This window comes from Deltaproteobacteria bacterium (genome assembly GCA_016183235.1).
GTDB lineage: Bacteria > UBA10199 > UBA10199 > DSSB01 > JACPFA01 > JACPFA01.
In genome coordinates this window covers 1-54,215 of record JACPFA010000039.1, presented here as the reverse complement: position 1 = coordinate 54,215, position 54,215 = coordinate 1, and the positions used below count along the sequence as shown (strand labels likewise).

55 protein-coding genes, 2 tRNA genes and 1 pseudogene are annotated in these 54,215 nt (G+C 42.7%); 29 read left to right on the top strand and 29 right to left on the bottom strand.

The features are described from left to right. Positions 1–466: 466 nt before the first annotated feature. Positions 467–1,048, top strand: a complete 582-nt coding sequence (locus HYU97_09860) for a hypothetical protein (protein ID MBI2337046.1) — start codon at positions 467–469, stop codon at positions 1,046–1,048. Positions 1,049–1,074: 26 nt separating this feature from the next. Next, positions 1,075–3,081: a hypothetical protein gene (locus HYU97_09855; protein ID MBI2337045.1), complete on the top strand. Its 2,007-nt coding sequence runs from the start codon at positions 1,075–1,077 to the stop codon at positions 3,079–3,081. Here the strand turns inward: HYU97_09855 and HYU97_09850 are convergent. Together HYU97_09850 and HYU97_09845 are read right to left on the bottom strand one after the other, a co-directional pair. Further along, positions 3,032–3,409, bottom strand: coding sequence for a response regulator (locus HYU97_09850; GenBank protein MBI2337044.1), 378 nt, complete (start codon positions 3,407–3,409; stop codon positions 3,032–3,034). The two genes, HYU97_09855 and HYU97_09850, sit on opposite strands and share 50 nt — an antisense overlap. Before the next feature lie 152 nt (positions 3,410–3,561). After that, positions 3,562–3,648 (bottom strand) — tRNA-Ser (locus HYU97_09845). Between the two features lie 390 nt (positions 3,649–4,038). Here HYU97_09845 and HYU97_09840 point away from each other — a divergent pair. Continuing rightward, a complete protein-coding gene (locus HYU97_09840; protein MBI2337043.1) occupies positions 4,039–6,183 on the top strand; it encodes a DUF4114 domain-containing protein in 2,145 nt (714 codons plus the stop codon). 200 nt (positions 6,184–6,383) lie between these two features. Then, the gene (locus tag HYU97_09835; protein ID MBI2337042.1) at positions 6,384–8,021 is read left to right on the top strand and encodes an isovaleryl-CoA dehydrogenase; all 1,638 of its coding nucleotides are present in this window, start codon (positions 6,384–6,386) and stop codon (positions 8,019–8,021) included. Here HYU97_09835 and HYU97_09830 read toward each other — a convergent pair. Together HYU97_09830 and HYU97_09825 are read right to left on the bottom strand one after the other, a co-directional pair. After that, positions 7,993–9,174 (bottom strand): MFS transporter, encoded by a 1,182-nt coding sequence (locus HYU97_09830; GenBank protein ID MBI2337041.1) that lies wholly within the window; start codon positions 9,172–9,174, stop codon positions 7,993–7,995. The two genes, HYU97_09835 and HYU97_09830, sit on opposite strands and share 29 nt — an antisense overlap. Beyond that, a complete protein-coding gene (locus tag HYU97_09825; GenBank protein MBI2337040.1) occupies positions 9,171–9,926 on the bottom strand; it encodes a radical SAM protein in 756 nt (251 codons plus the stop codon). Before HYU97_09825 ends, HYU97_09830 begins: the two co-directional genes overlap by 4 nt. A 167-nt stretch (positions 9,927–10,093) precedes the next feature. Between HYU97_09825 and crcB the strand changes: the two genes are divergently transcribed. From crcB to HYU97_09810, 3 genes are all read left to right on the top strand, one after another. Beyond that, complete coding sequence (gene crcB / locus HYU97_09820; protein MBI2337039.1) at positions 10,094–10,465, top strand: fluoride efflux transporter CrcB; 372 nt, start codon at positions 10,094–10,096, stop codon at positions 10,463–10,465. Between the two features lie 13 nt (positions 10,466–10,478). After that, positions 10,479–10,814, top strand: a complete 336-nt coding sequence (locus HYU97_09815) for a DUF190 domain-containing protein (protein MBI2337038.1) — start codon at positions 10,479–10,481, stop codon at positions 10,812–10,814. Between the two features lie 88 nt (positions 10,815–10,902). Beyond that, a complete protein-coding gene (locus HYU97_09810) occupies positions 10,903–11,274 on the top strand; it encodes a response regulator (GenBank protein ID MBI2337037.1) in 372 nt (123 codons plus the stop codon). Here HYU97_09810 and HYU97_09805 read toward each other — a convergent pair. Next, positions 11,271–12,863, bottom strand: a complete 1,593-nt coding sequence (locus HYU97_09805; GenBank protein ID MBI2337036.1) for an MASE1 domain-containing protein — start codon at positions 12,861–12,863, stop codon at positions 11,271–11,273. The two genes, HYU97_09810 and HYU97_09805, sit on opposite strands and share 4 nt — an antisense overlap. A 280-nt stretch (positions 12,864–13,143) precedes the next feature. Between HYU97_09805 and HYU97_09800 the strand changes: the two genes are divergently transcribed. From HYU97_09800 to HYU97_09790, 3 genes are read left to right on the top strand one after another with little or no spacing between them, the layout of a single operon-like run. Beyond that, on the top strand, positions 13,144–14,274 hold the full coding sequence (locus tag HYU97_09800) for a PAS domain-containing sensor histidine kinase (protein ID MBI2337035.1): 1,131 nt from the start codon (positions 13,144–13,146) through the stop codon (positions 14,272–14,274). Positions 14,275–14,332: 58 nt separating this feature from the next. Next, entirely contained in the window at positions 14,333–14,704 is a 372-nt protein-coding gene (locus HYU97_09795) for a response regulator (protein MBI2337034.1), read from the top strand. A 12-nt stretch (positions 14,705–14,716) separates the two neighbouring features. Further along, a complete protein-coding gene (locus tag HYU97_09790; GenBank protein MBI2337033.1) occupies positions 14,717–15,679 on the top strand; it encodes a GGDEF domain-containing response regulator in 963 nt (320 codons plus the stop codon). Here HYU97_09790 and ilvD read toward each other — a convergent pair. The 3 genes from ilvD to HYU97_09775 all read right to left on the bottom strand — a co-directional run bounded on the left by ilvD (position 15,618) and on the right by HYU97_09775 (position 18,492). Then, complete coding sequence (gene ilvD / locus HYU97_09785) at positions 15,618–17,312, bottom strand: dihydroxy-acid dehydratase (GenBank protein MBI2337032.1); 1,695 nt, start codon at positions 17,310–17,312, stop codon at positions 15,618–15,620. The genes HYU97_09790 and ilvD overlap by 62 nt on opposite strands. 81 nt (positions 17,313–17,393) lie before the next feature. After that, positions 17,394–17,867: a DNA starvation/stationary phase protection protein gene (locus HYU97_09780; protein ID MBI2337031.1), complete on the bottom strand. Its 474-nt coding sequence runs from the start codon at positions 17,865–17,867 to the stop codon at positions 17,394–17,396. A 175-nt stretch (positions 17,868–18,042) separates the two neighbouring features. Continuing rightward, entirely contained in the window at positions 18,043–18,492 is a 450-nt protein-coding gene (locus HYU97_09775) for a transcriptional repressor (protein ID MBI2337030.1), read from the bottom strand. 133 nt (positions 18,493–18,625) lie between these two features. On the opposite strand from HYU97_09775, the gene HYU97_09770 reads away from it, so the two are divergent. After that, positions 18,626–18,937: a hypothetical protein gene (locus tag HYU97_09770; GenBank protein ID MBI2337029.1), complete on the top strand. Its 312-nt coding sequence runs from the start codon at positions 18,626–18,628 to the stop codon at positions 18,935–18,937. Here HYU97_09770 and HYU97_09765 read toward each other — a convergent pair. Continuing rightward, positions 18,934–19,284, bottom strand: coding sequence for a hypothetical protein (locus tag HYU97_09765; protein ID MBI2337028.1), 351 nt, complete (start codon positions 19,282–19,284; stop codon positions 18,934–18,936). The genes HYU97_09770 and HYU97_09765 overlap by 4 nt on opposite strands. A 187-nt stretch (positions 19,285–19,471) precedes the next feature. Between HYU97_09765 and HYU97_09760 the strand changes: the two genes are divergently transcribed. After that, positions 19,472–19,813: a hypothetical protein gene (locus HYU97_09760; GenBank protein MBI2337027.1), complete on the top strand. Its 342-nt coding sequence runs from the start codon at positions 19,472–19,474 to the stop codon at positions 19,811–19,813. 32 nt (positions 19,814–19,845) lie between these two features. Here the strand turns inward: HYU97_09760 and HYU97_09755 are convergent, their stop codons facing one another. Both HYU97_09755 and HYU97_09750 read right to left on the bottom strand, forming a co-directional pair. Further along, on the bottom strand, positions 19,846–20,670 hold the full coding sequence (locus HYU97_09755) for a nucleotidyl transferase AbiEii/AbiGii toxin family protein (GenBank protein MBI2337026.1): 825 nt from the start codon (positions 20,668–20,670) through the stop codon (positions 19,846–19,848). Further along, the gene (locus tag HYU97_09750; protein MBI2337025.1) at positions 20,657–21,256 is read right to left on the bottom strand and encodes a hypothetical protein; all 600 of its coding nucleotides are present in this window, start codon (positions 21,254–21,256) and stop codon (positions 20,657–20,659) included. The genes HYU97_09755 and HYU97_09750 overlap by 14 nt, the downstream gene beginning before the upstream one ends. 156 nt (positions 21,257–21,412) lie before the next feature. Between HYU97_09750 and HYU97_09745 the strand changes: the two genes are divergently transcribed. Further along, complete coding sequence (locus HYU97_09745) at positions 21,413–21,826, top strand: DUF4431 domain-containing protein (protein ID MBI2337024.1); 414 nt, start codon at positions 21,413–21,415, stop codon at positions 21,824–21,826. Here the strand turns inward: HYU97_09745 and HYU97_09740 are convergent. The 9 genes from HYU97_09740 to HYU97_09700 form a co-directional block, all read right to left on the bottom strand. Beyond that, positions 21,801–23,144 carry a hypothetical protein gene (locus HYU97_09740; protein ID MBI2337023.1) on the bottom strand — a complete coding sequence of 448 codons (1,344 nt, stop codon included), beginning with the start codon at positions 23,142–23,144 and terminating at the stop codon, positions 21,801–21,803. The two genes, HYU97_09745 and HYU97_09740, sit on opposite strands and share 26 nt — an antisense overlap. 108 nt (positions 23,145–23,252) lie before the next feature. Further along, complete coding sequence (locus HYU97_09735; GenBank protein MBI2337022.1) at positions 23,253–24,065, bottom strand: hypothetical protein; 813 nt, start codon at positions 24,063–24,065, stop codon at positions 23,253–23,255. A 139-nt stretch (positions 24,066–24,204) separates the two neighbouring features. Further along, positions 24,205–25,272 carry a virulence RhuM family protein gene (locus HYU97_09730; protein ID MBI2337021.1) on the bottom strand — a complete coding sequence of 356 codons (1,068 nt, stop codon included), beginning with the start codon at positions 25,270–25,272 and terminating at the stop codon, positions 24,205–24,207. Further along, the gene (locus HYU97_09725) at positions 25,269–26,966 is read right to left on the bottom strand and encodes a hypothetical protein (protein ID MBI2337020.1); all 1,698 of its coding nucleotides are present in this window, start codon (positions 26,964–26,966) and stop codon (positions 25,269–25,271) included. The genes HYU97_09730 and HYU97_09725 overlap by 4 nt, the downstream gene beginning before the upstream one ends. 100 nt (positions 26,967–27,066) lie before the next feature. Continuing rightward, positions 27,067–27,348, bottom strand: coding sequence for a hypothetical protein (locus HYU97_09720; GenBank protein MBI2337019.1), 282 nt, complete (start codon positions 27,346–27,348; stop codon positions 27,067–27,069). A gap of 116 nt (positions 27,349–27,464) precedes the next feature. Next, positions 27,465–28,640 (bottom strand): DUF1016 domain-containing protein, encoded by a 1,176-nt coding sequence (locus HYU97_09715; GenBank protein MBI2337018.1) that lies wholly within the window; start codon positions 28,638–28,640, stop codon positions 27,465–27,467. Between the two features lie 8 nt (positions 28,641–28,648). Continuing rightward, a complete protein-coding gene (locus tag HYU97_09710; protein MBI2337017.1) occupies positions 28,649–28,843 on the bottom strand; it encodes a MerR family DNA-binding transcriptional regulator in 195 nt (64 codons plus the stop codon). Positions 28,844–29,100: 257 nt separating this feature from the next. Next, positions 29,101–29,187: transfer RNA gene (locus tag HYU97_09705), tRNA-Ser, on the bottom strand. Between the two features lie 252 nt (positions 29,188–29,439). Then, positions 29,440–29,904, bottom strand: coding sequence for a nucleoside deaminase (locus HYU97_09700; GenBank protein ID MBI2337016.1), 465 nt, complete (start codon positions 29,902–29,904; stop codon positions 29,440–29,442). A gap of 64 nt (positions 29,905–29,968) precedes the next feature. Here HYU97_09700 and HYU97_09695 point away from each other — a divergent pair, with 64 nt between their 5' ends. From HYU97_09695 to HYU97_09655, 9 genes are all read left to right on the top strand, one after another. After that, positions 29,969–30,340, top strand: coding sequence for a methylglyoxal synthase (locus HYU97_09695; protein ID MBI2337015.1), 372 nt, complete (start codon positions 29,969–29,971; stop codon positions 30,338–30,340). Between the two features lie 2 nt (positions 30,341–30,342). Beyond that, on the top strand, positions 30,343–31,599 hold the full coding sequence (gene pabB, locus HYU97_09690; protein ID MBI2337014.1) for an aminodeoxychorismate synthase component I: 1,257 nt from the start codon (positions 30,343–30,345) through the stop codon (positions 31,597–31,599). 177 nt (positions 31,600–31,776) lie between these two features. Next, positions 31,777–32,613 carry an aminotransferase class IV family protein gene (locus HYU97_09685; protein MBI2337013.1) on the top strand — a complete coding sequence of 279 codons (837 nt, stop codon included), beginning with the start codon at positions 31,777–31,779 and terminating at the stop codon, positions 32,611–32,613. Between the two features lie 21 nt (positions 32,614–32,634). Continuing rightward, on the top strand, positions 32,635–33,603 hold the full coding sequence (locus tag HYU97_09680; protein ID MBI2337012.1) for a D-2-hydroxyacid dehydrogenase: 969 nt from the start codon (positions 32,635–32,637) through the stop codon (positions 33,601–33,603). Between the two features lie 72 nt (positions 33,604–33,675). Continuing rightward, entirely contained in the window at positions 33,676–33,990 is a 315-nt protein-coding gene (locus HYU97_09675; GenBank protein MBI2337011.1) for a helix-turn-helix transcriptional regulator, read from the top strand. A 1-nt stretch (position 33,991) separates the two neighbouring features. Next, on the top strand, positions 33,992–35,209 hold the full coding sequence (locus HYU97_09670; protein MBI2337010.1) for a HipA domain-containing protein: 1,218 nt from the start codon (positions 33,992–33,994) through the stop codon (positions 35,207–35,209). A 152-nt stretch (positions 35,210–35,361) separates the two neighbouring features. After that, positions 35,362–36,534, top strand: a complete 1,173-nt coding sequence (locus tag HYU97_09665; protein MBI2337009.1) for a DUF4116 domain-containing protein — start codon at positions 35,362–35,364, stop codon at positions 36,532–36,534. Positions 36,535–36,895: 361 nt separating this feature from the next. Further along, positions 36,896–37,105: a hypothetical protein gene (locus HYU97_09660; GenBank protein ID MBI2337008.1), complete on the top strand. Its 210-nt coding sequence runs from the start codon at positions 36,896–36,898 to the stop codon at positions 37,103–37,105. Next, positions 37,102–37,476 carry a PIN domain-containing protein gene (locus HYU97_09655; protein MBI2337007.1) on the top strand — a complete coding sequence of 125 codons (375 nt, stop codon included), beginning with the start codon at positions 37,102–37,104 and terminating at the stop codon, positions 37,474–37,476. The genes HYU97_09660 and HYU97_09655 overlap by 4 nt, the downstream gene beginning before the upstream one ends. A 204-nt stretch (positions 37,477–37,680) precedes the next feature. On the opposite strand, the gene HYU97_09650 is transcribed toward HYU97_09655, so the two are convergent. The 3 genes from HYU97_09650 to HYU97_09640 form a co-directional block, all read right to left on the bottom strand. Further along, positions 37,681–38,496 (bottom strand): tetratricopeptide repeat protein, encoded by an 816-nt coding sequence (locus tag HYU97_09650; protein MBI2337006.1) that lies wholly within the window; start codon positions 38,494–38,496, stop codon positions 37,681–37,683. Continuing rightward, positions 38,435–38,662 carry a bifunctional hydroxymethylpyrimidine kinase/phosphomethylpyrimidine kinase gene (locus HYU97_09645; GenBank protein ID MBI2337005.1) on the bottom strand — a complete coding sequence of 76 codons (228 nt, stop codon included), beginning with the start codon at positions 38,660–38,662 and terminating at the stop codon, positions 38,435–38,437. The genes HYU97_09650 and HYU97_09645 overlap by 62 nt, the downstream gene beginning before the upstream one ends. Positions 38,663–38,826: 164 nt before the next feature. After that, positions 38,827–39,012: a hypothetical protein gene (locus tag HYU97_09640; GenBank protein ID MBI2337004.1), complete on the bottom strand. Its 186-nt coding sequence runs from the start codon at positions 39,010–39,012 to the stop codon at positions 38,827–38,829. 217 nt (positions 39,013–39,229) lie between these two features. Here HYU97_09640 and HYU97_09635 point away from each other — a divergent pair. The 3 genes and pseudogenes from HYU97_09635 (at position 39,230) to HYU97_09625 (ending at position 43,623) form a co-directional block, all read left to right on the top strand. After that, positions 39,230–40,369: pseudogene (locus tag HYU97_09635) on the top strand (ATP-binding protein). Positions 40,370–40,819: 450 nt separating this feature from the next. Beyond that, positions 40,820–42,163 (top strand): DUF4116 domain-containing protein, encoded by a 1,344-nt coding sequence (locus tag HYU97_09630; protein ID MBI2337003.1) that lies wholly within the window; start codon positions 40,820–40,822, stop codon positions 42,161–42,163. Between the two features lie 239 nt (positions 42,164–42,402). Then, the gene (locus tag HYU97_09625; protein MBI2337002.1) at positions 42,403–43,623 is read left to right on the top strand and encodes an ATP-binding protein; all 1,221 of its coding nucleotides are present in this window, start codon (positions 42,403–42,405) and stop codon (positions 43,621–43,623) included. A gap of 5 nt (positions 43,624–43,628) precedes the next feature. Here the strand turns inward: HYU97_09625 and HYU97_09620 are convergent, their stop codons facing one another. The 6 genes from HYU97_09620 to HYU97_09595 form a co-directional block, all read right to left on the bottom strand. After that, positions 43,629–44,381: a bifunctional hydroxymethylpyrimidine kinase/phosphomethylpyrimidine kinase gene (locus HYU97_09620; GenBank protein ID MBI2337001.1), complete on the bottom strand. Its 753-nt coding sequence runs from the start codon at positions 44,379–44,381 to the stop codon at positions 43,629–43,631. A 36-nt stretch (positions 44,382–44,417) separates the two neighbouring features. Beyond that, the gene (gene thiE / locus HYU97_09615; protein MBI2337000.1) at positions 44,418–45,062 is read right to left on the bottom strand and encodes a thiamine phosphate synthase; all 645 of its coding nucleotides are present in this window, start codon (positions 45,060–45,062) and stop codon (positions 44,418–44,420) included. Positions 45,063–45,327: 265 nt separating this feature from the next. After that, complete coding sequence (locus tag HYU97_09610) at positions 45,328–46,095, bottom strand: ZIP family metal transporter (protein ID MBI2336999.1); 768 nt, start codon at positions 46,093–46,095, stop codon at positions 45,328–45,330. Beyond that, positions 46,092–47,534, bottom strand: a complete 1,443-nt coding sequence (locus tag HYU97_09605; protein ID MBI2336998.1) for a sigma-54-dependent Fis family transcriptional regulator — start codon at positions 47,532–47,534, stop codon at positions 46,092–46,094. The genes HYU97_09610 and HYU97_09605 overlap by 4 nt, the downstream gene beginning before the upstream one ends. Before the next feature lie 141 nt (positions 47,535–47,675). Continuing rightward, on the bottom strand, positions 47,676–48,758 hold the full coding sequence (locus HYU97_09600; GenBank protein ID MBI2336997.1) for a PAS domain-containing protein: 1,083 nt from the start codon (positions 48,756–48,758) through the stop codon (positions 47,676–47,678). A gap of 276 nt (positions 48,759–49,034) precedes the next feature. Beyond that, positions 49,035–50,246 (bottom strand): protein phosphatase 2C domain-containing protein, encoded by a 1,212-nt coding sequence (locus HYU97_09595; GenBank protein ID MBI2336996.1) that lies wholly within the window; start codon positions 50,244–50,246, stop codon positions 49,035–49,037. Positions 50,247–50,582: 336 nt separating this feature from the next. Here HYU97_09595 and HYU97_09590 point away from each other — a divergent pair, with 336 nt between their 5' ends. The 4 genes from HYU97_09590 to HYU97_09575 all read left to right on the top strand — a co-directional run bounded on the left by HYU97_09590 (position 50,583) and on the right by HYU97_09575 (position 53,950). After that, positions 50,583–51,056 carry a hypothetical protein gene (locus HYU97_09590; protein ID MBI2336995.1) on the top strand — a complete coding sequence of 158 codons (474 nt, stop codon included), beginning with the start codon at positions 50,583–50,585 and terminating at the stop codon, positions 51,054–51,056. A 224-nt stretch (positions 51,057–51,280) separates the two neighbouring features. Then, positions 51,281–51,832, top strand: a complete 552-nt coding sequence (locus tag HYU97_09585; protein ID MBI2336994.1) for a transcriptional regulator — start codon at positions 51,281–51,283, stop codon at positions 51,830–51,832. A gap of 130 nt (positions 51,833–51,962) precedes the next feature. Continuing rightward, positions 51,963–52,853, top strand: coding sequence for an ArsA family ATPase (locus HYU97_09580; GenBank protein MBI2336993.1), 891 nt, complete (start codon positions 51,963–51,965; stop codon positions 52,851–52,853). Further along, the gene (locus HYU97_09575; protein ID MBI2336992.1) at positions 52,850–53,950 is read left to right on the top strand and encodes an ArsA family ATPase; all 1,101 of its coding nucleotides are present in this window, start codon (positions 52,850–52,852) and stop codon (positions 53,948–53,950) included. The genes HYU97_09580 and HYU97_09575 overlap by 4 nt, the downstream gene beginning before the upstream one ends. Positions 53,951–54,215: the final 265 nt, after the last annotated feature.

The window sequence follows — 54,215 nt, the reverse complement described above, 5'->3', positions numbered from 1 at the left end:
AATACTTGTAAGCCTTTTTTATCTTTGAAAATAGTCCAGAATAAATAACTTGTTTTACGCCATCTCGGCGCTTCTCACCCTCTCCCTGGCCCTCTCCCCTCGAGGGAGAGGGGAAAAGAGGGTTTTTAGAGGTGCCCTTAATAAATAATGTCTCAGTTTTTAGTAGAGAGAGCTTGGATCATTGAGGAAGCCATCGCTGGAGCAGCGGGGCCCCCAATGAGAATTAGCAGGCATGGAAAACCGCGGCCCATGTCATCCCTGCGAAGGCAGGGACCCATGATGGGGAACGCGGAAGGCTTCCATGCCTGCTAATTCCATTAGGGTCGCTGCGGAAGCGCGGCTGACGAAATGATCCAAGCTCTCTCTACTAAAAACTGAGACATTATACTTCCTTAAAATACTCTCTTGACCTTTGCTCACCTCAGGCCGAGAATGACCCAGTTTTTTCTGGAGGGAGGCCTGCCTTATGCTCGAATTTTTTAAAAATCTAACTCAATTCGAATTCATGCCTCACGGCCACTGTTATTTTTGGAAACCCGAAATTTTGTGGCTTCACGTTAGCTCGGATATTCTCATTACTCTAGCCTATTATTCAATTCCCTTCACCCTTGCCTGGTTTGTCTTAATTCGTAAAGATATGCCCTTTCGAAAAATATTTGTTCTGTTTGCAATCTTCATCTTTGCCTGTGGTACCACCCATATCATGGATGTTTGGACCACCTGGAGTGGGGCTTATCGCATTGAAGGTTTGGTAAAGGCCTTCACTGCCCTTGTGTCTATCTTAACCGCCACAGTCTTATTGTCTTATCTGCCCACTATCTTGCAGCTGCCCGCCCCACGTGAACTAGAAACCACCAACCGCAAACTCCAAAACTTAGCTATTGAAAGTCAAAAAAAGGCCTCTGAGCTGGCTATTGCTAATCAAGAATTAGAACGATTTAACGAAGCCGTAGTGGGGCGTGAAGAAAGGATTGTTGAACTGAAAAAAGAAATTAACCAATTATCTCAACAATTAGGCCACCCCGAACCTTACAAAGTTTACGAATAACGAACGGCGCTAAAAGGTTGTATCACATGAATCTGCGGTTAAAACTTTCCTTGGTTTTATCTTCTTTTGTGCTAATCCCTTTTGCACTCACCTCCTATTTTTATTATCAAAATTTCAAAAACACCATTACTCAAAAAACCTTTGAGCGTCTGAACAAAATCACTTCTTTAACGAGTCATGGTATCTCTGAATATCTCCGTAGCAACTTGCATCTATTTCGGTCTTTTGCCAGCAGGCCTTCCCTTAGCCGAGGTTTGCTTAATCTTAGAGTTGGCAATTCTTATCTCAAACCTTCGCTCCGCACGAGCTTGCAAGAGGCTTTAAAGGGGCAATCTGATTTAAAAAAAATGAGTGTACTTGATTTTAAGGGGAAAATTATTGTCTCCACTGATTTTAATTCAGAAGGAAAATCTTACCCGCTTTGGAAATATCTGACACTAGCCAAGGAACAAACGGTCTATTTTTTGATGTCAGAAGAGGCTAATCTTACTCCGCGTCTTTACCTGGCCGGGCCTATTTTACAGAACGGTCAACCTGCGGGGGTTTTGGTGATTGAAAGTGGGGTAGAAAACCTTTTGAAAATTTTAGCTGAGATTAGTGCCCTGGGCAATCATGCAAGCGTTGCCTTAATTTGGCGCGATGAAAGACAAAATGCGCTAACTTTTCTTGCCCCCACTTCCCTGTCTTCCCAACAAAAAGGTGAATTTGTAAAATTTTTAGGCCAAACCAATGCCTCTGCAAATTTTATAGCTACCAAGAATATTACGGCCACACCTTGGATCTTTGCCGCCAAAATGAATGAAGAATACTTTTTAAGAGAAGTGAACAAAATAAAAAACAAAATTTGGATCTTGGGCGGGGTTATTCTGTTGATTCTTTTTATAAGCAATCTCTTTCTTCGCCAACAACTTTTAAAACCTCTGCTCGAACTCAGCTTTTTAACGAGTAAGGTAAGAGAACAACACCCTGATTTTGTCCAACCCATGCTATTAATCCAAAGCGGCCGGAAAGATGAAATTGGAAAACTAGCCTTGGCAATTAAAGACATGACACAAGAACTCGTTTCCACCCAAAAGGCCCTAGAAGAAAAAGTGCAACACCGAACTCAAGCCCTGCAAAAACAAACCGAACAACTCATCGCTTCACGCCGTGCAGCGCTTAATTTAGTAGAAGATACTTTGTTAGCTAAAAAAGCCGTCGAAACCACTCAACACGAGCTACAACAAGCCAAAGATGAATTAGACCTTCGGGTTCAAGAACGCACCCAACAATTAAAACAAAGTGAAGAACGTTTTAAAAAGGCCAACGAAGAATTGAGATATGCCAATCAAATGAAATCGGCCTTCATTTCGATGGTGTCGCATGAACTTCGCACCCCACTTTCGGCTATGAAATCTGGGATCGACATTATGCTCGAAGAAATTGAAGGGCCCATTAATACCTCGCAACATGAAACCCTCACGATCGCCAAACGCAATATTGATCGCTTGGCTAGGCTCATTAGTAATGTACTCGACTATTCAAGGCTTGAAGCGGGCAAAATGGAAATGTTTTATGAAGACACCAACCTCAATGAGGTTTTTGAAGAAATTTGCCACAGTGTAGAACCTGAGATTATGCAAAAAAATCTTCATTTGATTCGAGAGTTCCCACTAACATCCCTCATCGTTAACTGTGATGCGGATAAAATCAAACAAGTGCTGTTGAACTTGTTAAACAATGCCATCAAGTTCACGGAACATGGCACGATTACAGCAAGAATGGTGCAAGAAAATGACATGGTAAAATTAGAAATTGAAGACACAGGGGTGGGCATTCCTACCCAAGATCATGAAAAGATTTTTGAAATGTTTGGCCAATCTTTAAGCCGAGGCATTTGGAAAACTGGCGGCTCGGGGGTAGGCCTAGCGGTTACCCGATTAATCGTGCAAGAACACAAAGGCAAAATTGCTTTAACCAGCGAACCTGGCAAAGGGTCGGTTTTTAAGGTTTGGATTCCTCTGGATTCGCAAGCACGCGCTCAAGTTCACTAAGCAGATATTTAGGATCATAGGGCTTATTAATAATACCTTCGGGCCACAGGTTGGTCAACTCGGGCCACTCCTTAACATTATAAGAGGTGAAAAATAATACGGGGATCTTGCTTAATTCGGGATCGGCTTTTAAAGTATAAAAAATCTCAATTCCCGAAATATCGGGCAAAAGAAGATCTAGCAAAATTGCATCGGGGCAAACTTCTCGGATATGGTCAATGGCGCCTTTGCCCTCAAAATAACTATAAACTTCATAGCCCTTTGACCGAATCCATTTTTCAGTCAAACGCACAAGCTCTACTTCATCATCGATAATTAATACCTTCATAAATATCGGCCCAAATATGTGTTCAATAGCGTTTCAGAATTGCTCTTAATCAAGGCGGGAGCAGAATTTTGTCGGAGGCGTACTTTGATGTACGTCGGAGACTAAATTCTGTTCCCAACGCAGAGTAAGAGCAATTATGAAACGCGGAACTGCGGAGAGGGTGGGAGTCGAACCCACGATCCGCTTGCGCGGATACCTGATTTCGAGTCAGGCGCCTTCGGCCACTCGGCCACCTCTCCAAAAATTTTCGTAAGAAAATTTTTCCTCTATTTTCGATTTTCCATTTTCCAGTGCCAAAATTTTGAAAAAAATAGCATAAGAAAATCAAAAATAGTTGACCAAAGTCAGTATCTTCTACCCACTAAAGTCATGACCAGAAAACTCCGAAACTCTATACGAAAATTTTATCAAACAATACAAGCAGTTAAATCAGGCCCACTACGCCGCTTATCCTCTTGAAGTTCTACCTCAAGACCCGGCCCCTCTTGTTGAAAAAAAAATAAGATTTTTCAATTTATTGATTGTAATTTTTTTCGAAGTGGTTCATGAAGGGTTTAAACTTTAGTCCAACCTCATTAAAAGCCTGGACCTTTCAAAATTTAATTTTTCGTCAACAAGGAGGATGTGTCATGCAATCCATCAAGGTGTTATTTATTCCCCTTTTTTCAATTTTAACCCTTTTACCCGCTTCGGCCTTTGCCATTGATTATTTCCATATCGATTTAGAAGAAGCTTATCTGCAAGATGTAGATGATCAATTCTCCGACGGCGTGCCGGTACCCGCTAGTTTTATCGACCCAAGCAAAAACCCCAATATTGATCTCGCTACTGACTCTGAAGTTGTGGTCACTTTTGTCGATGAAACAGCAGGCTACCACAATAGCTTCGGTTATTTTACCTATGATGATACCAACGGTGACACGATCATCACCCCAGACGAAATCATTACCCAAGAAATTATTTTCTCCGATGTAGATTTTGGCGTGCTTGCAACGGGCGACTCTGCCAATATCGGCAGTTTCCCAGGCGGGACTCACATTGGTTTTTTTATCCATCCCGATGGCAACCCTGATATTACCTATTATAGTGTTGCTTCACTTAACAGTGATGGCATTCGCCGAGTTGCCCAAACCGTAGGTGGTTCTAATGATCAAATCATTGTTGGGTTCGAAGATCTCCCCTGGGATAGTCCGGCCGATGCCGACTATGATGACGTTATTTTCACTTACTTTGTAGAAGAAATAGAAATTGAAAATGAGGCTTGTGAGGATAAATTATGGCATTTCGATACTGAGAACAACGCCAACGATGTGGGCAATGATCCCGCTATCCTTTATTCTGTCGATGTCACAACGGGTGAAGCTACCGAAAGCACTCATTATCACAATGTCTTTGCTGCTTCCCTTGCTGCCGATGCCGATGGCAATCTTTATGGTTTGCTCATCATCAATAATAAAACCAAACTCGTTAAATTACTCCCGGGTGAATCTTATGAATTGATTGGTTTTACAGGTATCCCCGGCAGCGTTAATTCGCTGGCCTTTGGCCCTGATGGTACTCTCTATGCTATCAATGATCAAAATGACGACCTCTACACCCTCGATCTTACTACGGGTGCTGGGACCTTATTGAAAAATTACACCGAGAATTATTTTTCCGGCGGAGACTTGGTTATCAACGATGATGATCAGATTGTTTATGTAAGAACCAACGGCAATGTTTTAATCATTGAACTTTCTGACCTCGACAGCGTTACCAAGGTAGAAGAAAATCCACTACCCTCCAATCGCAATTTTACCAGCATGGCCTTACTAGATGGAGTCTATCACCCCTTGTCTCGCGATACGGATCAATATTTCTCGTTTACCATTGTAGACGGCGTATCAGGCCCTGCCTTGGTATGGTCTTTTGTGGATGAAGACTCAGGGCCGTTTAGTTTTGGGGATGCAGCTAGTTGCCCTGCCACTAGCGAGCCAAAAGTTACGATTTGTCACTGTGAAGACCCTAACGCACCTGGCAATAATAACGGGCCTGACCAATGTCAGACCTTGACCTTGAGTCCACAAGGTGCCGCTAGCCATTTACAAAATCACGAATTTGACTATGAGGGTGCATGTGTAGAACCAACGCCTACACCTACTCCGACGGTACCACCTTCACCAACACCTACACCCACTCCGACGGTACCACCTTCACCAACACCTACACCCACTCCGACGGTGCCACCTTCACCAACACCTACACCTACTCCGACGGTGCCACCTTCACCAACACCTACACCCACTCCGACGGTACCACCTTCACCTACGCCTACGCCTACGCCTACTCCAACGGTGCCACCTTCACCAACACCTACTCCTGCTCCAACGGTGCCACCTTCACCAACACCTGCACCCACTCCGACGGTGCCACCTTCACCAACACCTGCACCTACTCCAACGGTGCCACCTTCACCAACACCTACACCCACTCCGACGGTGTCACCTTCACCAACACCTACACCCACTCCGACGGTGTCACCTTCACCAACGCCTACACCTACTCCGACGGTACCACCTCTGCCAACTCCAACGCCCAGTTCCAATGAGCCCAGTGCTAGTACCGACACTGCTTCCAACCCAAGTACCAGCAGCGGTGAGAACTTATTCATCGAAGGTGCTAAGTGTAGCCTAACCCCCAACAGCACAGTCCCCGCCCGCTCAGCCGCAGGCTCAGGGCTTATCTTACTCCTTGGGCTAGGTTCGTTAGTTGCCTTGCGAAAACAACGCGCCTAAAGCTTAAGGGCTTGTTGAAAAAGGTGCTTTCTGTCATCCCTGCGGAGGCAGGGATCCAGTGATTTCAGGTAGTTCTGGATTCCCGCCGGAGTTTACCCCTGCGCAGGCAGGGGCGGGAATGACATTTTTCAACACACCCTTTTTTATTGCTAAATAAGCAGCTCACCCCTATAGAACACCTAAATATCGAGGAACCGCACATGACCCATGAAGTTTTTAATCAAACTCCACCTCTTACCAATTACAATCTTTTTACCAGCGACCTCAGCCTACAAGAGGCCTTAACCCGCGAAGGTGGCGCTTGGGGAAAAGCTCGAGCCCTCCAATTTGGAAAAACAGTAGGTTCGGAAGAGGCCATTCAATGGGGGTTTCAGGCCAATCAAAATCTCCCCGTCCTTCGCACTCACGATACGATCGGCAATCGCCGCGACGAAGTAGAATATCATCCGGCCTGGCATGCATGGATGGGTCTTTCGGTTAAAAATGGCCTGCACAGCCTACCGTGGACAGAAAACAAACCTGGGGCTCATGCCGTGCGCACCGCCCTTTATTATATGGGCTGCCAAATTGAACAGGGCCATTATTGCCCCATCACCATGACCTTTGCCATCATCCCTACTTTACGTTTGCAACCCGACTTAGCCAAAAAATGGGAACCTAAAATCTTTTCTCTTCAATACGATGCTCGCCTCATCCCCGCTGAACAAAAACAAGGGCTCATTTGCGGGATGGCACTCACTGAAAAACAGGGTGGATCCGATGTTCGAGCCAACACCTCACAAGCCAAACCTTTAAACCAACCCGGCCCAGGCCAAGAATACCTTCTCACCGGGCATAAATGGTTTTGCTCTGCCCCCATGAGTGATGCCTTTTTAGTTTTGGCCCAAAGTGCGGGTGGCCTCTCTTGTTTTTGGATGCCTCGCTACAGGCCCGACGGCAGCAAAAATAATATTTTTATCCAACGCTTAAAAGATAAACTCGGCAATCGTTCGAACGCCAGTGGTGAAATCGAATTCAACGAGGCCTGGGCAGTATTGATTGGCAACGAAGGTCGGGGTGTTGCCAACATTATCAAAATGGTCAGCCACACTCGTTTTGATTGCATTATCGGAAGCTCGGCCATCATGCGCCAAGCCACCATTCAAGCCATCTATCATTCTGAACATCGCATGGCCTTTGGCAAAAAATTAGTCGACCAACCTTTAATGAAAAATGTCTTGAGTGATTTGGCCATCGACGCAGAAGCGGGGGTGCTCTTAGCTATGCGCCTTGCCCGGGCTTATGATGAAAAAGAAAAAAACGAAAAAGCTGCGGCTTTTAGTCGAATCGGCACCGCGGTCGGTAAATACTGGGTTTGTAAACGCGCGCCCACCCACATCTTTGAAGCCATGGAGTGTTTGGGCGGGAGTGGCTATGTAGAAGAATCAATTTTGCCCAGGCTTTACCGTGAAGCCCCGGTCAATTCTATCTGGGAAGGCTCTGGCAATGTTAACTCGCTTGACTTATTGCGAGCCATCGCCCGCGAACCCAATACTCTTGCGGTTTTGCTAGAAGAACTAAAACAAGCTCAATCTGGCAATCGTGATTATGATCCATTCATCAAAAAATTAGAAACCGATTTACAAAATACGGATCACCTAGAAACTCGCGCCCGCGATTTGATCGAACGCTTGGCCCTAAGCCTGCAAGCCTCTTTAATGCTTCGTTACAGCCCAACTGCATTAGCTGAAACTTTCTGCCGATCACGTTTATCTAAAGATCATGGTTATGCCTTTGGTACTTTGCCGCCTAACGCACCTTTTGACGCCATCATTCAACATTCGCGTGCTCAGGTTTAGTAACACCGCTTGAACTCGGCAATACGAATAATAGCGGGATGATAATAAGCGTCAACCCAGCGTTAAAAAGAAAAGCAAATCGAACGCTGACTGTATTCCACAAGATCCCAAACAAAAATGAGGCCGGGAAAAGCCCCACCCCATAGGCAAAATAATACCACCCAAGGGCTGTAGCTCGATTCCCCGCTGGCACCGTCATAATCGCATAAACCCGTTCGCTGGCCTCTAAAATTCCTAAATGAATCCCATAAATCGCCAACCAAAACCATGCCCACCGTAAGTCTTGATTAAAGGCAAACGCCACAAAGGCAACCGTAAATATCAACCAACCTAACGCAATAATACGCCGCCGGCTAAAACGATCACTCAATAATCCACCGAGATAAGAAGCTACTAAAGTAAAGAGGGTTAAAACAAACCAAGCTAGGGGTACTTTATACTCGCTGAGTCCCATATTTTGCATTTTCAAAATCAGAAAAAGTTCCGAAGGAGTGCTTAAAGCAGAAAGGAAAATAATCAACACATAACGTCGCAAGGCCTTGGGCATGGTCTTCCAAACAAATTTTTCGGTGAGAAGATTATCCTTAGTCACAACGGGTTTAAGGTAAGGGGGAATTACCAGCACCGATATTAGAGCCGGAATGCACGCGATCAAAAATAACCACGAAAGTTTTAAGTGATAGGTCGATAGCAACCAAGCTGCTAGCAGGGGCGCTATCAAAGCCCCGGTATGATCCATGGCTCGCTGAACGCCAAACGCCTTTCCCCAAAAGGCCGGTTCTGCTGAGTGAGTCATGAGGTTATCTCGCGGAGCGGTTCGAATACCCTTGCCAACGCGATCACTCAACCGAGCCAATAACACCACCGCCGGATGAGGAATCGCAATAAACAGTCGGCTAATGGCTGCAAGCCAATAGCCTCGTACCGTCAATTTTTTATTATCAGCCCCACGATCGGCTAACCAACCCGAAAACAACACCACCATGTGAGAAAGCGAATTAGCCAAGCCCTCCATCACACCTAAAAACCCAGCCCCCAAGCCCATCGACACAAGAAAGACCGGCAAAAGAGGGGTGATCATATCGGAGGTGAGATCATTGAAGAGACTTAAGAAACCCAAAAGATAAATATTACGGGTGATACCCCGGCTCATGGCGACACCACCCTTGCCCGGTCAAAGCCTGCCGCCGCTAAGGCAGTGGCGATGTTATGTAGCTCTTGTGATTGAAGTGGAATAAGCCCTTGCAGGGAGGTACCACGGGCAAGGGTATAAATATCAACCCACTTAGGATTTATTTCCATAATCTCTTTACACCACGCCTTCACCCAAGCCTCTCCACAATTTTCAATCTTCCCTTTAAAAAAACAACTTTGTAAAACCAAATTAGGTAAGTTTTGCAATATAGCAATCATTGCCTTTGATTCAAATGCTTGAACCGGCAAATTGACTCGGCCCCAACGTGCATCCCACTTCACGGCACATTCATCAAACTTCTCCAAAACTTCTACAATCGATGGATCCACCAAAGTGGTGCCACTCGTTAAAATCACCATGGGAATTTTTGTGGAATATTGTCTCACCTCTGCAAAAATCCCTTCTACCACAGCTCTAAATTGAGGATGCAAGGTAGGCTCACCATTACCACTTAAAACAATATAATTTAAGGTGCCAGGTCTTAATTCTGCCAAACGTTCAGATAAAGAATGAATGACTTTTTCCAAACTCGGGAATTCATCAACGGTTGGGCGATAATGCGAGTCGTTCCAACCCAACTGACAATAAACACAATTAAACGAACAATGTTTTTTGCTAGGCAACAAGTTAATCCCGAGCGTTCTCCCATATCGCCTAGAAACAACCGGCCCATACACCGTTTCATCAGTCAATTCATGTCCTTGCTTCATAATGTCTTTTAACATATATGAAATGTTGAAAAATGTCATTCCCGCGGAGGCGGGAATCCAGAACTGTTTGAAATCACTGGATCCCTGCTTCCGCAGGGATGACAGAAAGTGCATTTTTCAACATTCCCGTATATAAAAACAAAAGTTACTACCAAGAGGTTTTCAACTTGAAATTTTTAACCTTAGCCCTAGCCGGTGCGGCGGGCACTCTTTGTCGCTATTTTCTCGGTGGTTGGGTTTATCAGTGGATGGGCACCCAATTCCCCTACGGCACCTTGGTGGTTAATAGCGCCGGTTGCTTTATTATCGGATTTTTAGGCACCTTGGCCGATGAACGTTCTTTGCTTGGGCCTGAATTGCGCCTTGCTCTGTTAGTTGGTTTCCTCGGTGCCTTCACCACCTTTTCTAGTTTTACCTACGAAACCTGGAATCTATTCAAGGCCGGTGAAACGGGTTTTGCTGCTCTCAATGTGATGGGAAGTTTTTTGGCCTGTTTTATCGGTTTACTACTGGGAATATTAGGCGCAAGATTAATTTAAGGGAGGCAAACAGATGAAAATTCCTGAAGAAGGAAAGCTTTTACGAATTTTTATTGGCGAATCCGACAAGTTTGAAGGTCAACCCCTCCACGAAGCCATTCTTCACCTAGCCCGCCGGGAGGGATTAGCAGGTTGTACTGTTATCAAAGGTTTTGAAGGCTTTGGCGCAGCCAGCCGCATCCACACCACCAAAATCTTACGACTTTCTGAAGACCTGCCTATCATTATTGAAATTATTGATGCCGAAGAAAAGATCGACCAATTTTTACCCCACCTCGACACCATGGTCAAAGAAGGCCTAGTAACTGTCGAAAAAGTCAAAGTTATTTTGTACCGACACAATTCTTAAAAACCTCTTGCCACCATGATCTCGATCACCTATTGTCATCTAAATTCAAAAAGCGCACAATGAAATGTCACGAAAGAGGAAGGTAATCATGACACAAAAGCGTATTCTTATTGTGGATGATGACCCTGATATTCTCCACTTTTTAAAAAAAGAACTCGAATCTCTACATTATAAGTGTGAGTGCTCCACCTCGGTGGAAGATGCACTGGCCATGGTCAAAGTCTTACCCCCTAACCTTGTCTTATTAGACTTGGGGTTTCACCGTGCCGGCGGTAGTGCCTTCATCCAAAATCTTAAAACTTGGCTCGGCCCTGATATTGAAACACCTCCAGTCATTGTTTTAAGCGGGCACAAAGATAAAGAAATCATCGATTATGCCATGAATTTGGGGGCAACTGGGTTTATCGCCAAACCCTATGATGTCAACAATCTGGTTTCGATGGTTAATGAGTATATTTAAAGTGAGGTTGGATTCCTCGGTATCACCACATGAAACAACGAGCCTTGTTCGGGTGAGCTCTCCACGAAGATCTCTCCGCCGTGTCTTTCAATAATGAGTTTACACACGGCTAAGCCTAAGCCAGAGCCTCCCGCACGGTGCGGTCCCCGTCGAAACAAATCAAAAATATAGGGCAGGTCTTCTTTTGCAATGCCTTTACCTGAATCTTCAACTTGTATGGCAATGGAATCGTATTGATGAAGGATTAATCTTAAATTGATCCTTCCATTAACTTCGGTAAACTTAATAGAATTATGGATCAAATTAATAAGCACGGTTTTAATTTTATCTTTGTCACAAAATACCTCCACAAAATCAGGAGGTAAAAATAGAGAAAAGGTAATGGCTTTTTTCTTGGCTTCGAGCTGCATGAATTTAAAAACTTCTTCGATCAGCTCACCTATATCTGTTTTTTCAAAATTAAAGTTAATGCCACCGCTTTCTAATTGGGCATAATCTAAAATGTCGTCCACCAGCCGCGCTAAACGATCCACATTGTTTTTTGAAATGCCTAACGTCTCTCGCTGAGAGTCGTTAATAGACCCATCCATCCCCCGAAGGGTCATATCAATACCGGCTTTGATCGATGATAAAGGGGTACGCAATTCATGCGAAACCATCGAGGCAAAAGCCAACCTTCGCTCACCCAATTCTTTCATCCGTTCCTGAACCATTCGACTCTCTCGAGTAATGGCAGCCAAGATTAAAGTAGAAAGCGAAATCACCACCATATAACCCTGTAAAAAAAGTAACCTTTGATGAGAAGACATGCTTGAAAAAAACGGGGCTGGATCTTGGTGAAGGCTCCAAGCTGCAATAATTGTAATCACAACAATCGCTTTACTGGCCCCTGAAGGCCCAAATCGCAAAGCCGCCCAAATAAAAAGGGGAAATAGAGCATAGGGATAAGGGCGAGAAAGTTCGCCCATCGATGGAAACGCGCTAAATACAACGAGGCTCATGACCACTGAGATAATGGCCATTAGCACCACTTCTGCAAACTTCCCCCAAAATAGAGGGCCTAAGACCGGTTTCTTCCAGGTCCATGCCAAAAGAAAAGGGGCCCACACCACCACACCTAACATATCCCCCAACCACCACTCGAGCATGAGCCTGCCGTAATCACGCCAAAGCCAAGGGTTTGCCACACTCAAACTCGTTACACCCACCATAGCGCTCACCAAGGTAGCCACCATCCCACCTAAAAACACCAAGACCAAGACATCCCGAAGCCGGTTTAGACTTTTTGAAAATTCTCCAACCCTCAACAGCAAAAAAGTACCCACATAAGCTTCTAAGGTGTTTCCCGTGGCAATACCAAGAGACGTAAAAACTCCTGCCGTTGTTGTAACATGGGTTAAAAAGGCCCCTAAAAAAATCCCCGGCCAATAGGCGTAACCTAAACGCAGTAAAATGACCAAAGCAATCCCGCTGGCCGGCCAAATCAAAGAAATATTTTCATGGAGTTCAGCAAGGTTTAGCCCTATTTTCCCAACCACGGTATAGATGACTGCAATTACTAATATTTTGATTAAATAGGAAAGATTCATCGGGAGGATCGTATTACAAACGTAAACTTTGCTCAACGGAATTACTACGAACTTGTAACCGGTCAGTGAACGGGTGGTTGGCTGTCATCCCCGCCCCTGCCTACGCAGGGGTAAACTCCGGCGGGGATCCAGAAATACTGAAAAAAGACTGGATTCCTGCCGGAGTTTACCCTCGACCTGATCGGGGGCAGGAATGACACAACGCTTTATTTCACCCGTTCACTGACCGGTTACACGAACTTTAAAGCACCTCTTGACCTTTATACATTATAAATAGACAATGCCCTTTCTTTTAAAAAAGAGTTTGTGGATGATGGGTCAAAAAATAAGATTTAAAGACAAAGACAGCTTTCGGATTATTTTTGAGGCTATTCCCAGTGGTGTGATCATGGTTGATGATCATGGCCGGATACTACTTTTAAATTCCGAAATTGAAAAAATGTTTGGTTATTCTAAAAAAGAACTCATTGGCAAAAAAATTGAGGCCTTGGTTCCTGCTCGTTTTCATCAACAACATCCCTATGATAGAAAAGAGTTTTTTAATAACCCTGCTAAGCGTCCTATGGGAGTAGGGAGGGATTTACTTGGGCTGCGCAAAGATGGCAGCGAATTCCCTGCGGAAATAGGGTTGAACCCTGTTATCACCGAAGCAGGGACTTTTGTTATCAGTTCGGTCGTTGATATTACCGAAAGAAAGCATACCGAAGAACAGACCAAAAAAGCCACTCAGATAAAATCCACTTTTATTTCCATGGTATCTCATGAATTACGCACCCCTTTATCATCCATGAAATCAGGCACCGACATCTTACTCAATGAATTTGAAGGCCCTATTAATGAGCCTCAACGGGAAACACTGGATGTCATCAAACGAAATATCGATCGTTTAAGCCGACTAATCAGTAATGTTTTAGATTATTCACGGCTCGAGGCTGGGAAAATGGCCATGATCTATGAAAAAACTGACCTTCATGAACTCATCAACGAAGTTTGCCATTCCGTAACAACGGACCTTGATGAAAAAAATTTGCAACTCGTTCAAGAACTGCCTTCAGGTCCCTTAAGCATTGTATGCGACTCCGACAAATGCAAACAAGTGCTCTTAAATCTTTTGAATAATGCCATCAAATTTACCGAAGCTGGAACAATTTGGCTAAGAGTCATTCCCGAAAAAGATAAGATTCGTTTTGAAGTACAAGACACCGGCATTGGCATTCCCAAAGAAGACCACGAAAAAATCTTTAAAATATTTGAACAATCCCAACAAAGCAAGCACCCAAAATCAGTGGGATCTGGGGTGGGCCTGGCCGTGGCCCGGCTAATTGTTCAAGAACAAAAGGGAAAAATAACGGTTGCAAGCAAGCCCGGCAAGGGTGCTACTTTCAGGGTATGGATCCCACGCAACCCTTGAACCTTAGGCCAAAGAGGACTATACCTCTGGTTGGAAAAAAGTTGTGAGGTGAAGTTACATGGGAGAAATGACTTCTAAAGTTTATATTGTTGACGATGAAAAAGATGTGTCGTTGCTCATGAGCAAACAAATTCGTGCCTTGGGCTATGATGTTACCTGCCTTTATAAAGGGGAAGGCATTGTTGAAAAAATTAGAACCGAGCAACCCCACTTAGTTTTTTTAGATATTCGATTACCCGACATTTCGGGAATAGAGATTTTTAAAATGTTGCGTGAAGATGAAGAGTGCAGAGGAATTCCCATCGTGTTTTTCTCTGCCCATAGCGAACAAGAGCACTATTGCCTCAACCAATTAGGCGCAACGGGTTTTGTAAAAAAGCCTTACGATTTACTTGAACTTAAAGCGCTGATCAAAAGCATTTTACAATAAGGGGATCTTATCATGGAAAACATTTCCATTCTCATCGTCGAGGACGATGCCGATTCCGCTTATCTTATTAACAAGTGGCTTGCCTATGAAAATCAGAATTTTCATTTAGAATCGGTTGACAGTTTATCAAAAACTCTTAAGCTTTTATCAGAAAAACCATTTCATCTGGTCATTTTAGATTTGTACCTCCCCGATAGTGAGGGCTTAGAAACGTTTAAAAAAGTTAATGCCGCCCATCCTAATATTCCTATTGTGGTGTTGAGTGGCTTAAACGATGAAACCTTGGCCATTGAAGCCATTGGTTTGGGGGCACAAGACTATTTAATCAAAAGTAAGGTCGATCATTTTGCCCTGCAACGCGCCCTAAAATATGCGCTAGGCCGGGGCCGCATTTTAGAACAATGGAAAAAAAGTTGGCACGATCAATATCTTTTGGCCACGCATGACGCCCTTACCGGCTTACCCAATCGTTCGCTTTTTCAAGATCGTTTGACCCAAAGTTTAAACCAAGCCAAGCGCTATTCTTTTGGCTTAGGCGTGTTATTTGCCGACATCGACGACTTTAAAAAAGTGAACGATACGTTAGGGCATTTAATGGGAGATCATTTGCTACGCGAAGTAGCGAAGCGTTTTGAAGAAAACTTAAGAGCGGGTGATACGCTAGCCCGCTGGGGTGGCGATGAATTTACCGCCATTCTTTATAAAATCAAAGATGCCGAAAGTATTCTTTCAATTGCTCACCGTATTCTATCCACAATCGCCATACCGGTTTTATTAGGCGAGCAAATGTTAACCCCAAATTTAAGTATTGGTCTCAGCCTTTTCCCACAACACGGGGAAAGCCCACCTGAATTATTGCAATTTGCCGACAAGGCTATGTACGAAGCTAAAAAAGCGGGCGGGCAGCAAATTCTTATTTATGATCCCCACTCCCATCTGTCACACACCCTGTTGAGGCTGAAGAAACGTTCTTAATAAATTTATACAAAGTACCTTGGGTCGCCTTGAGCGCTGGAGCTTGCCATTTTTTGAAACGCTCGGCTAAAATTTGATCGGATAGTGTCACATTGAGCACCCGCTTCGTTGCATCAATAGTAATTTCGTCGCCATCTTCCAGAACCGCCAACACGCCACCTACTTGAGCCTCCGGGGTAATATGCCCCACCACAAAACCGTGCGTTCCACCTGAAAAACGACCATCGGTAATCAAAGCCACGTCTTTCCCCAGGCCAGCCCCCATCACCACCGCCGTCACTTTAAGCATTTCGCTCATGCCTGGGCCACCTTGAGGGCCTTCATAACGAATCACAATCACATCGCCCTTTTGAATTTTTTTGGCTTCGAGGGCAGCAATGGCATCTTCTTCACTATCAAATACTTTGGCACGACCCGTAAAAGATGTCCCCTCTTTGCCCGTAATTTTTGCCACTGCACCTTCTTTTGCAACATTGCCATAGAGAATTTGAATATGCCCAGTTTTTTTGATGGGGTCGTTCAACGGCACAATAATCTTTTGCCCACGGCTAAGATCGGGCGAGGCTTCTAGATTTTCAGCCAATGTTTTGCCGGTGCAAGTGAGGCAGTCCCCGTGCAAAAACCCCTCTTTTAATAATAATTTAAGGACCGCCGGCACACCCCCTACTTTGCAAAGATCTTCCATCACATATTTCCCGCTAGGCTTAAGATCGGCAATAAAGGGCGTTTTGTCGCTGACGCGTTGGAAATCTTCCAAAACTAACTTCACTCCCACTGATTTTGCCATGGCAATTAGATGCAACACCGCATTGGTAGAACCTCCGAGCGCCATAATAATGGTCATCGCATTTTCAAAGGCCGCCTTTGTCATGATCATTTTTGGAGTAATATCTTTTTCCAAAAGATTAAGCACGGCTGCGCCTGCCCTCCGACATTCATCCTTTTTTTCCTGACTGGTGGCGGGATAAGAAGAACTATAAGGCAAACTCATCCCCAAAGTTTCGATGGCGCTTGCCATAGTATTAGCCGTGTACATGCCGCCGCAGGCCCCTGCCCCCGGGCAGGCATGTTGCAAAATCCCGGTAAGTTCTTTTTGATCAATTTTGCCGGCCACAAATTCGCCTAAGCCCTCAAAAGCCGAAACAATATCTAAAACTTTGTCGTGAAAATGCCCTGGGCTGATCGTGCCGCCATATACCATAATACTGGGGCGGTTGAGCCGGCCCATCGCAATCACCGAACCTGGCATATTTTTATCGCAACCCACCACTGAAATATTGGCGTCGTACCAATGGGCGGCCATCACGGTTTCAATCGAGTCTGCAATAATCTCACGACTTTGCAGCGAAAAATTCATCCCATCGGTCCCCATCGAGATGCCATCACTCACGCCAATGGAATGAAAAATAAGCCCCACCAAACCCGCCTCTTGACAACCTTGTTTAACCACCTTGGCAAGGTCGTTTAAATGCATATTGCAAGTGTTACCTTCGTAACCGGTACTGGCAATCCCCACAAAAGGTTTGTGTAAATCTTCGCTAGTGAGGCCTATGCCATAAAGCATGGCCTGCGCAGCCGGCTGATCACGATTTTCGGTAATGTGAGAACTATAGCGATTAAGTTTTGGGGGCATAGGCAACTCCTCCGTCATCCCGGGCTTGACCCGGGATCCATGATGGCATTTTGAGATAGTTATATTTTGCCCTACTCCTTGTCAATCAGAGAAGGATCTCAGCATCCAAGCCATTTTTTCGTGTTTTTCCATCAACCCGGTGAGAAAATCGTTAGTTCCAGCATCACCATATTGATCGGCACAAGCCTTCAAATCCACGCGTAAATGACGAATGACAGTCTCATGATCGGCGAGCAACGACGCCAACATATCTCGAGCCGAAATTGATTGACCTGGAACCTCTTTTAACCGGGTATTTTTGACAAACTCGGCCATAGAGCCTAATGCTACACCACCTATAGCGCGAACTCGTTCGGCAACTTCATCAACGACTTCGGCCAAAGCGTCATATTGGGATTCAAAAAATTTATGCAGATCGTTAAATTGCATCCCGGTGACATTCCAGTGAAAGTTCCTCGTTTTGGTATAGAGGACATACTCATCAGAAAGTAAGGTGTTCAAAATCGCTACGACTCCTCGCTGGTTTTCTTCTGAAATTCCTATATTTGGTTTCATGTTTTATCCTCCTATTTATGGTAGTTTAACTTTTGGATAGTATGCTTTTTGTCATCCTCGCGAAAGCGGGGATCCAGTGCTTATCGTACTTACAGGAACGCTAGATCCCCGCCTTCGCGGGGATGACAGCCTACTTAAAAGTTAACTCCCTATATTATTTATTAACTCAAAAATCCTATTTTTTGCTCTGACAACGATCACACATTCCGTTAAAATAAATTGAATAATCTGAAATTTTAAAACCCTCCCGCCGCGTGTTGGGAAAAACCAAGGTGCTGAGAGCATCATCTTCCCAATCCTGCACTTGCCCACAACTTTCGCATACGAGGTGATGATGGCGATGGGTCATGGGGTCAAAGCGCACCGCCGCATCGGGATGATTAATCCTATGGGCCAAGCCCATACCCACCAAGGTTTCCAAGACTCGATAAACCGTGGCGCGAGAAACCCCCGGGAGTTTATCTTGTACCTCCTGAAAGATGTCATCGGCGGTGGGGTGGTCTTGGTGATTCACTAAAAATTCAAAGATCACACGGCGTTGTATGGTTAAGGGTAAGCCCTTCTGCCGACACTGTTCTTCCAATTTTTTTAGGGCCAATGGGCCAGTCCTTGTTTGCAACTTCATATTATTTAGTAATTTATACCATTTGATATAATTTGTCAACAATTCTTTACCCCTGTACTATAAAATAATTCCCCCTTATAATTACACTACGTCATCCCGGGCCTGACCCGGGATCCATGGTAAGGGGGAATTTATGGGGTCAAAAAATCTGATTTTCTGGTTAAGCATTATTAGCTTAGGATTGTTTCCTCTATTAATAAGCTCAACCACCCAAGCCCGTTGTGGTTATTACGCAGGCTACGGCTATCGCTGCTTCGGCGACAAGGGCGGAACCAACGGCAAAGTTTTTAAGCAGATGGATAAAAACAGCAAAAAATGCGGCTACTGGAACCCTGGTTGTCAAAAATCCAATCGCCCCACCGGAAATTACCAAGCCCCTAAAAGCGATAACAGCTATAAATCACCTACGGTAGGGCCAGGCTACGTGCGCCCTGGCTCGAATTAATCAGTCGTTAACATCCTTTCATGCTCTTCACGACAAACCGCTTGGGTTTTGAAAACCATGACGTCGGATTTTTTTGAGAACTTGCACTTAAACCATTCCCCTACCTTACCTGTAAAAGGTAATTCTGGGCCTTCCGACTGGCAAGCAACTTTTCCATGCTTTGGGTTAGACAAAATCACTTCAACCGGCAAGCACGCATTCACCTTCGGATTCAACCCATCAAAGGCAAAATAATCCCGTAAATTTTTTAAAGTCAAAGTTTCTTTTTTCTCTTGCGCAAACAAATGCCCTGCCCCAAGCAAACATAAAACAACCACCACCCATAAACTCTTCTTCGCAAACCTCATTGTTTCTCCTCACCATTTCCAAAATCTCACAACACACATAGTATTATTTTGAATATTCTCTAACAAGGAAAAAGGGGGCTGGCCCAAAAAAATTTGACAATGATTTATTTGTTTGATAATTTTTGCAGCCTCTCAGCCACCCAATTTTTTTGTAAGTCTCAATATAAAAATCTAAGGAAGGATAGCTATGAAACAAATTCATAAAGTTGTTGTCTTGTCGATCGTTATGGTAATGACGTTAGCAACAACGCCACTTTTTGCCAAGGATACCATGAATAAAGATGACTATTCATCCAAGGCCAAACAATACGAAGAGATGGCTAATCAACAAGATGCCATAGCTAATGAGCACAAGGCCATGGCTAAAACCTATAAGTTAAACCAAGGTCGTTTCCCAAAAGCAACACGGGATAAAATCATTGCTGATATGCAAAAGCACTGCGAAGCTATTTCAACCGAGGCACAAAAGTTAGCCTCTGAGTACAGAGCCTTTGCCCAGTGGCATAAAGATCGTGTTAACGATTTGTAATAGCACTCACTAATATTCAGCCAGATGATCGTCTACTCCGATTGGAGCTGGCTATAAACCTCTTGGTAACGCAAAATCCAATTTCTCTCGCTGGGATCTTCAAGAAAATGTTCGATGTCTTTTAAAATCAACTGGGGTATTACTGCTTTGACTTTTTCAGAGATTTTTTGGAACAACTCTTCTTGGTTTCGATACGCTTTCTTTTTCGATTTCAGCGTTCGGTTGATATAGTCAACGTTTAATGAAGTCTGGCGACTTAAATACCAAATCAAGTCATAGTAGTCTCGCCCACGATCATAGGGGCGCCCTAAAAGGGCTAATACTTTTCCTGCAAAAAGGGTTGGGAGGGTATGTTTTAAAATGGGATAAATTTCTCCACATCGATTCACAAAGTGACTTTCGCGTTCATTATCTTTTAAAGAAATTGCCGTTTGGTCAACTTCAATTTTGATGTGCAGTTTTTGCTCTCTACGAAAGGATCTCAAATTGAGAATCTGAGGTAAATGGGCAATATGTAAAAATGATTTTTGAACATTTTTTTCTGGATGGGTATTGGTTGAGACAGAAAAACCAAGGTGGCCCATTTCTTTTTTGACATGTTCAATCATTTTGCTGAAATCATAGTTTTTGATTTCCCCATCAAGACAAAAATCAAGATCTTCGGAATAACGTTTTAAATCATAACAAATGCGAAGACATGTTCCCCCCATGAAAGAGAGGGCGGCGCCATGAGGTGATTGAAAAATAACTTTGAGTGTCAAAACTTGCAAATATTCACGGGCAAGATTCAAGATTTGATCCTCTGTGAGCTGGTGGTGAGACAGTCGTTCGTAAATGAGTTTTTTAAGTCGTTCCATGCGAAAATTCTTTTAATGAAAAAAGTAAACTATTAATTTTTTTTGACTGAAAATGTTGAGCATACCTTTCAGCTTTTTCAAAATCAATTTCTTCTAAGTTTTGGAAACGCTGCTCTTCCCAAAATTGCGGGTTTGCTTTCAGGTGTTCTCCTTTGAGATAAAAATAATCTAAAAGAACTTTTTCTCTTTCCCCCATGAGCGTTTCAGGATCATAACCCCAAAAAAGTTGTGGTTGGATTTTGTGAAAAGCAAATGCCCCAAAGGGTGTTTGAAATTTTCGCGTTCCTCTTGGGCTTACCGCGGTGATTGTAAAAACAACATCAGGGAGCAAGCCATAAAAGTGAAGGGCATACTCAAGGCTGATATAACTTGGTGCATAAAGAAGAGGAAGCAGTTGCGCTGTATTGGGAGATTGTTCTGAAAAGGCATAAACACCCCGCTTAATACGAACGAGGTCACCGTTTTTGTTCCATTGGTGCAGTTGCAATAGGGCCGTCTTGCGGTCTGTTTGCCAGGCTACCCGAAGGGCTTCTTCACTCGAAAACACAGCCTTTTTCATCACTTTTGTGAATGATTTAAATTTCATTTATTTATAATTTTTTATAATTTAATGAGATCCTATAGGCTATTTTAGAGAAAATCAACCGTTTTTTTGTTAAATTAATCGTCGTATTTTCGTTCCATTTGTATTTACATTCAGATGGATGCCATGATTACATAAAGAAATCCCAGGAGAACTCAGATGAAAATTCAGCTGTTAACTTTTCTATTTATCTTTTTCGCCTCTTCTATTGCTTTAGGAAATGAATGCCTCGAGTATGGGCCAGCTAAAGTTCAATTAAAGGGGAAAATTAATCGAAGCGTGTATCCAGGGCCCCCTGAGTACTCAAATGTTGCTAAAGGCGATCACAAAGAAGTAATGTGGTTCTTAAGCCTAGAGCGCCCCATTTGTGTAAAGGCTAATGCAAAAGACCCTACCGGTTTTGAAGTTGAAGAAAAAAATGTCACCGACCTGCAGATGGCCCTAACTCCCGAACAATACCAAGAATATAAAAATTTGTTAGGCAAGAGCGCCATGGTTTCTGGAGAACTTTTTCACGAGCATACAGCACACCACCACACCAAAGTGCTCATCGGCGTCTCAAAGATCGAATAACTGCAAGGGTTCCCAAAGCTAAAAAGAGAGCATAAGGTCCTGTCGTGTTTGTTCCCAACTGACATCCACCCCCATTTTCGAAGGTGTCTGTTAAGGTGTCTGTTGTCGATCCATCTGTATCATCAGCATCATCAGTGGCTTCAAAAGCTCCCACATCAATAAACCCCACTATTCGGTCATTACCGGATAAATCAAATTCGGTTAATGTCACTCCGGGGATCGTTGCAGTACCGGCATTGATAAGTGAAGACTCACTTTGAAGTGTAAAGTCAAACATGGCCAGGTTGACAAAGAGTGGATCTGCAGCAAGGTGATTCGCCCCAGGAGCATACCCACCCCACTCATCATTCAGCGTATTATTAAACGTATTGTTGTAATCGTTGTTCAACACAAGTTCTGAAGAGAACGGGGGGAAAAAAACACCATAATCTTCGCCATGGGTTAAAGTGTTATTATAAAAATTCAAATTCAAAACACCGGTTGAAGACGGTGGATACACATATAAATTGGCTCCACCCCCAACAATATTGGCAATCGTATTATTGATAAGGTTAACATTCCATACTCCCTCGCCATTTTGATCAATGGTAATTCCTCCCGGGCCGCCACAAAAACAACTGCCCACGTCGTGAATCAGATTACTTTGAATATCGACATTAAAAATCCCCTTAAAATTATTTCGAAGTTGGATGCCCTGATAACTTTCAATAGGGGTCGTGCCGGTCAACTCATTATTGACAATCGTCACTTGAACGACTTCTCCATCGTCAATAGAGCCATAAACACTGATAGCCGAACCAGAAGAACGAATGACATTGCGTTTCAAAAGAACCGTCGATGTAACACGCAGACTCAGTTCCACGCCTACATCATTATTATTATCAATCTTATTGGTCAGTTCACAATCCTGCATCGAAAATGAATGCCCACTGTCACCGGAAAAACTGACCTGCACCCGGGCATTTTCAAAATTAATATGGCTAACGGTGACATGAGCTGTAATCCCTGAACCTGGATCTTCAACTGTAATAGTTTTTATGGCCAGCTCATCGGTGCTTCCAATTTTTGGGGAAAAACCACTGGCATTGGTTAAGGTAAGGTCTTTTGAAAGGGTGAGGTTTTCATTAATACGGTTATTGGTCGCAATCTGAATTTCATCACCACTTGCAGCACCATTAATACAAGCCTGCAAGGTGGTTGCACAAGGTGCCAAACCAGGATAAGTGAGAATAGCCGCCTGGCTATCCAAGCTCAGTATCATTAAAAACATCGTGGTCAAGATTAACAAATAACTAGCCGGCTTCATCATCTTCTTCATAATTTCCTATCCCTTTCTTTAAGGTCACAAATTGTGACCTTAAAACTATAATTTCTTGATTATTAAAAGAAAACATAAAATCAGTTTTCAGATAACCAACGTCGTCTACTAAAATCGAGGCAAAGAAACAATGGGTCGAGTGCCAGTTAGGTTTTGGGTAAGCACTTCTAATTCTCGAGGAAGTTTTATGCCGCGCAATTTGTATTTAAATTGTAGAGTCACCGTACCCGCATCGGGGTTCCATTTTCGGTTGGATTGAACCTCTAAACGATAAAGGGGATCACAAAATTTGTCTTTACCTTGGCAAAGCTCAGCTTCCTCTGTCGCAAACAGCATTTTACGAATTTGCTGTAATTTTATGGGAATACGCTGAGAACAGTAAGCTGTATCATTGTCAATTCCACAAACATGGAGATATTGATCTTCCCATTCAGTAACGCGGTTAATACCCATGTCGGTATCATGCCCAAACAATCGATAAGAAAATAATACTTCCTTAGAGCCGTTAGGGATTAACTGCACGGCTTCAAATTGATCAATTCTGAACATGCTGGTGACCCCACCTGCCCCTGGACTATAGAAGTTAAATATTTCCCCCACAATTTTCCAGCCTTTTTCATTTTGAAATGCCATCAAAAATAACTGTGGATTAAATCCTAAAGAAAAATACCCCGCCTTAAGCAAAGTGCCTTCTGCGCCTAAATTGACAATGGCAGAATTAGGGATAGGTTTGCAGGTTGCCTCATCGCCATCACCATCGCACATTTCTGTACTACCTTTTAAGTTGCACTCAACTTCCTGACCAGAAAACCTTTTTTGGTAAAGTTTCCTAACCTGTTGGCAAGCCACTTCTAAACTAGGATGAGGCCCTGACTTGCCACAGCTGTCTAGCTCACAAGCCGTAACTTTGATTGATACCAACAGAGATAGAAGCAGGCAAAAACAAGGAAACAAGAATATTTTTTTCAATTTCATAAGTTCAAATTAACTGCGGGCCACCACGGTGGGGCTCACTATATTTCTCCAACAAACCGTTGAAGGATTGGTTGATCTCATTCCTTCACTTTTTCTTGCCTTTCTTTTTGGCCGAAGGCAGCTTCTTGACCAGCTTGTCAAAATCAGAAATATAGTTTTGATCGCGTGTCCGTGCGAACTTTTCATATTCTTCTTCGGCCAGTGCCAATGCGACCTCATGTGACACTTTTCTGGCATCCTGCAAAATTTCTCTTTCGTTGAATTGCAAAAAGGCATCGAGCTTTTTTATCCAATCTTGCATGTACATGACTCGCCCGGCCTTGGCCTGCAGCTCTGCAAAATCCAGATACATTGTGACGATACGGTTGAGGTGATCCAGCTCTGTTTCATCCAAATAATTCTTGGCAATCCCCACATCTGTTTTTCGAATATGGCCCTTGGGAGCATTCTTCCAGGTTGTCAAACCCATATTCGATTTTTTACTATCTACCCGTGAGCGAATAATCTCTGCTGCTGTCTGGCCGATAATTGCAAAGTGCAATTTATTTTGCACGGTGGCAAAGAATTGCTGGGTTATATCCTCATTGGGGTCGTAATCAGCGCTACACTGAGCATAAACATCGGTGATCTTCTGGTAGAATCTCCGCTCGCTGGACCTGATATCGCGAATCCTGGCAAGCTGTTCTTCAAAATAATCTTTTCCAAAGATTTGCCGTGGATCTTTAAGACGCTCATCATTCATGGCAAAACCCTTGATGATGTACTCTTTGAGAATTTGCGTAGCCCAGATTCGAAAGTGCGTGGCTTGCTTGGAATTTACCCGATAGCCAACGGCGATAATGGCATCGAGGTTGTAAAACTTGACCGGATTCGTCTGTGTTTTCCCCTCCATAGCCCCATGTTGAGTGGTTAGTTCCATTTTGGAACATACCACTTCCCTATCTAACTCACCGGTTTCAAAGATGTTTTCAAGGTGCTTGGTGATGGCAGGCCGCTGCACTCCAAACAGTTGTGCCATTTTATCCTGGGTGAGCCAAACATTCTCATCACGCAAATAAATCTCCACCTTCACCTGTCCGTCCGGTGTTTTGTAGAGCATAAACTCGGTGAAGGAATTGGTGGTGGTTAGACTTTTGGATTTTTTTTGGTTCATGACTGTCTTGCCTCCCAGGGTTCAAGAGGAAAGAGTTGTCGGCCTTGATCAGTTTGAATTGTTTTCTTCTCTAAATCCCATTTCCAATGCGAGGGGAGAAAGTATTTTGCGTTTTCCTCATTTTCTAAAGCTAATTTTGCTATGTTTTCATAAAATTCATTCTGAATATATTCACCGATTGGATTGTCAGCTTGAATAGATCGAAACTTGAACCCATAAACATCTAGCAGCAACCTTATTAGAGGTGGATAATGGCTCCCTTTGTTTTCATTTATTCTTTTTTTGATTTTTTCAAACAGGGCTGTCCGTAACTTATCACCAATTGTCTGTTGTCGGTTTGACCACAATATCCAAAATACATGAGTCGACTGATGGCGAGCATATTTTGTATCTGATAACCATGAAAGCCCCTCAAGATAATCAAAGATTGCATCGACAATGCCTTTCAGCAAGCTCCGGTCATTTATCTGTTTATCGTCCTCAGCAAGGTTGTCTTCATTTTCAGGAAGTGCATTGGGAAGAGTATGATCGAAGAAAAGAGATATCTCACTAAAGATCTCGGAATAAGGATTTCTCCATATTTCCTGCTTTAGTCCAACAAGAGACACGCAAATGCTTGATACGATGCCAGCTAGATCTTTTAAGGCGACACTCAATGCTGTAGTAGGTGCATCGGCATGCCAAGTGAGTTGTTCCTTGTTGAAATATTCATTAAGAGCTATTTCTAGACCGTGGCACACTTTTTTGACTGTTTCTGGCTTTAACTTATCAATCCTTGCATCATAGGACTGAAAAATTCTGTAGTGCGATATGATACCAGAAGCCTTAAAAGCGTGGTTTGATAAGGGCTGGCTGTAACTGGTGCCGCTTCCCTTTAGCTCCTGCGACAGAAGACTTTCCAAATCTTCAAAGAGCCATTTGAACATATTATTAAAGAAAAAATAACCGCACGAATGCCACAGCTTGGATCGTTCCGCCAAATCAATTGAATGCATCACTAAAGCCAAGTGACGTTGAGCGATAAATTTACAGAAGACATCGTGAGAAAGCAGTTCCTCAATGAGTTGAACAGATGTTGCTACAACAGGGATATCCTTTTTCTTCACCTTCTTCATTTCATAAGGCGATTTATGGGTACTGCCTTGGATATTCCAGTGTCTGTCATATTGAGAGGCGTAATGGATAATTACATCGATATTTTTGCAGATAATTTTGCATAGCGCCGCAATCGCCCGATGTGAACCGTCATACAGAATGGCCTCGGTAGCAATGCTCCAGATGTCCTGGTAACTTCTCCGGTTGAATTTTGGGATGAAAAGCCAAGGAAGCATCGAGATCAAAATGATCCCAAGCATGACAAATGAAAAAGTGAGAAGGCTTAGGAGTTCCCAAAAGACTGGATATGATATTAGGGGTATCGGATCTGCTGGAATCAATGGTACGGAAAGTAAAGTTGCAAGGATTACCGCTAGTATTGAAAAGAAAATGAGACCATAGAAAGGCCAGATGATTTTTTTTCGCTTGAGAATATAAGTTCGTAATCGGTTATTTTCAATGAATTGGCTGATGGCGAAGACTATGCCGGCAAGGCTGAGCATCTCGAACCAACGAACATATACCCCCACAACTTGAAGCGGATTCACATCGGTACAATCTGATAAGCCAAGCAAACATTTGAGAGGGATGTCGTTCATAAATTGGCCCCCTCCCTATTGCCCTCCACAATTTCAATTTCTTCCCTGGTAAGGTCGTTGAGCCCATACACCAACTGGTCGATCTCTTGCTCCAATGCGTTCATGTCCGCTCCGACATCTTGGCCTGGTCGAGGCCATGACCTGCTGGGAGACTTTCCTTCTTGGCCTCGATGAGTGCCAGCGCAATGGGGTGAGTATCGACATTGACCTTGACCCGAAGCACATAGTCGACCCTTCCTCGCGAGCGGCGTCGTGCCTTCCCATTAATGATTTCAACCGTGCCTGCGGTTTCTTCACGTCGAATGAGGTCCTCTGTCCAGCCACATTTGTGAATAGCTGGGTCAATGAGTTTCGCTCTTGTATCTGCTTCGTTTAGTGTCATTTTTTTATCCAACAATCTCGTCATCCGATCATGCCCAGTAATTCGCCACATCCGATGTGGCGTTTCTGATTTGTCACAAGCCTTGTGACAAATCATCTGCCCAAATTACTCCCATCTCACTGCTCTTTTCTGCTTCGTTTCGTTTTTTTCTTTGCCAAAAGTTTCTTGGGAACAAACTCATTCACGCTTTCAATCAAACGCCGCTCACGTTCAATTTCTTTGCGCAGTTCCTCTTCATCTGGAAGCACCAGCTTGTATCGCGATGCAAAAAGTTTCTGGTTTTCTTTGAGCACTGAATAGTGAACGACCGCGTCCTCTTTATCAGAGCAGAGGATGAGCCCAATAGCGGGATTGTCTTCAGGCACTTTGAATTGTTCCTCATACATCCGAACGTAAGCATCCATTTGGCCAATGTCTTGATGAGTAAGAGCACCGACTTTGAGATCAATCAAAACAAAACACTTGAGGTGATAGTTGTAGAAGACAAGATCGACGTAGAAATCTTTATTGCCGATGCGGATATGCTTTTGCCGAGCGACAAAAGAAAATCCTTTGCCCAGTTCCAGTAAAAAATATTGCAAATTGGCAATAAGGGCCTCTTCAAGTTTTGATTCACGCAATTTTGGCAAATTTGGAAGATTGAGAAATTCAAGAATATAAGGATTTTTGAGCACATCAATAGGCTGAAGACTGTCATCTTTGGAAACCGCATCTTTTAGCATTCCCGACTTGTCACGACTTTTGAGTAAACGTTCATAGAAAAGGGTCGATATCTGGCGTTCCAATTCACTTTTCTTCCAACCACAGCGCACGGCCTCCGTTTCATAAAAATCTCGGGCATTTTCGTTTTCAACGCGCATGAGGGCTCGGTAGTGAGACCAGCTTAAATTCGGGTGAAAAGGACTATTTGCCAATTCTCTCCCTGTTAGGGAGAGTTTTTTATCGTCTAAAGATTCTCTCCCCGTCGGGGAGAGAATCTGGGATTGGCGATCTTGATAAGCGGAATAGAACTTGCGAAAATTCCAAAGTGTTGGAGCTGCATAACCTTCACCATAGCGCTTGGTAAGCATCTCCGATAAGCCTTCAATGACCCGCTTTCCATATTCCGCACGTTCTTGTCCCTTTTGGATCTCCTGAACAATTTCCTGCCCGATACGCCAATAGGCAACAACCATGTTGCTGTTTACCGACCGCACCACGTTGGCCCTGGCTTGTTCCAAAATAGACACAACACGTTCAAAGAGGCTATTCGCCGAATCAGTTTTCACCATTTTATTTTTGGTTTTTTTCATAACAATTCTTACTTTCTTGACGATTGCACCACCTGCTTGAGCAACGCTTCCAAATCTTTTTTCTTGTAGAGCCGATACCCATTCACGGGATTGCGATGAGTTTTGATCTTGCCTGACTTTTCCCAGTTGCGAAGCGTCCCCGCTGACACTCCCAAAAATCGGGCGGCTTCTCGGACCATGATGTAGCTTTGTAGATTTTCCATAGATATTTTAAATAGGTAGATCACAAACTACTCTTTGTCAAAGACTTGCAAAGGTTACAATTTTACGTTTTCAGATCCAAAACCCCGTCCACTTTTTAAGCATCCCATAATCCCCAGCGCAAGGGCAACACCTGCCCTCGGCAAATGGGAAAAACATGATGAAAATTTCGGAAGTGAATATTCAGCTCATCAAGCCCGTGGGCAGGAATGTTAAATCAGTAAAGTGTTAACCATGTGCCCGGAACATACCCTAAATGCGGAGAGGGTGGGATTCGAACCCACGGTACCAGTTAAGATACACACGCTTTCCAAGCGGGCGCCTTAAGCCACTCGGCCACCTCTCCATTTTTCTTCGAGGGGAGACCCCATCTCCCCTCGAGCTCCCCATTGAACTACCTTTATTTCAAAATTATTCCTATACCTAAGCAACAATTCATCGCTTAAGCTACGCGAAGTAAATTCGCCTCCGCTTAAGCTATATAATTTTCGTCAGAAAATTTTTCCTCTATTTTCGATTTTCCATTTTCCAAAATTTTCGCACTGAAAAATAGAGGAATATGCCCTTAACAAAACGCCTTCTTCACCACAATTCAAAATTATTTTTTGCTTTTCCGTAAATTTTTAAAAAAATCACTGAGCATTTGGGCGCATTCGTCGGCTTTAACTCCCCCCATTACTTTAGGATGATGGTTAAAAAACTTGGCCTCGTGCAGGCTTGCCACTGACCCACAAACCCCGGCCTTCAGATCTACAGTCCCAAACACAACTCGAGAAATACGCGCCAACACAATGGCGCCCCAACACATGGTGCACGGTTCAAGGGTTACATATAAAGTTGTATTTAATAAACGCCAATTTTTTAACTTATGAGCGGCTCTTTGAATGGCAATCAATTCGGCATGTCCCAAGGGATCTTGCCGAGTCTCGCGCACATTATAACCACGAGCGATCACCTCCCCTTCCTTCACCAACACCGCCCCCACCGGCACTTCATCTTTTTTCAAAGCCTTGCGAGCCTCGCGTAGGGCCAGTGTCATCCATTGTTCATCGTGTAATTTCATAGCTGAAGAGCTTCCTATAATCCCGTAGACACGTCCCCTAAATTAAGTTAAACCAACACCCATTATGCCCAAAACCAAAACCTTAGCTCTCATAGCCCATGACGCTAAAAAACATGAGCTTATTGCATTTGCCAATCGTCATATCAAGTGGTTAAAAAAATTCAAACTCGTCGGCACCAAAACCACCGCCGCTTTTTTAACTCGAGAAACGCAATTAAAAATTCACCCCTTACTTTCGGGGCCCATGGGGGGCGACCTGCAAGTGGGTTCTTTAGTGGCCTCCGGCAAGGTTGATATCTTAATCTTTTTTCGTGATCCTTTAACCGCCCAACCACACGACCCCGACATCAATGCCCTGGTTCGGATTTGCGATGTTCACAACGTCCCGGTGGCCACCAACCCTGCCACGGCCCATTGCATTATTAAAAGTCTTTAACCATGACTTGGAAATTTGAAAGCACGGCTTGGCCCAAGCCCGCAACCCTAGCAAGTCTCATCACCTGCCAACCTCATAGCTTCTGGCTTGATTCTGACGCTATGGCACATCCTCATGCCAAATTGAGCATCGTAGGTGTTGAACCCGAAATTATTTTTGATACTAAGCAAAAATTGGCCAAGCTCGAAAAACACCTAAGCTCAGGTGCCAACCCACTCCCCTTACCTTTTGCAGGGGGGGCCTTAGGCTTTATTACCTATGAAGCAAAATTCTATTTTGTGTGCCATCGCCTCTACTGGGTTTATGATCACTCCCGAAAAAAATCTTACCTCCTTTATCAAAACAAAGATGCCAAGCTCAAACAACAGTGGTTAAAAAAAATTAAAAAACTCATCTCACCTGTAACCGCTGTTAAAAACCCATTCGCCCTATCTTCTTTAAGATCAAACTTTTCTAGAAAAACCTATCAACAAACCATTCAAGAAATCATTCATCGCATTCACCGTGGAGATTGCTATCAGGTTAACCTCTCTCAACAATTTAAAATCCCTTTTCAAAAAAATATCGGCGAATTTTATCTCCAACTACGCACGGTGTCGCCTGCCCCTTACATGGCATTCATCAATACAGGCACTGAAATTATTTTATCAAATTCACCCGAATGCTTTTTAAAAATCCAAGGCCGCGAAATCATTTCTCGCCCCATCAAAGGCACTCGCCCCCGTGGGCAAACCAAAAAACAAGACCTTCAATTAAAAACAGAACTTTTTAAAAGCCAAAAAGATGCGGCCGAACTTCTGATGATCACAGATTTAATGCGTAATGACTTAGGTAAAATAAGCACGCCCGGAAGCGTCAAGGTGCCTTCGTTAAAAAAGGTCGAAACTTTCTCGAATGTTCACCATTTAGTTGCAACCGTGACCGCAACACTTGCTTCCAACATCACCCCGCTACAAGCCTTTTTATCGGCATCTCCAGCCGGTTCGATCACGGGCGCACCTAAACTCAAAGCCATGGAGATTATTCGAGAATTAGAACCTAACCCACGGGGCATTTATACTGGATCCATCGGCTACATTGACTTTAGAGGCAATGCCGCTTTTAATGTGGCCATTCGCACCGCACTGTTTAAAAACAATCAGCTCTATTTTAATAGCGGGGGTGGTATTGTAGCTGATTCTGATCCCGCTAGTGAATATGAAGAAACGCTTTACAAAGCTAAAAATTTTTTGAAATTACTTTTACTAAGGAGGACATAATCTACTACACATCTGACTTCGGCTCATGGCCTGCGACTGCGTCAGATTTCACAAAAAATTCATCAACGTAGCTTAGGCTACGCCTCCGAATTTTTTGCTCATCTTCCTTGTCTCGGCTCATGATCCTATGTCATATGTATAGTAGATTATGTCCTCCTTAGTAGGATGAAAACAAAAATGCTCGTCTATCATAATGGCTGCTGGCTTGAAGAGAGTAAGGTCACCATCCTCTTGCTCGACCACGGCTATTTGTTTGGTTATGGCCTTTTTGAAACGCTGGCCTGCTTTAAAGGTAGGGTACTTTACTTAAAGGAACATCTACAACGACTGAAAAAGGGGCTCAAAATTTTAAAGATCCCCCTCGATGTTGACAACGCCGCTATTCAAAAGGCTATTTATCAAACCCTCAAACTCAACGGCCTCACGCAAGGTTATGTTAAACTGCTGATTTCGCCCGTGGGGTGGGACCTAGGTGCCGACGCCCTTTATCAAGAAACTAATTTTTTCATTATCGCCAAACCCCATCAACTTTATCCTAAAAAATATTATACCCATGGTGCCAAAGCTTACCTTGTCGATAATTTAAGGATCCACCATGATTATTTAAGCCAAGTCAAAATGCTCAATTATGGCCGCCCCTACTTTGCCCGTAAGATCGCCAAAAATAAAAAAGTTGTGGATGTTCTCATGAAGGATGTGACTGGCCATCCCGTCGAAGGCAGTAGTTCTAATCTTTTTATCATCAATGACAAAAACCACATCTTAACCCCGCCCCTATCGAGTGGAATTTTGGCAGGGGTCACTCGTGATAAAGTCATGCTTTTATGTAAAAGGCTTAAAATGCCGATTCACGAAAAACTTTTCTCCACACAAGATCTGTTTAACGCCAAAGAAGTCTTTATCACCAGTTCGTTAAAACAGATAATGCCTATCACTCGCATCAACGGGAAAAAAATCGGCAGTGGAAAGGTTGGGGCCATCACTCAACAATTAATAAAACATTTTAATGTGTAAATGCCTATGTCAACCCGCACTATGCAAAAACCCAAGATCGTCTTCTTAGATGTCGATACTCTTGATTTAGGTGATATCAACACCCAGCCTTTGAAGCAGTTAGGCGATTACCATGCTACATCATTATCTCACGTCGAAGAACTTTCACCTTCTCTACGCGATGCTTCGATCCTGATCTGCAATAAAGTCCCATTAAAAGAAAAAGAATTACCCCTTCTCCCCAATTTAAAATTAATCTGTATCACAGCGACCGGGGTTAATAATGTAGATTTAAATTCAGCCAAAGCTCAAGGCATTGCGGTATGCAATGTGGCCGGCTATAGCACAACGACGGTGGTTGAACACGCTTTGCTTTTTTTATTGGCTTTTTCGCATCGACTTTTCGAACACCACGAAAGTGTCATCACTCAAAAGTGGAGCCACTCCCCCCGTTTTGCGTACCTTGATTTTCCCTATCGTGATTTAAGTGGCAAAACCTTAGGGCTAATCGGCTATGGCACCATTGGTCGTCGCGTAGCTAAATTAGCCAAAGCGCTAGGCATGAAAATATTGATTGGCAAAATTCCTGGGCGCCAGTATGCGGCATCACCTAAGCGTTGCTCACTTAAAGAACTCTTAAAAAAAAGTGACTACATCAATTTGCATTGCGCGCTCAGTCAACAAACCCAACATCTCATCAACGCTCAAACCTTGGCCTTCATGAAACCTTGCGCTTACTTATTAAATCTAGGCCGAGGGCCTCTCGTTAACGAAAGCGATGTCGCTTTGGCTCTAGAAAACGGAACCTTGGCCGGTTACGCCAGCGATGTCATGGCCCAAGAACCACCCCCAACCAACTCACCACTTCTCAACGAAGCAATAAAATCGAAAGTCATCTTTACACCTCACATCGCCTGGGCATCGCAAGAATCTCGCCAACGCCTCATCAACGAAATCGCTCTCAACATCCAAGCCTTTTTGAAGGGGAAAAAGCGAAATAGGATTGTTTAAAAGCGGTAGACAAAGCGGGAATGATATGCTGTAATATATCTAATATTAAAATTTATATGTTAGGACATATTAATGCGATTAACCATCCAACCGTTCATCGTCATGCTCAGAAATGCACGTAAGGCCATGAGGTTAAGCCAAAGAGAGCTGGCCGATAAACTTGGTATTCCACAAAGTCATCTTTCCAAAATTGAAGCAGGCTCGGTGAATCTTAAACTGACTAGCTTTGTGGAAATGGCCCGCGGGCTAGATTTAGAAGTCATGCTTATTCCCAGGCAGAAAATTTCTTTAGTAAAAAGCCTGATCGCTGCTCAAACAACGATTAAGGGTAATGATGAAATCAAGCCCGCCTACACCTTGGATAATGAAGAGGATGAAGAGGACTAATATGCCTGAGATTCGCTCGTTGAATGTTTTATTATATGGCGAGCCCATAGGCATGCTAACGTTTCTGCCAGGGGAACAAACCATTTTAAGTTTCAATCAATCCTACCTAAACCACCCCTCGCGGCCGGTATTGAGCCTTTCCTTCAAAGATACTTTCGGTGGACTGATTACCGATTTTAAACCAACCCGAATTCAACTACCGCCCTTTTTTTCGAATCTGCTTCCCGAAGGTCATTTGCGAGATTATCTGGCCAACCATGCAGGAGTGAATGCAAAACGCGAATTTTTTCTGCTTTGGATCCTTGGTAACGACTTGCCCGGTGCCATCACCACCGAACCTGCTGACAGAAAAAGCTGGCCGCCGGAAATATCCAGCAATGTTCAGGTTTCACGTAAAGATGTACTACGATTCTCTTTGGCGGGTGTGCAGATGAAATTCTCAGCAATAGCAGAAACTAGCGGTGGGCTGACCATTCCAGCAAAGGGCATCGGTGGCTCGTGGATTGTCAAGCTGCCCTCCACTCGTTTCGCCAATGTACCCGAAAATGAATATTCTATGATGACCCTGGCAAAAAGCATTGGTATGGATATCCCCGAAATACGGTTGGTGAATTTTTCCAAAATTACTGGCCTTCCAAAAGATATCGAAAAAATTCCAGGCCAAGCCTTAGCCGTGCGCCGCTTCGATCGCACCGCTCAAGGACCTATCCATATGGAAGATTTTGCACAGGTGTTTGGGGTTTATCCCGATGATAAATACAAAAAGGCCAGTTACAAAAATATTGCCGAAGTCCTTTGGCAAGAAACGGGTAAAGCAGGCATTGCCGAATTTATCCGCCGTCTGGTCTTCAATACTTTTATCGGTAATGCAGACATGCATCTCAAAAACTTTTCTTTGCTTTATCCCGATCGTAAAAATGCCAAGTTGTCTCCGGGTTATGATTTTGTTTCTACGATTGCTTATCTTAAAGATGAAAATATGGCCCTAAAACTGGTTAAATCAAAACGCATGACTGACCTTTCGTTAAAACAACTTTCTTACCTAGCTGCAAAAGTTGGCTTGCCAGAAAAAGGGGTGCTCGACACCGCGAAGGAAACGGTGCAACGTTTTCGTCAAGCATGGCGCCACGAACGCAAACATTTGCCCTTAACCGCTCATGCCATTCGTATCATTGAAAAAAATGTCAAAGCAGTGAAACTTGCAGGAGAAGTGAAATAACACCCAATATCTACAAATATTGACTCAGCGAGTTATCTAATTTTGTACAAATTATAATTTTTTTACAAATTCCTCAAAATTTCTAGCAACTTTTTCTCAAAACGATGGAGATCCCCGACAGAGTCAGGAGGGATATAATATGGGGGGGAGATATGAATTGCAATTCTGGTTACTCGATCAGTGGCGTTTGCGTCAGCGCCGATAAATTCCAAAAATCTATAGCAGGTATTAAAGAACATGTTGAACGATCTGGGCCACCTTCTAAACTTTCAACGGCGATTGGAACAAAATTAGATACCTTTATTCTAGATAAAGACCTGTCACTTGAAGAACTTAAATATATATTGAACCAGGATAAAATCCTTCAAACGGCAAGACGAGTACCTAAACGAGAGCCAGTAAGAGGGTTCTTCATTGACAATATGGGACTTTTATTCTTGCAAGAACAAACTCACGATGTCGATTATGTCATTAAACTCTGTAAATTGGGCCTCATTGATGGGGTTATTGATTATTTATCCACCGAACGAAGTTATCCAAACACCCTGCAAGATCCAAAATTTAAAAATTATGTCTCAGGCCAAACCAAGCATCTTCTCGAATACGACGCAGCTAGGGCATTGTTAGAGGCAAATCCTGAAGATACTGAGTTTCAACGATGGATCGTTCATAAAGAACCGGCACTTTATAACCTCGCCAACCCCGAAGTTAAGAAAGATCGTGAGCTAGCCTTAGCCTTCGTAAAAGATAATTATCGTAATTATGAAGATCTCCCCACAGAGTTAAAAGAAGATGCCGAAATTTCAGATGAGTATCACGATATAGCTCCACGTGGAGGCATATTTATTGGAATGGACACAGGGTTCGTTATCCATAAAGATCTTGCGGTTGTCACACCTGTCCTAGGCATAACTTATTCCTTTGCTGGTCCCAATCACTGGGGATTTGGGTTTACTTTGCTTGGCACGTTGCCAGAGGAGGGACCCAAGTCTAGTAATATTAATATTTCAGTTAGTTATAGTCTTCTCCCAAATCGCACTGCTCATGAATTTCCTTTCTTGGACCTTCGCCTTGCCTGGCCTTTCGGAGTAAAAATACAGGAAGAGGGAGGAACAGATTACGTCTATCCTACCACTGGATTAGGATTAGAACTAACTATTAATCCGGATATTCCTTATGGTGATCCCGTACCTTTGCTTAAAACCGGTGTGAAATTCTTATGCACTCCTCCCGGAGATGAAACTTTGCCTTGTTCGATTCAGATAGTGTTTGGTTTAAATTTCCTTACGCCAATTATAGCAGCATTATCAGCAGCTCAATCATGACGGAGGTATGGTTTTGCTTATTTGTTCTAAAGGGTAAAAAGCGAAATAGGATTGTTTAAGCCTTTCTATAATCCCATCGATTGCAATGCCTCAGTCTTGCAGGGAGAGCACTTGGGTTGTTGAGGAAGCCATTGCTTGGAGTGGCGGGGCCCCAATGCGGGCTAGCCGGCGAGGATGCGCCGAGGCCCTCCGCAGGCGGGAACGCGGAAGGCTTCCGTGCCGGCTAGCCCCATTAGGGTCGCCACGGAAAGCACGGCTGACGAAACAACCCAAGTGCTCTCCCTGCAAGACTGAGGCATTGCAATCGATTTATTTTGCCATATTGACTTATGGTATTTAAGATGGTATTTTGTTTTTTGAAATGAGAAATACTTATAAAAAAATTACCATCCAAATCCCTAAGCAATTACTTAACCATGCCCTTGAATCTTCGAGGTTGGGCATTACCCAAACCATTGCCCAAGGATTAAAATTAGTGGCTGCTAGCCATGCCTATGAAAAACTTAAAAACCTGCGTGGAAAAGTCAAATTTAATCTCAATCTAAAAAAATTACGGGAAGATCGTACGTGATTGCAATCGATACGAGTTCTTTGATTGCCTTTTTATCAGGCTCTAAAGGTCCCGATGTTGAATGGGTCGATAAAGTTTTAACCGATAAAATAGGGGTATTGCCACCGGTAGTTTTAACCGAATTGCTAAGTGATGCCTCTTTACCCAAAACAACTTTAGAACTTTTCACCCAACTCCCTTTGTTAAACCTTTCTACTCATTATTGGAATAACGCTGGCTTATTAAGAGCAAAAATCATCTCAGGTGGTTTTAAAGCAAGGTTGGCGGACACTTTAATTGCCCAAGCTTGCATTGAAAACACTGTGGCATTAATCACACGCGACAAAGATTTTCGTCATTTCCAAAAATACGGCGGATTAAAGTTACTGTAAAATTCCCGGTTCTTTATAGCACCATGCTCAGTAAAAACATTAGGTAACGCTGTCGAATGTTTAAGCTTCTTGAACCGGTCGCAATTTGCGACCAGTTCATCCCGCTCTTTTCCAGTCATCGGTACAAGATCTATCATAGCCTTTACCTCCTCTGTATTGAGGCAAAGGCAAAACTCATGCCAATCTTCTATTCAAAGACAGCTGTTAGCGGGATGACATTCCGATTTTTTCATACAGAAGGCTGGCTTCCTTATCAAAACCTTGTTTTTTATAAACATCTGCTAATTTTTTAATTGCTTCAGCTACATCTGAATCATTAGGTGCTATTTTTAGCGCTTTTTGATAAAGCTCCTTAGCCTGATTATACTCACGTTGGAGGACATAATTTTTTGCCAACGCTAATAAATCTATGGTTAACGAAATGAGATTTTCTTCGGCTTTATCTTTTTCATATTCTTCTTTATCAGATTCAAGTACTCGCTTAAAAAATGGTTCTGCTTCCGTATAACGCCCTTGCGCTTGATAACAATCTGCCAAACTATAAAACGCCGTAATTAGAAGTTGAGGTGCTTGAGCACGTTCAAGCAATTGGATTGATCGTTTTAAAGCCTCTTCCGCTTCAGAATATTTTTTCTGTTCTACATACACTGCGCCTAAATTATTAAGCGCTATACCTACATCTGGATGGTTTGCACCTAATCTTTTTTCTTCATTACCTAATGCCCTGATTAACAATTCTTCTGCTTTATTCAAATTGCCATTGATCCTATAGATATCTGCCAAATTTTCATTTGAAACAGTAATTGCTTCGTGGCCAGAGGAAAAATTCCCTTCGGCAAACTGCAAAGCCAATTTCCAGGCTCGCATAGCATCATCATATTGTTTGCGATCAGTAAACTCGGCAGCATTAGTAGCTAATTGTTCCCATTGTTCTTCTTTATTTTTACTCGCACTACAATCAACTAAAATTATTGCAAAGAAAGCTAGACTTACGAAAAAAAATATTTTTTTTAATTTCATTAGAACTCCCATAGAATATATTTTTTGCTAATTTAAACGATTGGGGCAAGGCCTTTCCTGAAAATAAATGCCCTGCTAGGCTACTTGCAAAACGACAGCCACTGCCGTGAAATTTACCTTTCAGCCTTTTGCCACCCAATTGATAAATTTTTTCTCCATCATACAAAATATCAATGGGCTCACCCGGGAAAAAAGATCACATGACGGAGGTATTGAAAAATATGACGAAGGAACAATAAATAAATTGAACCCACCGAGCCTCACCTTTCATATGAAGAGGAACAACAGGCCCATAAGTTTGACCACCCAGTTTTTTGTATGGGAAAATCATCAGATCTTTAAAAGTAACGGCGGGGCTGATTTAGCGGGGATATAAAAAATACCAATCTCTTTATCTTTAGCAATTCCTTTTTCGGCCTTTCTAAAAACCTTGAGCTGATCCTTTCCCGAAGCAACAACACGCCCATCAACCACACCCACATATCGGCCTGGGTATCGCGGTTTAAGCCGTCCCATAAGTTTTGAAAGCTAATCCTTTTTCATACCGTCGATCGTTATAAGAAAACCTAGGAGTTTGACAAGGGGGAAATATGCGATGCGATTCTGGTCATTCGATCAACAAAGATCATGATGGAGGTATGGTTTTGCTTATTTGGTATTTGCTTATTTGGTTGTATAATCCCAAAATATACGATAAATTGGGATTGTGATACCGAGAATATTAACTATACAAAATAATTACAGTTTTTTTCTCTTTGGGCCAAGAGGATCGGGGAAATCAACCCTTTTAAAGCAGCATTTTAGTGTTATGCCCAATACAATCTGGGTTGATTTACTCGATCCTGATGAAGAGGCTCTTTTTCAAACGGATCCCAACGAACTAACAAGAAGGGTCATGCATCTGCCTCCCCAATCCTGGGTTATCATCGATGAAGTTCAAAAATCCCCCAAACTTTTAAACCTTGTTCACAAACTCATTGAAGAAAAAAAAATATATTTTGCGCTTTCAGGTTCTTCAGCACGAAAACTCAAACGGGGAGCGGCCAACCTTCTTGCCGGAAGGGCTTTTGTCTACCAACTTTTTCCTTTTTCATCTTTAGAATTAAAACAAGATTTTCAACTGCAGGAGGTCTTGGAATGGGGCAGTCTTCCAAAAGTTGTAGAGTTTAAAAATCAAGTTGATAAAAAACTATTTCTGCACGCCTACGCCACCACCTATTTGAAAGAAGAAATCCAAGCTGAACAAATTGTGCGAAATTTGCCCGCTTTCCGAAAGTTTTTAGAAGTGGCAGCACAAATGAATGGTCAACCGTTGAATTACTCAAAAATTGCGCGAGACATTAATCTGGATCATTCTGTCGTTAGAAATTACTATGAGATTTTAGAAGATACTTTAGTTGGCTTTCACTTACCATCCTATGATGAGTCATTGCGCAAACAGCAACGCAAGGCATCTAAGTTTTATTTCATTGACTGCGGCATTAAGCGTGCTCTGGACAAGATGCTTGAAGTGCCCCTTCGACCAAAAACATATGAATATGGTCGTGCCTTTGAGCATTTCTTGATTTTGGAATTTTTTAAACTATGTCAATACCGCAAGCACGATGAAGAACTCTATTACTTGCAAACCAAAGACGGAGTTGAGATTGACTTAATTATCAAACGTCCAGGGAAACGTACGTTGTTCATCGAAATAAAATCAACTGATCATCTTACTCAGAAAGATTTTACTTCCCTTGAAAAAATAACTACCCATACAAAAAATATTGATGCCTTTGTCTTGTCACTGGACCCACATCGAAAAACAGCGGGAAATGTTCAAGCCTTTCATTGGCAAGAATTTCTGCAGTTATTTCAAAATGATCATTTATAGAATATATTTTTTGCTAATTTAAACGATTGGGGCAAGGCCTTTCCTAAAAATAAATGCCCTGCTAATGGGGTTTTCTTCTTTGCGGAAATTTTTACCTAAAATCCATTTTGCCTCGGGTAGATTGGGAGTCCATAGGTTCACCACCGACAATATTTTTTTTAGTTCAGGTGAAAAGTTTTTAATAAAAGATCATGACGGAGGTATTGAAAAATATGACGAAGGAACAATGCTTCCTCCGCCATATGATTCTACAAGATTCTACAATATGATTCTCTATACCCCAATATCTACAAATATTGACTCGGCGAGTTATCTAATTTTGTACAAATTATTTTTTTACAAATTCCTCAAAATTTGTAGCAACTCTTTTGGAAAACCACTGAGACCCCGCCTAGAACAAGTTAATATTCAGAACTGGTCAACCACTCATTAACAAAGTCAGGGGGGAATATGAGATGCGAATCTGGTTACTCGATCAATGGCGTTTGTGTCAGCGCCGATAAATTCCAAAAATCTGTAGCATATATTGAAAAAGACTTACACAAGGGATGCTTTTATGATTATAAACGTGATGAGGCATCTTCAGTTGCTAAAAAATTAGATGCCTTTATTCTTGACCAAGACCTGTCACATGAAGAATTAAAACTTCTATTAGAAGGCCCCTGCATTTCTGAGAACCTAGTGATGCCAAATGGTTTAGTCGACACCATAGAGGAAGTTCTTAATACTTATAAGAAAGTTTTCGATCCCAATACTTACTATACTTACCATAAAGTTTCCCTTCTCTTTTTTGCCTTGGCTGACGATAATTTTTTCTCCCAACCTAATTTCATTAAAGAAATCCTTCGATCAGCAACAAGCGCGTCTGAACGAGAGAAAATAATAGAGTTCTTTCGTGAGAATATTGAACTTTTATTCTTGCAAGAACAAACCCATCACAATCCCGATTATGTCATTGAACTCTGTAAATTGTTTCCCATTAACGAGGTCGTTGGTTATTTATCCAAACAAAGTTATCCGAACGTCCTACAAAATCAAAAATTTAAAGGTTATATCTCACAACAACCGCCCGAACACGCTTACGCTGCTAAGGTATTGCTCGAGGCAAATCCTGAAGATACCGAGTTTCAACGACAGATCGTTCGTAAAAACCCAGCAGCTTATCCTCTCGCCAACCCCGAAGTTAAGAAAGATCGTGAACTAGCCTTAGCCGCCGTAAACCATAATTATAATGTTTATGAAAGCCTCTCCACAGAGTTAAAAGAAGATCCCGAAATTTCTTCGCTATTTCAGCAAAAAACAGATGAACATTACGGGGAGCTTCGACAGAAAACCATTTCTGTGGAGTGGACTACAGGTGTCGCAATCTATAAAGACCTTGGGCTTGTCCTTGGCCTGACAGCCTCCCTTAACGGTCGCTGGGGAATCGGGATTTCTTTGCTTCAAGGATCTGATTTTGGTGATTATCATATTTCACCTAGTTATAGTCTTTTGCCAAATCGCACTGCTTATGAATATAGTTTCTTGGACCTTCGCCTTGCCCTGCCCTTGGGAATAAAAACACAGGACGAGGGAGGAGGAGTTAGGGCCGACTTCGCCACTGGATTAGCATTAGAACTAAGCATTAATCCGGGTATTCCTAATGTAGATGGCTTACCTTTGCTCAAAACCGGCGTGCAATTCTTATGTACTCCTTTCAAAGATGAAACTTTCCCTTGTTCGATTCAATTAACGTTGGGTGTAAATTTCATGACGATACTTCCAGGGCTTCTATTGATATTCCCACCGGATTAGAAAATTAAAGTAAAAGCATTAAAAGCATGACGAAGGTACGATTCTGCTACTGATTCCAAACTAGGGATCGTCCAAAAATCGTACCTTCGTCATTAACTGCCTCTATGAGACAAATTTCGTGGCATACGGGGTAAGGATTTCTTTGAGGTAGCAACAGGATTCCATCTTAAAAAATGACTTTTTTTAGTAATATATTAAAAAAGTCGTGACTTTTTAAAGTATTTATTTAAAATAGTCAGATGAGTTCTTACCGCTATTTATCTCACTATCTGCAGACTCATCCGCAAGATTTGGCAAAAATGGTACTAGTGGCCGGCCCTAGACAAGTTGGCAAAACTACTCTAGTGAAAAGGCTCCCTAAGCTTTTAGGCTATCGTCATTCGTGCTATCTAAACTGGGATATTCCAGAAGATAGAAAAATCCTTAAATCTCCTGATCTACATTTTTTCAGAGAACTCGCAGCTAACCAATCCACCCCCACGCTCATCCTGCTTGACGAAATTCACAAAAATCCTCGCTGGAAAAAATTCTTAAAGGGCCTTTACGATGCCCTCCACGAACAGCTCCATATCGTTGTTACAGGATCAGCAAGACTCGACACCTATCGTCGTGGTGGAGACAGTCTTATGGGGAGATATTGGTTGTTTCACCTCTTTCCACTAACAATTGCAGAAGTTAACAAAAACTCTCAATTCAAATTACCTAATCCTATTAACCATCAAGTAAAAAAAGAGAATTACCAGGTTTATCATCAATTATTTCAGCAGGGAGGATTTCCTGAGCCCCTATTTAAATTAAATGCCACCCAACATGCTCGATGGTCTCATTTACGCAAAGAAACTTTGGTTAAAGAGGACTTGCGCGATTTAAGTCGCATTCAAGAATTAGAGGGCATCCACACATTAATGGAATTATTACCCAACAAAGTGGGTTCCCCTTTATCCTTGCAATCTTTACTCGAAGATCTCGAGATTTCTCATCCCACTCTTAAAAATTGGCTGCGCTGGCTTAGGCATCTTTACTATTATTTTAGTATCCCTGTTTATTCAAAGAAATTGATTCGCTCTTTGAAAAAGGAGCAAAAAATTTACCTTTATGACTGGGCCAATATTAATGACCCCGGAGTTCGATTTGAAAATTTAGTGGCTCTCCATTTATACAAGGCAGTTACCGTTTATCGTGAAATGCTGGGCGCTCCTTTAGAACTTTATTATCTACGAGATAAGGAGAAACGCGAAGTCGATTTTTTGGTTTTAAAAGCTAAAACACCTTGGCTGATGATTGAAAGTAAACTGAATAACGAATCTAATCCAAAACAATTAAAATATTACAGTGAAAGGCTTAAACCCGAGCACGCTATCCTCTTGTACCATCAATCAACCAAGCCGGAATGGAAATATTATCATAACATGAAATACTGGCAAACCGATGCTGCAACCTTTTTTGCGCAGTGGTTATAAATTTACTAATTTTTTGAAGTAAACAAATTTTTAGATAACTTCACTGCCTGAAATAAAGACTCATCTAAAAACAAATGCCCTGCTAGGCTGCTTGCAAAACGACAGCCACTGCCGTGAAATTTTCCCTTCAGTCTTTTGCCCCCAGATTGGTAAATTTTTTCTCCGTCATACAAAACATCAATGGGTTCACCTGGCAAATGCCCACCTTTTAATATCACGGCTTTCTGTAGAGATTTTTGGGGAGATAAGATGGGGTATAATAATTTTGCAATCAAAATGGGGTTTTCTTCTTTGGGGAAATTTTTACCTAAAATCCATTTTGCTTCGGGCAAATTAGGGATCCATAGGTTCACGACCAACAACAATTTTTTGAGTTCAGGTGAAAAGTTTTTAACATCAATTAAATAAGGGCCTGCACTTGCCCTCCAAATGGGATCCCAAATTACAATCCTAGGGTGACAAGCGCGAACGAATTTTAGCAAAACATCAACTAATTTCACAGAACCGAGCATGCCTATTTTAACCACGACGGGTTCATACGCACCAAGCAAAGCTTTTAGCTGCTCAGAAAGTTCTTTTGCACTCACCGCGCGATAACTTAAAAATTTCGCTGCCACTTGGTAAGTATTGGCCGTAATGGCATGAACCGAAGGAACTTTTAGTTTTTGTAACACTTGAAAATCGGCCAACACCCCTGCCCCGCCACTGGGGTCAAATCCACCGATTGTTAAGACCACTCGTTTTTTGTTTTTTTTCATATGAAGAAGATTCTTCGCCTTCGGCTCTGAATGACATCAAAAGGTTTCTCTGGCCGAAATGATTTTAATTAATTCACGAACTCTAGCTTCAATATTTTTTGCTCCTAGGATCTCGGTAATCATCGCCACAGCAGCAACGCCCGTTGCTAATACCGCTGGTAATTTTTTTTGATTAATTCCACCAATGGCCACCAGTGGCACCGATAATTGTTGCACTAATGTTTTTAAAACCTCTAACCCACAAACCGGGTGGCCAAGACCCTTCGTAGCAGTTGGATAAACCGCGCCCATGGCTACATAATCAGCCCCTAGCTTTTGCGCTTGTAATGCTTCTTCAAGGCTATGAGAAGAATAACCAATGATTTTTTCATGCCCTATTTTTTGTCGCACTTGTGGAATACTCCCATCATCAACCCCCATGTGCACCCCATCGGCCCCCACTTCCAAAGCAAGGTCAAAATAATCATTCACAATAAACGTAAATTCAAACTCTTGCTTCAAAGCTACGATAGCCTTGGCAATCGTAGAAATTTCGTGGGCAGTATAGCCTGCTTTGATGCGCAGTTGCAGGATCTTCCCCCCACCTTTTAATATAGCCCGGCAAACCTTAACCGGATCTTGCTCCACACTAAACCGCGGATCAAAAATCGCATATAACCCATGAATAACTTTTTTTTGCATAAAAATGCTATTACTCTAAACTCACCAAATATTTGCAGAGAAGTCTTTTCGAGGTGGGGGGAGGTCAAGGGAGAGCCTTTTAGCGAGGGCGGACGTAGGAGGGTAATATAAATGCTGTCATTGCGAGCCCAACGGGCGTGGCAATCTCACCGGTTAAACCGAGGAGATTGCTTCGTCGCAGACTCCTCGCAATGACAGAAGCCCTCCTTAAGCCGACCGGGCGCGGGCTCTCCCTTGACCTCCCCCCACCTCGAAAAGACGTGGCTCAATGAATTGAAATTTTGTGCACCACCCACATAATCCCAATCCCCCCCATAAAGCTCAAAAAAGTCTGCCAGCGTGAACTGGAAAGGCGATGAATTTCAGGGATCAAATCGGTTAAGCAAATTTCTAAAAAGGTGCCGGCTGCAAAACCTAGCGCTAAGCCTAAGTAGTAACTCTCGTTGATCCCCCCCACCACAAAGAAAGCCAACAAGGCGCCTATTGGCACCATGGCCCATAATAAAATATTTGAAGCAACCACCTTAATGCGACTAAATTGACTATGCAATAAAATCGAAGTTAAACTAAAGGCCTCGGGGGTCTTATGGGCAAACACCGCAATAAAAACTACTAAGCCTAAACTAACACTGAGCAATCCACTACCCAAGGCAAAGCCATCAATTAAAGAATGAAGCGCCAAGCCTATAAAAGCTGCAATACCAATTTTATGGACTTCGCAATCAAGCGACAAGCTTTCACAAATATGAACCGTAACAAATTTTTCGACCACAAACAAAAAAACAAACCCGGCCAATACTGCAAAACTTGCAGTCTCACCCACTAAATGAATCGAACCTGGAATAAGATGCAAGAAAGAAGAACCCAGCATCAGCCCGGCTGAAAAACTTAAGAAAATGGGGAAACGCTCTCGTTTGTAATGGCGGAGGGCTGGCAAAATCCCCCCTATTAAAATAGCAAAGCCAATCACTAAGGTAAAAAGTGATAAATCCCGAATAAACACGGAGAAATTGACTACTGATTCAAAATTCATAGATTATCTTTCACCATAATTTGCAATTCCCGGATTTTTTTCCTAAGCGTATTGCGGTTAATGCCTAATACTTTCGCGGTTCGAATTTGATTACCATTTAATTTATTAAGCACTAATTTAATTAAAGGCCGCTCAGCCATGGTAATGATCGTCTGGTAAAGATCTTCCACATCCAATTCTTCAAATCGATCTAAAAATTTTTGGATTTTGTTTTCGATTAGTTCTTCTAAATGCATTTGCTCAAAATCTTTATAAACATTACCTCGATTGTCGACCCCCAAGAATGGGGCAAAATCCGCAACATCTAAGGTGTCATTGCTAGACAAAATAGCCGCACGTTTTAATACATTTTCTAATTCTCTAATATTACCTGGCCAACGATAATTTTCGAGCAATTTAAGACTGCCCTCCGTACACTTTTTATAAGCACCTCCATGTTCTTGGGCTAATCTTTTTAGAAAATAATTAGCTAAAATTGAAATATCTTCTTTCCTGTCTCGCAAAGGTGGCACATAGATCGGGATTACATTTAAACGAAAATACAAATCTTCACGAAAAGATTTGTCCGCTACCTTTTTTTCTAAATCTTGATGGGTTGCCGAAATAACCCGCACATCAATAGGGCGTGGATCTTCTTGGCCTAATCGCTGAATTTCTCTTTCTTGTAATACCCGTAATAATTTAGCCTGTAAGACTAAAGGCATGTCCCCAATTTCATCTAAAAACACCGTCCCGCCATTGGCACGCTCAAAATAACCCATGCGATCTTCATGAGCACCAGTAAAGGCACCCTTCACATAACCAAACAACTCACTTTCTAACAAATCTTTCGGAATAGCTGCACAATTCACGGCTACGAAGGGCCCCTTGGCTCTCGCACTATTTTGATGAATTGATTTAGCAATGAGTTCTTTGCCTGTTCCCGATTCTCCAAAGATCAGCACGCTGACATCATTATTAGAGACGCGGCCAATCATTTTATAAATATCTTTGATGGGCTTGGACTGGCCGATGATCTTAGTCTCGGGGTCTAAATTTCCAAGATTATTTTTTAAACCAACCGTCTCAAGGCTGGCTTGCTTAGATTTTAAAGCCTTCTCAACCAAGGTTTCCAATTCTTCCAAATCAAAGGGTTTGGTTAAATAATCAAAGGCCCCTCGCTTCATGGCTTCTACAGCATTCTTCATAGTATCTTGAGCGGTCATGACAATAAAACTAATCTTAGGTTTGGTTTGACGAATTGTTTGCATCAAATCTAACCCTGAAACAGATGGCAGATTAATATCGAGAATAACCACATCAAAATCTTGTTGCTCTAATTTACGCAAGGCCAACTCACCATCACTAGCCGCCTCTACTTCGTAGCCTTTTTTGTGAAACAATTTTTTTAAAATCGTACGCAAACTCAATTCATCTTCGATGATTAATAATCTTGCCATAACAACTCACCTTTCTATGGGGACCTCTAAAAAGGGTCCAGATGCAAGGCGCCCGCAAAGCCGCGACCGGAGCGTATATGGAAATACGTGAGGATCGCGGCTTTGTGGGCAACGCCGCAGATGGGCCCTTTTTAGAGGTCCCTAAACGCTCTTTAGAAAAACTTGCACCGTTGTGCCTTGCTTTGCTTCGCTTTCAATACGCAATTGCCCTCCACAATCATGAATAATCTTTTGCGAGATCATAAGCCCCAATCCCGTACCTTTGGATTTAGTAGAGAAAAAAGGCGCAAAGAGCGATTTTTTATGTTCATCAGGGATGCCTACCCCCGAATCAATAATCTCCACCTTAACCATGCGTTGCAATCGTTCGCTGGCTTCCTTCACTAAAAAATCCGTCATGATTTTGGTAACAATTTTAATTTCGCCTTCTTGGGGCATAGCATCGACCGCATTCTTTAAAAAATTAAGGAAGGCCTGTTTTAACTCATCTTCACGCCCCCATACTTGGGGGAGGCTGGGGTCCATTTCCAATTGAATTTTAATGCCACGAGCTTTCCATTTTATCCCATGCAAGGTAATAATTTCGTTCAACACCTTGTTAACATTAACGGGTACTAATTTCTTTTTTTTAGGCTTGGTAAAATTTAATAAATCGACAATGAGTTTATCTAAACGATCGACTTCTTTAATAATCATTTGAGGAAATTCTTGGAGTTCGCCCGCATGCACTTCTCGCAAAATCATCTCGGCCGCCGCCCGAATCCCACTCAAAGGATTTTTAATCTCATGGGCAAGACCTGCGGCAATAGTTCCCATTAAAGTTAAGCGGTCATAAAGCCTATGTTCTTCTTCGAACTGTTTAAACGAGGTTATATCTCTAAAAATCAGGATGACCCCTACCTTATGCACCCCTTCTCCAGCCAACAAAGCCCCATGAACTTCTAATAAAATTTTTTTTAAATCCCTTAATTCAAATTCAACTTCACGGATGGTGAAACTCAATTCATCTACCCAACACTGTTGAATCCGTTCGACTAATTCTGGCAGCATTTTAAAAAAATGCCGGTAATCTTTACCTGAAGCCGCCTGTTGGGAAGTACCAAACAACCGCTCCGCCGCTGGATTGAGCGATAAGATCTGCAAATGATCGTCGAGCAACATGACACAATCATTAAGATTGGCCAGCAACCTTTCAAACCCTTTAATGCCCAGCGAAGCAATCATCTACTGGCCTATATTTTAGGCTAAAACACCATTATTTGCCTATTTGGTGAGCACTAATGGGTTTGCTGAGAAAAAACAAGCGTAAAGTCTTTTTGAAAAGTAAGCAGGGCCTAACCTTGTTTGAAAACATTACCAGGAGCGAGCCCGTAGGAGGCATCTGTCATTGCGAGGAGTCTGCGACGAAGCAATCTCCTCGGTTTAACCGGTGAGATTGCTTCGCCCGTTGGGCTCGCAATGACAGAAGTCACTCTTCAAAAAGACGTGGCTTATATTGTCCTAAGGCCGGTACTCGATCAAAAGGATGGAAAAATTATCGGGCTTGGCCCGCAACCCATGCGGCAACACCCCACTCTTCATCCGCCGCTGCGTTTGCCTCCAAATGTTCTCAACGGTTGTAACAGGATTCCCTTGCGCTATCAATTCTACCAATTCATCTAATTGAAAATATAAATCATAAAAATTAGTGGTCACTCCATCGGTGACCAATAAAATCCTATCCCCCGGTTCTAAAGCTACTTCAGTGATCTCCACATCTCGGTGGGCACATAGGTGATCGATTCCCAAGGTACGAGTGAGGATATGGTTGAGATCTCGTGCGGTCACAAAATCTACCAAATGACTTTGCAAGAGATCTTGCCCATGGGTATGATCGTTGGTGGCCTTAAGTAGTTTGCCTTGCCGCACCACCATCGCTTTTACATCACCCACGTGAGCAAATTGAACCTGGCCTTCTTGCAACCTGGCGGCCAAAAAAGATGCCCCCATGGTGGTAGTGGGCCCATCTAAATATAACTTACGACTCCGATAAAGAATGGCATCATTGGCATAAACAAAACCTTGCCCAATGGTATGCCCCCGAGATAAAGCATATTCAAAAAAATCAATGGCCACACAAGAGGCTGTCTCGCCTGCAGCCAACCCACCAATGCCGTCGGCCATGGCAACCACCCTTTGTTCTGGCATCACCAACATGGCATCTTGATTACAAGATTTATAACGCACCCCTAAATCCGTCACCCCTATTACATGATAGGGGCCAAACTTTTGTTCAATAACTCCCATCTGATTATGGCGAATTTTGGTTCCCATCAAAATCCATTCAACTTGAGTGTGTTTCCCCTTGGCCCCCTGAAGATGGTAGCGCAAATTTTCCAAGATCGTTAACAAATGATAATGCCCCTGCATTTCTTGAATTTGATTGGCGATATCTTTATGCCCCCAACGGCGTAACAATCTCAAACCCTCTTCCAATTCATGAAGCAACACTTGGGCTAATAGTACTTTGAGCCCCCCGGATAACGGAATACCGGTTTTGGGATCCACTTTAAAAAAATTAAGAATATAAGAAGGAATTTGTTCGGGAGGTTTTACAAAAATACTTGCGTCATAACGACGATCTTCCTGCAACAAGTTGGGAGTTGAAAGACGCAAATGAGACAACAACCACTTGTTTAAATCAGAAGCTAACATGGAATCAGCCTCGACCATGTTCCACCTTGATAAGAGATTGTTGAAAAGGGTTAAAAGCTAGACCCATTTGCAGGCAAAATCAAGGCTAGTTGCGTCATTTAAGTAATTAGAAGTGACTTTGTCATCGCGAGCCCGAAGGGCGTGGCGATCTCCAACATGCTATGGTGGAGGTTGCTTCGTCGCAGACTCCTCGCAATGACAGCTTTTATAACAAACTATATGTTTTTTAAGTGCTCATGACTCGTCGCTTTCGCGCAAAGGGTTTCGGAAAGCTAAACCCCTAAAACTGAGGCATTACTTATTTAACCCATACTCAACCTTGATTATTTAATCAAAAGCACCTATGAGTCATGCATGGCTAGGCAATTCTTTCATTTTACCAGCCCAGGTTTTTGGTTCGTACATCTACTAGCCTTAAGTTACTGGGCCTATGGGTTCTCCCAAAATAAGGCGGGTAGTCTTACCCTTTTAATTTGTGCAGGCATTTACCTGTTTTCACTGCTCTCGGCCTTCATTCCCTGGCATGGCCTAGGGCAACGTCTTAATACCGGAATCCGCGACTACTTTCAGAAGGCCTTTGTGTATGTTGTCTATGTTAGTTTCACACTACAAATCTTGTACGGTTTAGGTCTTTCTTCATGGGTCTTAATTCCACTTTTTATCGGCTTGCTTCCTGTTGTTGTGGTCGATTGTATTCTACTCTATTTTTACGGCTTTATTGATCATAGCCCACTACCGATCAATTGGTTTTCTCATGGGCACGATCGTAATTCTCAATCTCAAAATAGGAGTAAACTTGAATTTAGTTTTACCCATCGGCGGCTATAATCTGCCCGAAATAGGTCTTATTTTGTTTATTTTATTGATTATCTTTGGTCCCTCGCTTTGGGCCAAGATTTTCAAAAATTGACGCACTTTTAGGCTTAATCTTGCCAAGGTCATAATTTTCTTTCCAAAAACAAGCAATTTCTGTTAATCTAAAAGCAGATTTTCAATTCAAGTTTATTCAATATGACGCAAATCAGTGCGTCAAATTTTTTCAAAGGAACCCCATGGAAAGCAAAACGCGTGTTGTTAAACGGTATCAAAATCGTAAACTCTACGACACTCAAGATAGTTGCTACGTCACCTTAGATGAAATTGGCAATCTAGTTAAAGAAGGTCACGACGTCAAAATCATCGACAATAAAACCGGCGATGATTTAACCAGCGTCACGCTAACTCAAATCATCTTTGAAGAAGAAAAAAAGAAAAAGAGCCTACTTCCCTTGGATATGCTGCGCAAAATTATTCAAAACCCCGGGCAACAGGTAGTTGAGTTTGTTCAAAAGTCAATCCATCAAGGCGTCCATTCTTTTTCCAATGTCAAGGGTGAGGCTGAAAAGGTGTTAGATAAAATCAAAGAAGAACTAGGCGATAGCGGTTCTTTTTTCAAAGATCTTTTTTATCGCACCAACAATGTGGTTGATGAACTGCAAAAAAAAATCGAAGAAAAGTTTCGGTCTAGTCAATCCCAATCGAGTGTAGGTAATGTCAAAGACGAGATTCGCTCTTTGCGTAAAAAGCTCGCCCATTTAGAACGAAAATTAAAAGATTCTAAATAAAAAGTTTTTTAGAAGTTGGCCGTGCTATTTTGGAGACATGCTTGAACGGGCTCCAAAATAGCACGGCCAACTTCTAAAAAACTTTTAGGGTAGACATCCCCTTTAATATCTGTAATTTCCCATTATCCTAATGTCTCTCTTCAATGAATTTTTATCACGCAGAATCTGGTTTGTTACCGGCAAAGGTGGTGTAGGCAAAACCATGCTTGCTGCCGCCTTGGGGAATTTTGCTAGTCAATTTGTCAAAGTTTTATTGGTTGAAATTAATTCTTGCACCCATTTAGGTAACCTCTTGGGCAACACCCAAGTGGGTTACCATGAAACCCCTCTCAAAAAAAATCTCTCTCTTATTCAACTCAACCCCCAAGATTGCTTTCATGAATACGTTTTAAAATACGTTCGTTTTGAAACCTTATATAAAGGTATATTTGACCACCGTTTTGTAAGACATTTTATGGAAGGTACCCCTGGGCTTAATGAATTATTAACCATTGGGAAAATATGGGATTTAGCAGAAGGAGAAAAAAAATACGATTTAGTCATTGTTGATGGCCCCGCCACCGGCCATAGCCTGGCCATGCTCTCAGTACCCGATACAGTCGACCATGCCGTGCGTATGGGCCCACTTAAAAACAAGGCTCATTCCATCGTTAAATTGATTAAAGACCCTACTAAAATGGCGGTTTGGATTGTCACCTTATGCGAAGAAATGCCCGTTAATGAAACCATCGATCTTTTTCAAGAGTTAAAAAAAATCAACATTCCTATTGGCCCCATTTTAGCTAATCGCATGTGGCCTAATTTTTTTATCGAAGCAGAATCACAAAAATTAAAACCCTTTCAAACCGATAATCCTATTTTACGGCATTATTTTAGTCGGCTAGACTTAAACCAAACTTATTTTGACCAACTAAAAAGCTTTTTTAAAAAACACCCCCTAGTGCCCATTCCTCACCTATGGAAACCTGAAACCGATGCTCAAATCCTTCAACAAATCACCGCTTATTGCCAAGAATTATGATGAAAGAACTATTACTAGAAAAAAAAATCCTCATTGTCTGTGGCTCAGGTGGAGTGGGCAAAACAACTCTCTCTGCTACCTTAGCTCTCAACGCGGCTCGCCTCGGGCGACGGGCTATTGTTTTAACTATCGACCCAGCCAAACGTTTGGCTAATTCTTTGGGTTTGAGCCAAATTGGCCATGAGCCTCAAGAGATCGAAGCCAAAGTCTTCAAAGGTTGTGGTATCTCCATGCCAGGGGCCTTGTCGGCCATGATGCTCGACACCAAACGAACCTTTGATACCATCATCGAACGTTACGCCCCGAACGAAGCCACTAAGACAGCCATTCTGAATAACCCCATCTATCACCACCTATCGAACATGGTGGCAGGATCTACTGAATATATGGCCATGGAAAAACTCTACGAGGTTTACTCCAAAGGTGCCTATGACCTTTTAGTATTGGATACTCCACCCACCCAACACGCATTAGATTTTTTAGATGCACCCAGCAAAATGGCAAATTTATTAGGCGATAGTTTATTTAAATTATTACTCAAACCCTCTATCTTTTTAGGAAAAAAATCTTTTCAAGTATTGCAAAGTGGCTCTAAAAAATTATTGCGCGTTCTTGATAAAATTGTAGGATTTGAATTTTTACAAGATCTGTCGGTCTTATTTCTTACCACGGGCGGCATGCTTGAAGGCTTCAAAGAACGGGCCGAAGAAGTAGGGAAAATCTTAAGGCAAGACTCAACTCAATTTCTCTTAGTGGCCACCCCCAATCGCTTAAGTATCCAAGAATCCAAATTCTTTTTAAATAAGATTCAAGAGCTAGAATTGCCCTTTGAAAATTTTATCTTTAACCGAGTTCATTCCCCCTTAGAAAATGCGTGGGTTGCTGAAACGAACCAGATCTTTAACAAATGCGATTGTGTAACCGCCGGCAAAAACTTAATGACCATGTATGAAACCCTAGCCAAACAAGACCGGACTCTTATCAATAAAATGAAATCAGAATTAGCGACCCCCTGCACTTACACCGAGATTAGCCAATTCGAAACCGACATCCACGGCCCCCAGGGCTTAGTCAAAATCGGCAACGCTTTACTTTAATTGAGTCGACCCTGAGATAGACACTGTGTTGGCACAGCCATCGCGGAATCGGCGGGGCCCCCATGCGGGCTAGCCGGCGAGGATGCGCCGAGGCCCCCGCCTCTGGCGGGGGAACGCGGAAGGATTCCGTGCCGGCTAGCCCCATGAGAAGATATGGATGACCTCAGCACTTGCCACCGGGCGCTGGTTAGCCCAATAAGAGAGTGCAACAAAATGGTTTGTTGCAACAACACTTAAGCAAAGGAGGCCATCCATGAAGGAAGGT

Bases quoted from the DNA above. Each gene is read 5' to 3' on its own strand.
- HYU97_09860 (MBI2337046.1), top strand. From the start codon at position 467: ATGCTCGAATTTTTTAAAAATCTAACTCAATTCGAATTCATGCCTCAC.
- HYU97_09855 (MBI2337045.1), top strand. From the start codon at position 1,075: ATGAATCTGCGGTTAAAACTTTCCTTGGTTTTATCTTCTTTTGTGCTA.
- HYU97_09850 (MBI2337044.1), bottom strand. From the start codon at position 3,409: ATGAAGGTATTAATTATCGATGATGAAGTAGAGCTTGTGCGTTTGACT.
- HYU97_09840 (MBI2337043.1), top strand. From the start codon at position 4,039: ATGCAATCCATCAAGGTGTTATTTATTCCCCTTTTTTCAATTTTAACC.
- HYU97_09835 (MBI2337042.1), top strand. From the start codon at position 6,384: ATGACCCATGAAGTTTTTAATCAAACTCCACCTCTTACCAATTACAAT.
- HYU97_09830 (MBI2337041.1), bottom strand. From the start codon at position 9,174: ATGAGCCGGGGTATCACCCGTAATATTTATCTTTTGGGTTTCTTAAGT.
- HYU97_09825 (MBI2337040.1), bottom strand. From the start codon at position 9,926: ATGAAGCAAGGACATGAATTGACTGATGAAACGGTGTATGGGCCGGTT.
- HYU97_09815 (MBI2337038.1), top strand. From the start codon at position 10,479: ATGAAAATTCCTGAAGAAGGAAAGCTTTTACGAATTTTTATTGGCGAA.
- HYU97_09810 (MBI2337037.1), top strand. From the start codon at position 10,903: ATGACACAAAAGCGTATTCTTATTGTGGATGATGACCCTGATATTCTC.
- HYU97_09805 (MBI2337036.1), bottom strand. From the start codon at position 12,863: ATGAATCTTTCCTATTTAATCAAAATATTAGTAATTGCAGTCATCTAT.
- HYU97_09800 (MBI2337035.1), top strand. From the start codon at position 13,144: ATGCCCTTTCTTTTAAAAAAGAGTTTGTGGATGATGGGTCAAAAAATA.
- HYU97_09795 (MBI2337034.1), top strand. From the start codon at position 14,333: ATGGGAGAAATGACTTCTAAAGTTTATATTGTTGACGATGAAAAAGAT.
- HYU97_09790 (MBI2337033.1), top strand. From the start codon at position 14,717: ATGGAAAACATTTCCATTCTCATCGTCGAGGACGATGCCGATTCCGCT.
- ilvD (MBI2337032.1), bottom strand. From the start codon at position 17,312: ATGCCCCCAAAACTTAATCGCTATAGTTCTCACATTACCGAAAATCGT.
- HYU97_09780 (MBI2337031.1), bottom strand. From the start codon at position 17,867: ATGAAACCAAATATAGGAATTTCAGAAGAAAACCAGCGAGGAGTCGTA.
- HYU97_09775 (MBI2337030.1), bottom strand. From the start codon at position 18,492: ATGAAGTTGCAAACAAGGACTGGCCCATTGGCCCTAAAAAAATTGGAA.
- HYU97_09770 (MBI2337029.1), top strand. From the start codon at position 18,626: ATGGGGTCAAAAAATCTGATTTTCTGGTTAAGCATTATTAGCTTAGGA.
- HYU97_09765 (MBI2337028.1), bottom strand. From the start codon at position 19,284: ATGAGGTTTGCGAAGAAGAGTTTATGGGTGGTGGTTGTTTTATGTTTG.
- HYU97_09760 (MBI2337027.1), top strand. From the start codon at position 19,472: ATGAAACAAATTCATAAAGTTGTTGTCTTGTCGATCGTTATGGTAATG.
- HYU97_09755 (MBI2337026.1), bottom strand. From the start codon at position 20,670: ATGGAACGACTTAAAAAACTCATTTACGAACGACTGTCTCACCACCAG.
- HYU97_09750 (MBI2337025.1), bottom strand. From the start codon at position 21,256: ATGAAATTTAAATCATTCACAAAAGTGATGAAAAAGGCTGTGTTTTCG.
- HYU97_09745 (MBI2337024.1), top strand. From the start codon at position 21,413: ATGAAAATTCAGCTGTTAACTTTTCTATTTATCTTTTTCGCCTCTTCT.
- HYU97_09740 (MBI2337023.1), bottom strand. From the start codon at position 23,144: ATGAAGAAGATGATGAAGCCGGCTAGTTATTTGTTAATCTTGACCACG.
- HYU97_09730 (MBI2337021.1), bottom strand. From the start codon at position 25,272: ATGAACCAAAAAAAATCCAAAAGTCTAACCACCACCAATTCCTTCACC.
- HYU97_09725 (MBI2337020.1), bottom strand. From the start codon at position 26,966: ATGAACGACATCCCTCTCAAATGTTTGCTTGGCTTATCAGATTGTACC.
- HYU97_09720 (MBI2337019.1), bottom strand. From the start codon at position 27,348: ATGACACTAAACGAAGCAGATACAAGAGCGAAACTCATTGACCCAGCT.
- HYU97_09715 (MBI2337018.1), bottom strand. From the start codon at position 28,640: ATGAAAAAAACCAAAAATAAAATGGTGAAAACTGATTCGGCGAATAGC.
- HYU97_09710 (MBI2337017.1), bottom strand. From the start codon at position 28,843: ATGGAAAATCTACAAAGCTACATCATGGTCCGAGAAGCCGCCCGATTT.
- HYU97_09700 (MBI2337016.1), bottom strand. From the start codon at position 29,904: ATGAAATTACACGATGAACAATGGATGACACTGGCCCTACGCGAGGCT.
- HYU97_09695 (MBI2337015.1), top strand. From the start codon at position 29,969: ATGCCCAAAACCAAAACCTTAGCTCTCATAGCCCATGACGCTAAAAAA.
- pabB (MBI2337014.1), top strand. From the start codon at position 30,343: ATGACTTGGAAATTTGAAAGCACGGCTTGGCCCAAGCCCGCAACCCTA.
- HYU97_09685 (MBI2337013.1), top strand. From the start codon at position 31,777: ATGCTCGTCTATCATAATGGCTGCTGGCTTGAAGAGAGTAAGGTCACC.
- HYU97_09680 (MBI2337012.1), top strand. From the start codon at position 32,635: ATGCAAAAACCCAAGATCGTCTTCTTAGATGTCGATACTCTTGATTTA.
- HYU97_09675 (MBI2337011.1), top strand. From the start codon at position 33,676: ATGCGATTAACCATCCAACCGTTCATCGTCATGCTCAGAAATGCACGT.
- HYU97_09670 (MBI2337010.1), top strand. From the start codon at position 33,992: ATGCCTGAGATTCGCTCGTTGAATGTTTTATTATATGGCGAGCCCATA.
- HYU97_09665 (MBI2337009.1), top strand. From the start codon at position 35,362: ATGAATTGCAATTCTGGTTACTCGATCAGTGGCGTTTGCGTCAGCGCC.
- HYU97_09660 (MBI2337008.1), top strand. From the start codon at position 36,896: ATGAGAAATACTTATAAAAAAATTACCATCCAAATCCCTAAGCAATTA.
- HYU97_09650 (MBI2337006.1), bottom strand. From the start codon at position 38,496: ATGAAATTAAAAAAAATATTTTTTTTCGTAAGTCTAGCTTTCTTTGCA.
- HYU97_09640 (MBI2337004.1), bottom strand. From the start codon at position 39,012: ATGGGACGGCTTAAACCGCGATACCCAGGCCGATATGTGGGTGTGGTT.
- HYU97_09630 (MBI2337003.1), top strand. From the start codon at position 40,820: ATGAGATGCGAATCTGGTTACTCGATCAATGGCGTTTGTGTCAGCGCC.
- HYU97_09625 (MBI2337002.1), top strand. From the start codon at position 42,403: ATGAGTTCTTACCGCTATTTATCTCACTATCTGCAGACTCATCCGCAA.
- HYU97_09620 (MBI2337001.1), bottom strand. From the start codon at position 44,381: ATGAAAAAAAACAAAAAACGAGTGGTCTTAACAATCGGTGGATTTGAC.
- thiE (MBI2337000.1), bottom strand. From the start codon at position 45,062: ATGCAAAAAAAAGTTATTCATGGGTTATATGCGATTTTTGATCCGCGG.
- HYU97_09610 (MBI2336999.1), bottom strand. From the start codon at position 46,095: ATGAATTTTGAATCAGTAGTCAATTTCTCCGTGTTTATTCGGGATTTA.
- HYU97_09605 (MBI2336998.1), bottom strand. From the start codon at position 47,534: ATGGCAAGATTATTAATCATCGAAGATGAATTGAGTTTGCGTACGATT.
- HYU97_09600 (MBI2336997.1), bottom strand. From the start codon at position 48,758: ATGATTGCTTCGCTGGGCATTAAAGGGTTTGAAAGGTTGCTGGCCAAT.
- HYU97_09595 (MBI2336996.1), bottom strand. From the start codon at position 50,246: ATGGTCGAGGCTGATTCCATGTTAGCTTCTGATTTAAACAAGTGGTTG.
- HYU97_09590 (MBI2336995.1), top strand. From the start codon at position 50,583: ATGGCTAGGCAATTCTTTCATTTTACCAGCCCAGGTTTTTGGTTCGTA.
- HYU97_09585 (MBI2336994.1), top strand. From the start codon at position 51,281: ATGGAAAGCAAAACGCGTGTTGTTAAACGGTATCAAAATCGTAAACTC.
- HYU97_09580 (MBI2336993.1), top strand. From the start codon at position 51,963: ATGTCTCTCTTCAATGAATTTTTATCACGCAGAATCTGGTTTGTTACC.
- HYU97_09575 (MBI2336992.1), top strand. From the start codon at position 52,850: ATGATGAAAGAACTATTACTAGAAAAAAAAATCCTCATTGTCTGTGGC.